Raw genomic sequence first — 57,059 nt, forward strand, 5'->3', positions numbered from 1 at the left:
GATGGGCACCGTGGTGTGGTGAAGCGACGACATGTTCTCCGCCATGCGTGCCACCCTCAACGCGGACACGGGACTGGCCCACCTGCGAGCCCACGAAGCCGGCAATGCGGTCGCCACCCAACGCGCTACGCGCCCACGACGTGCTGGAGTACGCCACGACGGGCGGTGCATGGGCTCTCGGCCTGGACCGCCTCATCCGCTCCATCACGCCGGTCAGGCGGGCGGACCTGGTGATGCTGCGTACCGACAGCGCGGCGATGACACCCACGCACAACCCGGCCGGCGTCCGCCGGAGCGGACGACGGGGCTCTCCCGGCACACCTCCCGGGCTCCCTCAGGAGCGTCACACAGCGCAGAACGGCCATGCTGCCACCGCCGTCGCTGAACGGGCCCGAGAGGATGAGGATGCCCTGCTCGTCCGGTGCCGGTGCCGGTGCGGGGTGCCGGTGCGGCGGCGGATCGCGGAGCGCATGGTGCCGCTGATCGGCCCGGATGCCTGGGCGGTCGATGACGTGTCGTTCCCCAAGGGCGGCCGGATGTCGGTGGTGGTCGCGCACCAGTGCTGCGGAGCTCTGGGCAAGCAGGCCAACTGCCAGGTCGCGGTGAGCGTGCACGCGGTCTCCGACACTGCCTCCTGTCCGCTGCAGTGGCGGTTGTTCGTGCCCAGGAGTGGGCGCACGATGTCGGGCGGCGGAAGAAGACCGCGATGCCGGCTACTGGCAGAACGCCGATTTCCGCGACGGCCTGGACGGCCGGGGCGTCGGATACGTCGTGGCGGTCCGTTCAGACGTGACCGTCCACCCGCATGAGGCTGAGCCGGTCACGCCGTCGTGGTCGGGCAACGGCCGTAAGCCGCCGCATCCCCGCTACCGCGACAAGCCCTCCTCAGTGGCCGCGCCGGCCACCAGCCAGGGACGACAGGCGTTCACCGATGTCACCTGGCGTGAAGGCTCCCGCGGGCCGACGCGCTCACGCTTTCTGGCACTGCGGGTGCGGCCGGCCGGCAGCCGGTCCCGCCGTCTGGCCCAGGCCGCCGCCACCGCGCGGGACAGCTGGTGGGACGGTGTCCTGCCCGAGGTCACGCTGCTGGTCGAATGGCCCGAGAACGCCGAAGCACCCACCGACCACTGGCTGTCCCACCTGCCCGCCGCCACCCCGGCCGGCCGAACTCGTCGGCCTGAGAGAGATCCGCTGGCGCATCGAGCACGACCAGACCACCGCTAACTCAAAGACGGCCTCGGCCTGGACCACTTCGAGGGGCGTTCCTGGACCGGCTGGCACCACCACGTCACCCTGGTCACCATCGACCTGTCCTGGCACAGCAGCTGATCATGGTCGGCGTCATGATGCTCACCGGCAAGGGCACCGCCGGGATCGCGGGCAGCGCGTTCATCGTCCTCGCCAGCACCGTCACCGCGGTCGGCCACATCCCGCTCGCCGCCCTCTGCCTGATCGTAGGCATCGACCACATTCTCGACCGCATCCTCAACGAGGGCCGCGTGTTCACCAACGATCTCGGCAACGCCGTCCCCACCATCGTGATCGGCACGCGGGAGAACGACTTCGACACCGAAGAGGCCCGCAAGGTCCTGCACTCCCGCACCACCACGCCGGCGCAGGGCGAGTGCACGCCCAGCGTCTCCTTCTCGATGACCATCCGGCTCGAAGTCCCGCGGCAGGCAACGCAGTCTCTGAGCTGACGGCCACGATGGCGGCGCTGCGCGGTTCGGTCACCGCCCTCGCCGTCGTCCGCCGACGCCGACCGTCTCGAACGGTCTTTCCCTGAGATTGTCGACGAGGCATGGAGGCGCTGATCAGCTGTGGCGTCTTCTACGGCTCAGCCAGGGACCGCCGATCCATGGATGAACCGTCCTCTCCCGCGCCTGTGCGGGCGCCCCTACGGTCGAGGTCGCGGGCGCTCACCGGCCCGCCGCAACCAAGGAGCGAGACCCCCCATGAAGATCACCGGCAACACGATCCTGATCACCGGCGGAACCTCGGGCATCGGCCTGGGCCTGGCCCTGCGCCTGCACGAGGCCGGCAACAAGGTGATCGTCGCCGGCCGGCGCAAGGAACTCCTCGACGAGATCACCACCGAGCACCCGGGCATCGACGCGCTCTTCCTCGACGTCACGGACCCCGACTCGATCGCCCGGGCCCGGGAGACCGTGGCGGCGAGCCACCCGGGGCTGAACGTCCTGGTCAACAACGCCGGCATCATGCTGCGGGAGAACCTCCTCGACCCGGCCGACCTCCCGGCCGCCGAGGATCACGTCACGGTCAACCTGCTCGGCACGATCCGGATGACGTACGCCTTCCTGCCCCTGCTCGAGGGCAAGGACGACGCGGTCGTCATGAACGTCACCTCCGCATTGGCGTTCGTACCGTACCCGAGCACCCCGACCTACAGCGCGACCAAGGCCGCGCTGCACTCCTTCTCCGAGAGCCTGCGCATCCAGCTCGCCGGTGCTGACGCCGGCGTCCAGGTGATCGAGGTCGCCCCGCCGGGCGTGCGCACGACCCTGCTGGACCAGCAGGACAACGAGCACGCCATGCCGTTGGACGACTTCCTCACCGAGACACTCGACCTGCTGCGCGAGAAGCCCGACGCGAAGGAGCTTGTCGTCGAGGGCGCCAGGTTCATCCGCGACGCGCAGGCCAACGGCTCCTATGACAACGTCCTCGCCGTGATCGCCAGCAGCTGACCGACCTGTAGTGACCGACGAGGAACAACAGCACGCGGGCAGTCCTGTGACCACATCATGGGCGAACGCGAACTGGGCCGCCTCGGGGAGGTCCTCACCGAAGACGCGGAACGGTAAGGAAGCGTCTTCGCCCCGGTCGCCGGACTGAAGGCGACCGGCTGCGTCGCGAGCGCCGACGGCCACGCGAGCGCCGACGGCCACGCGAGCGCCCGGCCGACGAGGCCCGCGGCGGTCGCCAACGCGTCGGACGTCGACGACGGGGGACCGTCGCCGCAGGCCGTCTTCCATACCGGCGGCCTGTGGCGCACCGCCGACGGTCGGCGAATGTCCAGCGGTTCATGCAGGTCAAGGGACCATCGGGCTCTCCTGCCCCGAGCGCCCTCGGCGTCGGTCTCCCGAGCGCTCTCGGCGTCGGTCTCACTCATGGGGCGGCTTCGCGCAGGTGGGAGAGGAGTGCTCAGCCATGGATCGGCGGTCTCTGGATAGCCGGCCTGGATACGGCGAGGATGGGAGCATGGACAAGAAGGAACTGGCGGCTTTCCTGCGCCACCGGCGTGAGACGCTGCGGCCCCGCGACGTCGGGCTGGTCGAGGGGCCGCGCAGGCGTACGCAGGGGCTGCGCCGCGAGGAGGTCGCGCAGCTCGCCGGCATGTCCACCGACTACTACGCCCGGCTGGAACAGCAGCGTGCTCCGCAGCCTTCCGTCCAGATCACTGCGGCTCTCGCCCGGGCGCTGCGGCTGTCCCTGGACGAGCGCGACCATCTCTTCGCGCTCATCGGCCACAACGCCCCGGCCCGCTTCCAGCGCTCCGAACATGTCAGCCCGCCGCTGATGCGAGTCCTGGACCGCCTGGACGACTCCCCGGCCCTGGTGCAGACCGACCTGCTCGACACCCTCGCGATGAACCCCCTGGCCGTCGCACTGCTCGGCGACCAGACCCGCCACACCGGTCTGGCCCGCAGCGGCTACTACCGCTGGTTCATGGACCCGGCCGAGCGTCTGATGGTTCCCGAGGAGGCCCGCGAACGCCACGGCCGTGCCCAGGCAGCGCGCCTGCGGGCCGCGCTGACAGCCGGCAGCGACACCCCCCGGGCCGCCCGGATCCTCGCCGAACTCCAGGAACACAGCCCCGAGTTCGTCCGCATGTGGGAACTCCAGGCGGTCGCCCAACGCTACGACGACTGCAAGACCATCCTCCATCCCGAACTCGGCCGCATCGACGTCGACGCCCAGCTCCTGTTCACCGAGAACCGCGCCCAGACCCTGGTGGTGCTGACCACTCGCCCCGGCACGGAGAGCCACAGCAAGCTCGAACTGCTCTCCGTCATCGGACACCAGCAGCTCACCCCCTGACGTCCTGGGCCGGGAGACGGGTCAGGGCCTGGCGGGGAGGGGCCGAACAAGGTGGAGACCTGTGTGCCGAACCCGGTCAGGGGCGCTGGTGATGCATGCGGGCAGGTGGGCCCCCTGTGCTGTCCGGGCGCCGTGGCCGACCGCCAATTTGACCGGATGCCGCCTCCGTTTTACTCTCGAACGCATACGGAGGCTGCATCCGTTTTGATGTGGCCGCAAGATCACGGCAGGCAGGAGGGCGCATGAGCGCCGGTGAACAGCGGGAACGCAAGCCCCGCGCGGACGTCCAGCGCAACCGCGCTGCCCTCCTGGAGACCGCGCAGCGTCACTTCCTGCAGCACGGGGTCGGCACCTCCCTTGAGGCAGTGGCCAAGGAGGCGGGCGTCGGGCCCGGCACCCTGTACCGGCACTTCCCCACCCGGGAGGCGCTGCTGGCGGCTGTGCTGCAGACGCGCTCCGAGGAGCTGGTGGCCCGTCAGGCGGACATCGAGCAGCTCGACGACCCCGCCGAGGCGCTGGAGCAGTGGCTGCGGGCGATGGAGGACTACTTCAGCGCCTTCAGCGGGCTGCCGGACCCGCTCATGGCCGCGGCCAGGGCGCAGGAGCCGGACAACCCGCTCACGATTCCCTGCGACATCCTCATCTCCGCCACCGATCAGTACGTGCGAGCCGCGCAGCTCGCGGGGCGCGTGCGCGCGTCGGTGCGCGGACACGACCTGTTCCTCGCGGCCTGTTCCGTTGCCTGGATCAAGGGCACCGGCACCGAGGAGGAGCCGCTCGACCGGCTCCGCACGCTCATCGCGAGCGGCTACCGCGAGCGGGACACCCAGGCGTAGACGTCAGGCCCCCGACCCGGCCCCCGCAACACCAGGTGGCACCACCACCCGGCCATCACATCGCGCTGCCCTCAGGGCAGTGCAACCTCTCATAGGACACATCATGAAAATTACAGTCATAGGCGCCGGCGCCATCGGCGGGAACCTCGCTGCCAAGCTCAGCACGGCCGGTCACGACGTCCAGGTGGCCGACGCCCGCGGCCCCGAGTCCGTCCGGGCAGAGGTGCTGGAGTCCGGGGCCCGCGCGGCGGAGCTCGCCGACGCCGTCCAGGACCGGGACGTCATCGTCCTGGCCATCCCCTTCGGGGTGGCGGGGAAGCTGGCCGACCTGTTCGCCTCGGTCCCCGCCGAGACAGTCGTCATCGACACCTCGAACTACTATCCGCACCTCAGCGGGCAGATCGAGGCCGTGGACAACGGCGCAGTCGAGAGCGTGTGGAACGCCGAGCAGCTGGGGCGCCCCGTGGTCAAGGCGTGGAACGCCGCCCTGGCCGAAACCCAGCGGACCCGGGGCGTTCCGGCCGGAACGCCCGGCCGCCTCGCCATCCCCGTCGCCGGCGACTCCGAGGAGGCGCGGCGTGTGGCCATGCAGCTCGTGGACGACACCGGCTTCGACCCCTACGACGCCGGCACACTGGCCGACTCCTGGCGCCAGCAGCCGAACAGCCCCGCCTACTGCACCGAACTGACCCTCGACGAGCTGCCGGCGGCCCTGGCCGCGGCCGACCGCGCCAAGGACGCGGCTATCCGCGACAGCGTGCCGGAACGCCTCGCCACCCTCCCGGCCACGACCACCCTGGAGGACGTCGTCGAGATGAACCGCGCCGCCCACCGCTGAGTCACCCGACAGGGCTCTCGTGCACGCAACGGCACGAGGGCGGCAGCGCCGGCACGCCACGAACACGCAAGACGAACACGAAGAGCGCACAGTTCACCGCGCTGCGACCTGCAGTCCAAGGCGCGTCCCGCCCCCGGCCCTTACGCCGGCTGCCTCCTCGCATGGCCTGCCGTACTGCGCTGCGCGGCGGCCGCCGTGGCGGTGACTGCGCACGATGGAGAGGACCCGCTTTGCCCGGCACCGCATCACCCTTCACCGACATCGCACGCTCCCGGCGCTCCCCCCGGCGGTTCCTGCCCACTGCCCTGTCCCCTTCGGACATCCGCGGCGTGCTGGAAGACGCACAGACGGCCCCCTCGAACAGCAACACCCAGCCGTGGACGGTGCACGTAGTCTCGGGTGCGGCGCGGGACGCCCTGGCCAAAGAGCTGCTCCAGGCAGAGGAGGAGGGACGGACCTCCCCGGATTTCACCGACGGCTACGGCGAGGAGGGCATCTACCTCGAGCGGTCGAAAGCCCTGGGCGCGAGTGTCTACCGGTTCCGGGGCGTCGAGCGCTCGGACCGGGACGGCAGGAGGGCTGTGGTCCGCGAGAACCTGGAGTTCTACGGCGCCCCCCATGCCGCCTTCCTGTTCATGCCGGCCCTCGGCGACGGGGTGCGGACGGCCGGCGACATCGGCATGTACGCGCAGAACTTCCTGCTCTCGCTGGCGGCCCGGGGGCTGGCCGGCATCCCGCAGACGATACTCGGCGTCTACGCCGATACCGTCCGCGAGTTCCTGGGTGTCCCCGCGGAGCTCAAGCTGCTGTTCGGCATTTCCTTCGGCATGGTTGACCCGGCGGCACCGGTGAACACGCTCCGCACGGAGCGGGTTCCGCTGCAGCGGAGCGTGGTCCTGCATGACACCCCGGGAGTCCTCGACAGGCCGTAGTTCCTCCGCCCCCAGGAACGATCCGGCACCTGGTCCCGGGCTGCCGCTCGGCCGGCCCGGGACCGGTGCCCGCGCGGCTATTGGCCATTCGGGGGACGCCTCCGCATTCTGAACAGCTATTTGCGCGGCGGAACTTACGGCTTGTGGGTTACCCAGAGCAGTTCCGCCGGCCAGCGGTGTGCCCAGTCGGGTGGGTCGGTTTCGTTGTAGCCGTTGGGTGTTCCGAGTTCGGGCCGCGGCTCGATGAGGTCGTCGATGATGAGACCCGCGCCGCGCAGGACCTTGACCCAGTCGCCGTAGGTGAGCTGATAGCTGGTCGCGCTGTCGTCTTCGGCGATGGTGTTCAGCCCGAAGTAGTCCTGCTGCAGCGTCGTGGTCACGCGGCTGGCGGCTTCGTCGTAACAAGCTTCGAACCATGGACTGGCGACGTTGAACACCAGGCGCCCACCTCGGTCCAAGACGCGTGCGGCCTGCGGGACGGCCAGGTGCGGGGGCGCCCAGCTGAGCCCACCGAAGTCGCAGAACACCAGGTCGAAGCTGTCGGCGGCGAAGGGGAGTTGTTCGGCGGCGCCTTGCACTAGGGGGTAGCGGGCAGCTCCCATCGCGCGGGCCGCTGCGGCGAGTTGGGCTTCGGACAGGTCGAGCCCGACCACGGTGGCGCCCTCGGCGGCGAGCGCCCTGGACCACTGGCCGGCGCCGCAGCCGAGTTCGAGGACGCGCTTGCCGGTGACGTCGCCCAGGGCGTGCAGGTGCGAGTCGGGGATGGAGTACATGCCCCACAGCCGGGGTGTGGCGCCGATTTGCGGGTCATGCTTGTGCTGGTAGGTGCTGCTGATCCGGTTCCAGAGCCGCCGGTTGGCGGGGATGCTGTCCACGTGCCGACTCCAGCACTGCCTGCCGGGGGCGGTCAACACGATTAGGGCACTGGCCGCCCTCGCCTCGGTCCGGCCCTGGCTCGGCCCATGATCCGCCGGACGAGCCCTAACGCCGTCGCGTCCGGCAACTGCTCGCTTCCGGCTGCGATCTCCGGGACGACGCGAGTAGGTCCGTGCCCCGCCGTGAGCGCAACAGGGTGCGCCCGGCCTCCACCGAGACAAGGGCACGCCACCCGTCCCATTTCGGTTATGCGCTGTTGAACTGTCCGCGGGATAGCATCCGGCGCCATGTCGATCACGGGATGGCGAGTGCACTTCACTTGCCGGGAGGTGGCGCTGCCACGCGAAGTGACGCCGTTCATGCGGGAGTTCGGCGCGCTCTTCGCCGGACTCGGTGGATGGTTGGACGAGCGGGGTGTGCCAGAGGGGCAGCCGTTCCTCGCGACAGCCTCTGAATGCGCTGGATCCGATAGCTGGAGTCTCTCAACGCCGGTTTGCCCGCCGGGGCTCAGGATGCCCGCGGACCGCCCGATCAGCCGTTGAGTGCGGCGGAGGGTGCGTCCCCGTTCTGGGCCTGTCGGGCCCGCTTGGCAAGCACCGTGGCCAGGTCCCGGACTCTGTCCTCGTCGATGCCGCCCTTGCCCGCGGAAGCCGCCTGGGTCCACAGCAGCGTCGTGCCGACCCGGGTCTGGGTCACGGCGCCGGGCTCGCCGAGGAAGCCGGAGGAACCGAATCGAGCGTCGCGCTCGTCACCGATCGGGCCGATATCGAACGTCTTGGGCCTCTGTCCCGCCATGTTGCCGTAGTAGCCGTCCCAGAGCACGTCGTACGCCGCTCGGGCGGCCTGTTCGCTGTCGTAGGCGATGATCAGAAAGGTGACGGTGGCGGCGTTGTCGTTGTGCTGGAAGCTCGAGGCGCCGTAGAAGCGGGAGTTCTCGCAGCCCGCGTTGCCTTTGCTGGGGCAGGCTTGCGAACGGTAGTGCTTGTCTATCGCAACGACTGTGGGTCGAGCGGACTCCGTCCAGCCCGTCATGGCCTCGCCGTCCGGCAACGTCTTCCGTGCTTGTTCCTTCGTGAGCGCCACCGCCTTGCCGTTCCCGCTGTCGCTCTCCGCGCCCCCGCCACAGCCGACCAGCAGCAGTGCCGCCGCGATCGCCACGTGCCATCGATAGTTCCTCATAGCCATGCCACCACCCCTCAAGCGGTGATCTTACGCGGACCGACTTCGCACAGAAGGCGCCGCCCGTGCGGTGTCAGTCCTGCTGCCGAGGGGGTGGTCGCCCGCTCCTGCCAGACCTGGGAGGCGGCCTTGCGCGGGCCGGGGTTCCCACGTGCCTTCTGGCGGGTCTGGGCAGTCGACCGGGCAACGTTCATCGCGGCGGGCGGTCAGCGCCGCGACGGTTCCGCCGAGTTCGCGGTGCCGGCGGATCGCCGCCGGACGCGGCAGCAGGTCCACGTCCAGGTCCCGTTTCACGGTGTCGGTGTCGGTGTCGGAGTCGGAGTCCACGATCTCGCGGTTCTCCGGGAACGCGATACGCACATCGTTGACGGCCGGCAGCGTGTGCGGGCGCGGCCCAGGCCAGTGGACTACGACTCGCCCCACGCCTCACCGGCCCGCGCACCCTGGTTGAAGCCTGCGGTCGTCGAGGAGACTCGGGGCGCCGCAGCTGACCCCGGGAGACTTCGCACCGTGGGGAAGGATCGGCAACTACCGAGAGAAGAGCCAGATCGACTCCGGTGTCCTCGCCCTGCTGGCCCGGTTCCTGGAGCGGCAGTCGCAGTGCCAGGCCGAGATGGCCGGCACCCTCGCCCGAGGCGCCGGAGTGGATCCGACGCCGACCTGCGCTCCACCCTCGCCGCCGGCGTCGCCCTCACCGCGTACCAGACCGCGCTGCACCGCTGGGTGGACAGCGGCGGCACCAAGGCCATGGACGAGCTGGTCGACCAGCCTTCGCAATGATCGCCCCGGCGCTTGACCTCAGCACAGACCCGAACTGAACCTGCCCGCGGCCCGGCAGGCGTCGATCCCGCTGCCGAGGCCGAGCGGATCCAGCCGCTGCACCTTCAACTCAACCGGTGTCCGCCGGCAGCTGAGCCAGGGCCGCCGCCCGGATCTGGGGGAACGCGGCCGTCATGTCCGTGCCGCGCCGTGAGCACAGCGGCACCCGCCCGCCCGCGTACACGGCGAGCATCGGTTCCGGCAGTGTCCACGTCACAGCCCATCCCTTCCGCCCAGCCCGCCCGTCGGCGAACCGAGTGCGAGTGCGCGTACGCGTGTCGTACGGTCTGGCGTCGCGGTCGCTCACCGTCCGCAGCGGATCTCACCGAACCCGGCGGTGCCGTCGGTACGGCCGAGAGATCTGAGCCGCTACCGGGAATCAGGCGGCGACGAGCTCCTGCTCGCGGTCCGGCGTTTTGACCTTGGGCTTCTTGTTCGGCAGCGAGAGCCGGAAGACCTTGTGCCACGCGGAGAACACCTGCTTGGGCAGCGGCCCGGTGACGTATTCCAGCTCGTACTTCTCGAACAGCGCGCGCACCTTCACCGCGACCTCGGCGTACCGGTTGCTCGGCAGGTCCGGGAACAGGTGGTGCTCGATCTGGTGCGACAGGTTGCCGGTCATGAAGTGCATGGCCTTGCTGCCGCTGATGTTCGCCGAGCCCATCATCTGGCGCAGGTACCACTGGCCGCGCGTCTCGTCCTTGATCGACCGGCGCTCGAAGACCTGTACGCCCTCGGGGAAGTGGCCACACATGATCACCGAGTGGGTCCAGATGTTGCGGACCAGGTTCGCGGTGAACGTGGCGGCGAGCGTGTGGAGGAACGACGGGCCCGACAGCAGCGGGTGGATCACGTAGTCCTTGAGCACCTGCTTGCGGATCTTGCGGCCCACGGCCTTGGCCCGCGCGCGGAACTCCGGGTTCTTGCGGCGGCGCTTGTGCAGGTTCTTGCCGAGCTCCAGGTCGTACGCTGCGATGCCGTACTCGAAGAAGCAGGCGTTGAGGAAGTTCCACAGCGGCTGGCCGAGGTGGAACGGGTGCCACTTCTGGTCCTCGTCGACGCGCATGATGCCGTAGCCGAGGTCGTTGTCCTTGCCGATCACGTTGGTGTACGTGTGGTGCAGCTCGTTGTGCGAGTGCTTCCACTGCTCGGACGGCGAGACGTGATCCCATTCCCAGGTGGTGGAGTGGATCTTCGGGTCCCGCATCCAGTCCCACTGGCCGTGCAGGATGTTGTGGCCGATCTCCATGTTGTCCATGATCTTCGCCACGGACAGCCCGGCGGTGCCGAGCAGCCACGCGGGCGGGAAGATCGAGAACAGCAGCACGCCCCTGCTGACCAGCTCGAGCTTGCGCTGCGCCGAGATGACCTTACGGATATAGGCGGCGTCTTTCTCGCCGCGGCCGGCGATCACCTCGTCGCGGATCGCGTCCAGCTCGCGGCCCAGCTCCTCGATCTGCTCCGCGGTCAGGTGGGCGGTGGGGTCGATGGCGGTCAAGGTGTTCCTACCGTTCGATGTCGCAGGGACCCGCCGCGGCGGACACGCAGGTCTGGATGAGGACGCCCGGCTCGGCCTCGGTGATCTTGCCGGTGCGCAGGTCGCGGACGGCGCCCGCCTTGAGCGGCGTGACGCAGCCGAAGCAGATGCCCATGCGGCACCCGGAGGGCATGAGCACGCCGGCCTCCTCGCCGATGTCCAGCAACGGCGTGGCGCCGTCCGCGTCGACGGTCTTGCCGGTGACGCTGAACGTGACCTCGCCGCCGTCGCCGGCGACGACGATGCTGGGGCGGAAGCGTTCGGTGTGCAGGCGCTCTGGGACGCCGTGCTCGGTCCAGTGCTCTTCGGCGGCGTCGAGCAGGCCCGCGGGCCCGCAGGCCCAGGTCTCGCGCTCGGCCCAGTCGGGCACGAGTTCGTCGAGACGGGCGATGTCGAGCATGCCGTCCGTGTCGGTGTGCACCTCGGTGAGCCGCAGCTTCTTGTCCGCGACCAGGTCGTGCAGTTCGCTGCGGAAGATCACGTCTTGCGGCTGTGGCGCGCAGTGGACCATGACGACGTCGTCGAGCTCGATGTCGCGCAGCATGCCCATCACGGGCGTGATGCCGCTGCCGGCCGTCAAGTAGAGCACCTTGGCGGGCTTGGCCTGCGGCAGCACGAAGTCACCGGTCGGCTGGTCGAGCTGGATCAGTGTGCCCGGTTTCGCCCTGCGGACCAGGTGGTTGCTGACCTTGCCGTCCGGGATCGCCTTCACGGTGATCGTGAGGCGGCCGTCCTGGCGGTTGGTCGGCGAGGTGATGGAGTAGGCACGCCACAGGCGCACCCCGTCGACGTCGACCCCGATCCGCACGTACTGACCGGCTGTGTGGCCGCGCCAGCCCCGTCCCGGCCTGATCACGATGGTCGCGGCGTCACCCGTCTCGGGGTGTACGGCCTCGATGCGCCCACGCAGGTCAGCGCCCGCACGCAGCGGGCTGACCAGGTCGAGGTAGTCCGACGGCAGCAGCGGCGTCGTGACCATCTCCAGCAGTTTCCACGCCCTGCTGCGCAGGGCTGTACTCGTCATGACTCCAGCTTGCTGCGCTTCAGGGCGTAAAGTCCTGACCGCAGGATGTGAATCTGGTCGGCTGAATTGTTCGCAGGGAACAACACATGGGGCACGCAATCCGGAGGGCCAGCGAACTGGCCCTGGATGAGACGACGGTCACCGCACTTCGGGCCGCGCTGAAAACCACCGCCGACGAGGTCGTCCAGGCGATCATCGACGAGGTCCCTTCCTACGCCAACGCCCTTTCGGGCCGCATGGGCGGCACCATCCGCCGAGCCGTCCGTACCGCCCTGGGGCACTACCTGGACCTCGCGAGCGGGAACGCCACAGGCGGCGACGCCGGTGACGCGGCCTACGAGTTGGGCCGCGGCGAGGTGCGCGACGGCCGTTCGATGGACGCCCTGCTCAGCGCCTACCGCGTCGGCGCCCGCGTGGCCTGGCGATGCCTGGCAGCGGGTGCCGTACCCGCAGGTCTGCCCGCCGCCGAGGTCGCCAAGTTCGCCGAGCTGACCTTCGCCTACATCGACGAGCTCTCCGCCGCGAGCGCCGCGGGCCACGCCGACGAACTGGCCGCCCGGGGCAGGGCCCACGAGCGCCACCTGGAACACCTGGCCCGCGACCTCCTCGCCGGTGCGAGCCCGGACGTGCTGCTGGCCTCCGCTCAACGGGCCGGGTGGCAGCCTCCGGTTTCGCTAACCGCGGTCCTGCTGCCCGCCGCCCAGGCCCGGCCTGCCTACCGCACGCTCGACCAGAGCACCCTCGTCCTCGACGATCTGCCGGACGCCACCGGTGTGCTGCTCGTCCCCGATGCCGACCGATCACATCTCATGCGGCAGCTGACCGACCGCACCGCCGTGGTCGGCCCGGCCCGGCCATGGACTCGTGCGTCCGCCTCGTACGCACGAGCCGTACGCGCGCGCTCCCTCTCCTCTGATATTCGCGACACCGAGGACCACCTGCCCGAGCTGGTGCTGAGCGCCGACGCGGACGCGTTCGCAGACCTGCGTGCCCGAGCCCTCGCACCGTTGGGGACCTTGCCTGTCGCGACCGCACGGCGGCTGGAGGAGACGTTGCGGGCGTGGCTGCTGCACCAGGGCAGGCGGGACGAGGTGGCGGCGGCGTTGTTCGTCCATCCCCAGACAGTCCGGTACCGGATGTCGCAGTTGCGGGAGCTGTTTCCGGATCTCGCATCGCCACACCGGGTCCTTGAACTGACGCTGGCGGTCGGTCTTCGGGTCAGCTGACGCGTACGTCGACCGTCCACGACCCCCCCCGTCCGTGAGCGGTCCAGGAATCGTGCCTCGTTCTCGGTGCCGTCAGCTGTGGATCCGGTGGACGATGCGCACCGGCCCGCTCGTCGACGCGCTCATCGAGCATCTGGTCGGTATCTGGTCCGCTATGCGCTGGAGAACGGCTCTCATGTCGTGGTGGAGAGGGCTGTTCTGGCACGAGCTGACCCACGGGCGCGCGGCGGGCTGCAGCTGGGTGACCGGCGGGGCGGCCAGGCCGGGTCACCAGGGGCGGGGGACGGGCCGGTCGCGCCGGGGACCACCGTGGTTCTGCGATGGCCCTGTGCCTCCCTTCCGACAGGGCAGCGGGACGACCGACCGGGCCGGCCTGGCACACCGGGCGAGGGATGATAGGGATGCAATAACGGACGTGAGGTCAGGGAGCTTCCATGGCGAAGAGGGTGCACCGGCCCCGTGAGGACGCGGAGTTCAATTTCATCCTCGGGATGAGCGGAGTTCCGGTCCTCGCATACTTCACCGGGACGTGGCCCAAGGCAATCGAGCCCTGCCGGGTGATGGACCTCGTCGTGGGTGGCATCGCCGACGACTACACGGGCCGCCTGACGGCCGTCCGCGCCGACATCACGCGTTGTCCGGCCGCAACCGAGCGATACGGGATCACCGGAGCCCCGTCCTGCGTGCTGCTGAAGGAGGGAGAGGCGGTGGTGCACGGCACGGGGCTTATGACCATCGCCGAGGTACGGGAGTTCCTGGACGGCCACCTCTGAGCGTGCCCTCGCCGCGGACCGTGTCACGCACCCCGACACCGTCGTCCACGTGACCGCCCATGCCGGAGTGGGTGGGGCCCTGCTCATCGGCGGGCGTGTTCATCACGGCAGTCATGGCATGGAATGGGGAGGTCGGGCACGTGCCGGTGTCTCTCGACGGCCTGCCCTGCCGTTGCGGGTCACGCGGCTGCCTGAACACCTACCTCCACCTCCGGGCCCTGACCCGGGCTGCCGGGATCCCCGAAGGAACGGGAGGACCGGGGCCCGCAGCCGCGCGAGCCGAACGGAACCGCCGGCTGCGCGCCGGTGACGAGCGGGCCCGCGCGGCATTCGACACCGCCGGACACGCCCTGGGTGCCGCTCTGCTGGCCGTCGCCAGCGTGATCGGCGCGGGAGTGGCCATCCTCGGCGGCCATCTCGCCGACTGGGCCCCGTGGTTGATGCCCGGCATCGACGCCCGTCTCATCGGCCGTCGCACCGCGATCGAGCATGTGCGGTTCGCTGTCTCCACCGGTGTCCTCGGCGCCGACGCCACACTCGGAGGCGGCGTCCACGTGGGCAGGGAGCAGGTCCTGGCAATGCCCGCCGTCGTGCCGATGTCCACCAGCATGAGGATGCCGGCGCTCCCGGTGGCCGAGCCCTGAGGCGTCGGTTGTCGGTTGTCGCTCGTCGGGCGTCGAGAAATGTCCACGTAATTGCTGTGCATATTGTTAACAAAGTTGTAGCGTGCGTTACGGCCTCGACCCCGGGGCTTTGGCGAAGCACTCGGTGCTCAATGAGGGGAGACCCATGCAGAGGCTCTCTACGTCTTTCGGACGTGACGCGTACGTTCACCCTGCTGGCGCGGCGGGAGGGCGCCCCGCGGCTCGAGGCCGGCTCCCGAGAGGTATGGCGCTCGCGGGTTCCCTGGTTCTCGTGGCGGTCGCGGTGCCGACCTCCGTCGCGGTGGCGGCGTCCCCCGCCGGCCACGGTCGCCCGGTCGACTCCCAGGATTCCGCGCTGGACTTCGACTCCGCCGCCTACACGACGATCACCGTTACCGTTGACGGCCGCCCGATGAACGTCCGCTGGTACAAGGAGATCTGCTACGTAGCCAAGCCCGTCGCCGCGGCGGCCCAGCAACCCGGCGGCCCCGGCGGTGGCAGCACCACGATCCCCAACACCGCCTGCGGCTACCAGAGCATGAACGTGTTCGTCCCTGAGAGCGCCTTCGGCGACCAGCGGACGCCGGTCTACTTCGCGGTGAACAACAGTGGCTGGAAGGCCAGCTACATACGGGCGAGCGTCACCGCCGGCACCTCATACAACAGCTCGACCAGTAACGTCGGCGCCGCGCTGAAGGCCGGGTACGTCTTCGCCGACGTCGCCAACCGCAGCCGAGGCTTGGTCGGTGCTGACGGCTCGGCCCCCGGCAAGGCCCCCGCCGCGGTGGTCGACGCCAAGGCCGCCGTCCGCTACCTGCGCCTCAACGACGCCGCCATGCCCGGCAGCGCGGAGCGGATCGTCATCAACGGCACCAGCGGCGGCGGCGCACTGGTGTCGATTCTGGGCGCCTCCGGCAACAGCACCGAATACGCCCCCTACCTCGCCGCGATCGGTGCCGCCGGCATCGACGCCAAGGGGCGCAGCACCCTGCGCGACGACGTCTTCGCCGTCAACGCGTACTGCCCGATCACCGACCTCGGCAACGCCGACGCGGCCTACGAGTGGCTGTACAACGTCCTCGACACCCGAAACCGCACCGGCTCGAACCCCTCGCCTCAGGACGCCACCGCGATCGCGGCACAGTTCGCGGCCTACGAGAAGAGCCTCGGGCTGCGCAACCCCGACGGCACGCCGCTCACCGCCGCCACCATGCTCGACACCATCAAGAAGGAGGTCATCCGCTCTGCCGAGACGTACCTGAAGGCTGACCCCGCCCACACCGTCCCGCCGCTGGGCGGCACCTTCGAGATCACGTCCGGCGGCCCCGGGGCACCGCCCACCACCAGGTCGTACGTCAACGACTGGATCGACGTCGACACCGCCACCGGCACGGTGCGCTCAGTCGACATGGCGAAGTACCTCGTCTTCGTCGCCACCCAGGCCACGCTCAAGACGACCCCCGCCTTCGACGCCGTGGGCGTCAACGGGAACACCACCAGCGGCACCGAGACCGACCTCTTCGGCCCGCCCACCCAGAAGTACATGAACTACACCGAGTACAGCTGGAACCACAATGACGTCGCCGGCGACGGCAGCGGCCTCGACGACACCGGACTGACCTGGAAGCAGTACACCGCCAGGAAGAGCACCACCGTCGACGACCAGGTTCACCTGATCGACCCGATGGACTTCGTCGGCAGCAGCGCCGACACCGCGCCCAACTGGTACGTCCGCCACGGCACCCGTGACCGGGACACCGCGTTCACCGTCTCGGTCAACCTCGACCGGGCCCTCGCTGCGGACCCGCAGGTCAAGAGCCTGAACTACCAACTCGCCTGGAACCAGCCGCACGCAGGCAACTACGACGTGCCCGAAGCCATGGCCTGGATCGCAGGCGTCGTCAGCAAGGCCGGCAACCCCCTCACCGCCCGGCACAAGGGATAGGACAACCGCCGGCCGCCCCGTCCAGGCCGGACGGGGCGGCCGACGGCTGTCATTCCTGGTAGTCGGGGTACCAGGGCCGCGGGTCGACGTCGCGGAACTTGGCCCGGGTGAACATCTCGCGCAGATCGTAGGGCCGAGTGACGTCGTAGACCACCTTGGCGGTGACGCCCTGGGCGCGTCCCTCCTCCAGCCCTCCCGGGGGACTGTAAGACGTTCGGCTCTGGCCCGTACTCGGTGGTGACGCCGGGCAGCCGTCCTTTGTCAGGATCTTGTGATGGACGTCAACTCCCTTGTCGGCACGGTGTTTTCCGGACTGTCGGTGCTGGTCGTCGTGGACGTGGCGGACGGTGGTGACGCGGTGGTCGTCACGGCTCGCGCTCGGGATGCGGCGGTGCCGTGTCCGGTGTGCCGGACGCTGACGGCTCAACCGATGGTGGCAAGCCCTCCGAGCTCCAGGTCCTGATCGACGCGGTCATCACCGGACACGACATTGACCTCTACCACCGGATTCAACGAACTACCGGTAACCGTGCCGGTCGATCAGCGCCGCCACGCCGTCGAGCACGACCCCGAGTCCGAACTCGAAGTCCGCGTCCGGCTCGTCCGCCTGGTCGAGGGCATCGGATGCGAGGACGCGCGTGACGGCCGGGTGGCGTTCGGGGTCGGCAAGGGCGGTGAGGGTGCGCTGGTATCGGCGCAGGACCTCGTCGGGGGCGTGGCCGCTGGCCGTGTACGCGGCATCCAGGTCGGACATCAGCGTCGCCTCGTTGCGCACATAGCCGCTGACCAGCGTGATCACGCCGAATCTTCGTGTACTTCTTCGGCGGAGCCATCGACACCGGTACGGAGTACGTCACTTACGTCGTCCCCGGCGTCCTGCTGCTGTGCGCCGGCTTCGGCTCGGCCAGCACCGCCGTGGCCGTCACCGAGGACCTCAAGGGCGGCATCATCGACCGCTTCCGGTCCCTCGACCTCGGCGGCACCCCGATTCTGGCGGGCCACGTCCTCGCCTCCACGGCCCGGAACCTGATCGCCACCGCCCTGGTCTTCGCGCTCGCCTTCGTGATCGGCTTCCGCCCCTCTGCCAGCCCGGGCGGCTGGCTCGCCGCGGTCGGCCTTCTGGTCGCCTACATCGCGGCGCTCTCCTGGCTGTCCGCCGCGGTGGGCCTGCTCGTCAAGTCCCCTGAAGCAGCCGGGGGTTTCACCTTCCTCGTGAGCTTCCTGCCCTACCCGAGCAGCGCCTTCGTGCCGACCGACACCATGCCGTCGTGGCTCCAGGGCTTCGCCACCCACCAGCCCGTCACCCATGTCATCGAGGCGGTACGCGGACTGCTGCTCGGGCAGCCGGTGGGCTCGACGGGGTGGGTGGCGCTCGCCTGGTGCACGGGCATTCTCGCCTCTTCGGTGGCCGCTTCGGGAGCGTTGTTCAAGTGGCGTACGGCTTAGTACTGCGACGGTCTATGCCCTGGCTGCGGTCTATGTCCTGGCTGTTGACCAGGACAGTCGTCGGTGTGGTGATGCGTGGGGACCTTGCTGATACCTGCTGACCGCGATGAACCACCGGGGGAGGGGCCGGGGCCGGCGCCCAGCAAGCTCGTCGGCATCGGCGTCCGCACAGTCATCCTGGACAGCGTCCAGTACGCCGAGCTGTGCGAGAAGTTCGCCGCCGGACCCTTCCGGCATCACGTTCGCCGCTCTCGCCGAGTTCATCCGCGAACTCATCGTCCAGGGCGCCAACGAGGGCCCGGACGCCGCCCGCGCCCGCAGAGCACGACTCGGCCGCCCGCCGGCCATGACCGAGTAGCAGATGCGGAATGCCCATCACCTCGCGCCGGTGATCCGCCACCGGCACAACGTCTGTTGCCGACCGGCTGGAACGGCCGCCGCAGCCGTTCCCACTCGGCGCTGCCACCTACGGCTGGTCCCTGGGGCCCTCGTCCCTGTCGGACGACTGACTCGCAGCACCCGGGGCAGTGCCGTAGTAGCCTCTGATCCACGCGGTACGCAGCGCGGACGGCCGCGGGTACTGGCACGTCGGGGACTCCCCTCTCCGACTGGCCTCAAGCCTTCCTCAACGGCCGTGCACGGTCCTCGGGTGTGCCCACGCCGCACGCTCTCCTTCATGTTCTTGCCTGCTGATCGGTCTCACGCGTGTCGTCGACGCCGCGGTCGCGACGCCAGTCGGCGGCTATGCCGCGGGTGGTGAGGGCGTTCCGCAATTGCGGGCCCAGGAACTCGGAACCGAGAAGGCGCCGGAGGTTCGGAAGCAGCACGAGAGTGTGACGGTTGCGGACGAGAGTTCCGCAGCGCAGTTAACCGATTGTGTTCCGCCTGCCGGGCGAAGGACCGGGCATGTCCCGAGTGCAACCGGATCTTTCGCGGCACTCGGGGCACATGTCCTGGCTGCGAAGCAACGGACCAGGTCTGTGTGGACTGCCATAACCCCTTCTGGGACGTGACCGTCGATGCGGCCCAAATGGCAGAGAATACCTGCGGAAATCCGTATGAATCGCTCCCGAGCCTATTACCAGGCACGCCGGGCGAGGGCGTGACCTGCCGCGGCCAGCACGACACAGACCGCGGCGAACACCGTGGCCCGCAGAACCCGGAGATCTTCTCCGGAGCGCCGCCGTGCGCGGGTGGGGGGGGGCACTCGGGCGCACGGCACGCTCAAGACGAGGCGCGGACCACCAGTTCGGTGGGCAGAACCACGTGCTGACGCGCCACCTCGTGATCGTCGATCTCTTCCAGGAGGATGCGCGCGATGGTGTTGCCGATTTCCTCGACGGGCTGACGCACGCTGGTGAGGGGGGGATTGCTGTGCCGGGCGAGGATGGAGTCGTCGAATCCCACCACTGACACGTCGTCGGGGACGACGCGTCCCCGCCTGCGGAGTTCCGCCAGCGCCCCCACTGCCATCACGTCCGAGGCGACGAACACGGCGTCGAGTGAGGGGACTTGTTCAAGGAGCGAACGCATCGCTCTCTCGCCGCCCTCCTCGGTGAAGTCGGCCGAGGCCATGAGGCGGTCCTGCGCCTCGAACCCCTCCTTCGCGAGAGCGTCGCGCCAGCCTTGGAGCCGGCTGCGCGCCACGTCCATGTCGAGGGGACCGCTGATCGTGGCGATCGTCCGGCGCCCTCGTGCGAGGAGGTGCTCGACGGCCGCCGCGGCTCCGCCCGCGTTGTCGGAGTGCACATGGCTGAGCGACTCGGCGGGGGAGCGGCGCCCGGCGAGCACGGTGGGCAGTCCCATGTCCTCCAGCAGCCCCGGTAGCGGGTCGTGTTCGTGCACCGAGACCAGGAGCACTCCGTCGACTCGTCGCTCCGCCACCGACTCGGTGAGCTGGTCCCGCTCGGCCTGATCGCGCACGAGTACCAGCTGGAGTTGCGTGCGGGTCTCGGCCAGGGCCGTGCTCACCCCGCGGATGACGGCTGAGAAGTAGGGCTCGGAGCCCAGCCGGCTCTCCGACTCCGGAATCACCAGTGCGACGGAGTTCGTCCTGCTGGTCACCAGCCCTCGCGCGACCGAGTTCGGCACGTAGTTCAGCTCGTCGATGGCGGCGAGTACGGCGGCTCTTGCCTTGTCGCTGACGAGTTCCGAGCCGTTGATGACTCGTGAAACCGTCGTGCGTCCGACTCCGGCGCGCGCCGCCACGGTCTTGATGGTCGGGCGGTGCCTGCCCCCCATGACGTCTCCTTGTTCGAGTGGTGGCCGGACGGCTTTCACCTGCGCATTGTGCCAGACCCGCGCAGGGCGCCCGGAGCGTGCGGGCGCGGTGGCGTGACATCTCCCGGCAACGAACTGGATTCACCTTCTTGACAGGAGCCTTCTGGGGCGGACACGCTGCGGACCTCTGGTGGGAACGTTCCCATCGCGGTTTGGGAACGTTCCCACCGGATAATTCGGGCCCATGGAGCGGACCGTGGCGCCTGAGCACCGGTGCGTCAGCGCCGCTGCCGGGAGGATGAAAATGGGCAAGGACCGAAGGACGTTGCGCACACGAGCCGTAGCCGTCGTATCGGCTGTGTCGGCTCTCGGTCTGATCGTGGGCTGCGGAGGCAGTGACAGCGGGGGAACGGGCGGGGGAAAGAAGGACGGCCAGGTCACCATCACCATGGGCCTGTTCGGCGTCATGGGCTTCAAGGAGACCGGCCTGCTGGACAAGTACATGAAGGAGCACCCGGACGTCGTCATCAAGGCGGACGTGGCGGGCGACGAGCAGACCTACTACACCGCCCTGCAGACCCACTTGGCCGCCGGCAGCGGGCTGAAGGACATCCAGGGCATAGAGATCGGCCGCGCGAAGGAACTGTCCGACACGCAGAAGGACAAGTTCGTCGACCTGGCCGGCGTCGCCGGGACCGACCACTTCCTTCCGTGGAAGCAGAGCCAGGTCACCACGACGGACAAGAAGGTCATCGGTCTCGGCACCGACATCGGTCCGATGGCGGTCTGCTACCGCAAGGACCTCTTCGAGCAGGCAGGCCTGCCCACCGACCGCGAGGAGGTCGCGGGGCTGTGGGAGGGCGACTGGTCGAAGTTCGTCGACACGGGCAAGCGGTTCAAGGAGAAGTCGAAGGACGACAAGGTCGCCTTCATGGACAGCTCCAGCGGACTGTTCAACGCCATGATCTACGGCAACTCCCAGCAGTTCTACGACAAGCAGGGCGAGCTGATCTACGCCACCAACCCCGCGGTCAAGGAGGCCTGGAAGCTCGCCTCCGAGGCCGCCGAGTCCGGCATGACCGCGAAGCTCCGGCAGTTCCAGCCCGGCTGGGACCCCGGTCTGGCGAACAGCACCTTCGCCACCACCGTCTGCCCGGCCTGGATGCTCGCCCACATCAGTGAGAAGGCGGGCCCGGCGAACAAGGGCAAGTGGGACGTCGCCAAGGCGCCCAAGGGCGCCAACTGGGGCGGGTCCTTCCTCGGCGTGATGGAGCAGAGCCCCGTCAAGAAGGAGGCCCAGGAGCTCGTCGCCTGGCTCACCGCCCCCGAGCAGCAGGCCTACCTCTTCAAGGAGATCGGCAACTTCCCCTCGTCGCAGACCGCGCTGGCCATGCCCGACGTGGTCGACGCCAAGTCGGACTACTTCGGCGGCGCCCCCATCGGTCAGATCTTCGGCGCCGCGGCCAAGGAGATCCCCGACGAGCAGGTGCTCGGCCGCAAGGACGGCACCATCAAGGACATCTTCTCGCAGGGCCTGACCTTGATCGAGGCGCAGAACAAGAGCCCGAACGAGGCGTGGGAGACCACGGACAAGCGCATCGAGAAGGCCGCCGGCTGACCCTGGGCCCCGTCGCCCACCCGCGGAGCCGTCTGGCGGCCCACGCCCCGCCCGCCTGGGCCGCCAGGCGCTCCGCCCCGCCTCCCACCCTCCAGGAAGGACGCCTTCCGGTGGCCATCTCCACCTCCACACCCCCAGCCGGCGCGCCCGGCGCAGTCCCGCCGGACGGCACCGGCGCCGGGCGTGAGCGCCGCAGTACGCTGCTGCACCGCCTCGACGTGCGCGGCGCCCCGTACGCCTTCGTCGCACCGTTCTTCGTCGTCTTCGCCGCCTTCAGCTTCTACCCGCTCGTCTACACCTCGTGGATCTCCCTGCACCGCGTCGAACTGTCGACCCTGAACCTCATGGAATGGGTCGGCTTCGACAACTACACCGCCCTGTGGGACGACGAACGCTTCTGGAACGCGCTGCTGAACACCATCACCATCGGCGTCCTGTCGACCGTGCCGCAGTTGCTGATGGCGCTGGGCCTCGCGCACCTGCTCAACTACCGGCTGCGCGGCTCCACGTTCTTCCGCGTGGCCGCCCTGACGCCCTACGCCACCTCGGTGGGCGCCGCGGCCCTGGTGTTCACGATGCTCTTCGAACGCGACTTCGGCATGATCAACTGGATGCTGAGCCTGGTCGGCGTCGACAACATCGACTGGGAGAACAACAAGTGGGCCGCGCAGACGGCCATTTCCACGATCGTCATCTGGCGCTGGACCGGCTACAACGCCCTGCTCTACCTGGCGGCCATGCAGGCGATCCCGCGCGACCGCTACGAGGCCGCGGCCATCGACGGCGCCTCGCGCTGGCAGCAGTTCCTCAAGGTCACCATTCCCGGCATCCGCTCCACCATCGTGTTCACCATTGTCCTGTCCACGATCGGCGCCACCCAGCTGTTCGGTGAACCCCTGATCTTCGGCCAGGGCCCGAACGGCATCACCGGGGGAGCGGACAACCAGTACCAGACGCTGGGACTGCTGCTGTACGAGGAGGGCTGGAAGAACTACCAGATGGGCCGGGCCGCCACGGTCGCCTGGGCGATGTTCCTGCTGCTCATCGTCGTGTTCGTCGTCCAACGAGTCGTCAAGTGCGTCGTGGCGCGCAGGGCCTGACCGGGAGATCCCCATGACCACAGACAGCATCCCGGTCCAGACGGCGGACGCACGCCCCGGGACCGCACAGAAGAAGACGCGCAGGAGCGACGCCCCCGCCGGCCGCAGTCGTCAGCTGTTCCGGCACCAGGGTGCCGGACGCCAGCACCACGCGGGCCCCGTCGCCTACATCCTGCTGGGGATCGCGGCGCTGTTCTCGCTCTTCCCGCTCTACTGGACGATGGTGGCGGCGTCGAGCGACAACACGCGCGTCACCCAGACACCTCCGCCGTTCCTGCCGGGACCCCACCTCCTGGAGAACCTCGGCAAGGCCTGGCAGGACGCCGCTCTGGGCAAGGCCATGCTCAACAGCCTGATCGTGGCCGGTGTGATCGCCCTGTCCACGGTGCTGTTCGCCACCCTCGCCGGCTTCGCCTTCGCCAAACTCCGCTTCAAGGGCCGCAACATCCTGCTCATGCTGGTGATCGGCACCATGATGGTGCCGCCCCAACTCGGCGTCGTACCGCTGTTCATGATGATGACGGAACTGGGCTGGGGTCAGCGGCTGCCCGCCGTCATCTTCCCCACGCTCGTCAGCGCCGTCGGGGTGTTCTTCATGCGGCAGTACCTCGCGGAGGCGCTGCCCGACGAGCTCGTCGAGGCCGGGCGGGTGGACGGTGCGCACTCCCTGCGCATCTTCTGGAGCATCGTGCTGCCGATCGCCCGGCCGCCCATGGCCGTACTGTTCATGATCACGTTCGTGCATGCCTGGAATGACTTCTTCTGGCCGTTCATCGTGCTCGACATGACCAACCCGACGGTCCCCGTCGCACTCACCCAGCTGAGCGCGGGATACGTGCGCGACCAGTCGCTGATCATGGCGGGTGCTCTGCTCGGCACCTTGCCCCTGCTCGTCATGTTCGTCGTCTTCGGCCGGCAGATCGTCGGCGGAATCATGCAGGGAGCGGTCAAGGGATGAGCGGCCCGCCGCCGTCCCCGCGCTGCCACGACCCTCCGCCGCCCGCCACCGCAGTTCGCCGCCCCCGCCCCGCAGTTCATCTGGAAGGACTCACGTGACCACCGTTACCCGACGTGTAGGACCCATCCCGGACCACACCGACGTCATCCGGTTCCCGCAGGGTTTCACCTGGGGCACGGCGACCGCCGCGTACCAGATCGAGGGTGCCGCCGCCGTCGACGGACGCACCCCCTCGATCTGGGACACCTACTCGCACACGCCCGGCAGGGTGCGCAACGGCGACACCGGTGACGTGGCCACCGACCACTACCACCGCTGGCGCGAGGACGTCGCGATCATGGCGGACCTCGGTGTGAGCGCCTACCGGTTCTCCCTGTCATGGCCGAGGGTGCAGCCGACCGGCTGCGGCCCGGCTGTCCAAAAGGGACTCGACTTCTACCGCGCACTGACCGACGCGCTGCTGGAAAAGGGCATCGAACCCGTCGCCACGCTCTACCACTGGGACCTGCCGCAGGAACTGGAGGACGCCGGCGGCTGGCCGGAACGCGTCACGACCGACCGGTTCGCCGATTACGCGACCCTGGCGGCCCGGGCGCTGGGGGACCGGGTGAAGACCTGGACGACTCTCAACGAGCCCTGGTGCAGCGCCTTCCTGGGGTACGGCTCGGGCGTCCACGCGCCGGGACGCACCGACCCGGTCGCGGCCCTGCGCGCGGCCCACCACCTCAACCTCGCGCACGGCAAAGCCGTCCAGGCGCTGCGTGCCGAACTGCCCTCGGGCGCGCGAACATCCATCACGCTCAACATCCACCAGGTGCGGCCGCTGACGGAGACCGCCGAGGACCGGGACGCGGTCCGCCGGATCGACGCGCTGGCCAACCGCGTGTTCACCGGTCCTCTGCTGGAGGGCCGGTACCCCCAGGACCTCCTCCAGGACACGGCCGGCCTGACCGACTGGTCCTTCGTACGAGACGGCGACACGGCCACGATCCACCAGCCGGTCGATTTCCTGGGCGTCAACTACTACACCCCCACCGTCGTCTCGGCTGCGGGCGACGAGGCCGGCCACGGCTCCGACGGCCACGGAATGAGCGAGCACAGCCCGTGGCCCGGCGCGGACCGGGTCGCCTTCCACCGTCCTCCCGGCAGGACCACCGCGATGAACTGGGCGGTCGACCCCAGCGGTCTGTACGACCTGCTGATGCGGCTCAAGGCGGACTTCCCCGGCATGCCGTTGATGATCACGGAGAACGGAGCCGCGTTCGACGACTACGTGAACCCGGACGGAGAGGTGGCCGACCCCGACCGCATCGCCTACCTGCACGGCCACCTGTCGGCCGTGCAGCGTGCCATCGCGGCGGGCGTCGACGTGCGGGGCTACTTCCTGTGGTCCCTGCTCGACAACTTCGAGTGGGGCTACGGCTACAGCAAGCGCTTCGGTGCCGTCTACGTGGACTACCCCACCGGCAAGCGCATCCCCAAGGCCAGCGCGCGCTGGTACGCCGAAGTCGTACGAACGGGCACCTTGCCGGACGGCAACGGAGAGGACCGGTGAGTCCGCGCTGAGGGCGCACCCCTTCGCCGCACGCGAACGCCCTGCCGGTCGACGGATCCGCCGACCGGCGGGAGTTGTCTCCCCGCCGACTGATCGCACGTGACGAGGGGCTGCCCCATCGCATCGATCACCTCACGGTGATCACGCCACCGGCCCGGGGGACCGGACTCGAAAGGGCCGCCGAGGGCGTCACCCACCGCTGAACCGACGACCGCGCCAGCGGCCCGCTGAATCCGCCGGCGGAGCGGTCGGCCATTGCCATGGCCGAACAGGCCATCGGCCAGCCGTTCCCCGAGCCCTTGGTGGAGTCCTTGCTGCGGCACAACGGCATGGGCCACTACGAACTGCTGCCGCCGTTCTGGTCTTTGCTTGAGGTGCAGAGCATCACCAGTGCCTGGGAGACACGCATGAAGATCTACGGAGATGAGCTGGCGGGAGTAGAGGAAGGCGACCCGGACGGGGAATACGGGCCGTGGTGGCATGCGCAGTGGATTCCCTTCGCCTTTGATGACGCAGGGGATTACCTCATCATGGACCAGCGCCCCCATCGTCGCCGCGGAAGGATCGGCAATGCCGATCATGAAACAGGATGCGCCTTTCGGCGTCACCCCATGTGGGCGTCGCTCCCGGCTCTCCTGGATGCGACAGCCACGGCTCTGGAGACCGGCCAGGCGGTGGACGGTTACTCGCCTGTCGCAGTCGACGAGGATGAACTGGACTGGGACTTCTGACGCTCAGGCCGCTGCGACGGCCCATCGACTTGGGCCAGGGGTTTTCAGGCTGTGTCCCGGTGGTCCGGTCCTCTGCGGCGACCGGGTTGAAGAAGCCGTACCAGCCTCGCCCCGCCCGTCGACCGAGGCGGTGTTGCGGGCCATGACGTCATTGACAGCGTGTCCGTCCCAGAGGACTGGTGTGCGGTGACGACGTTTCCCGTCAGCGGATGTCATGGTCGGGGTGCGTCTGGTCGTAGGCGTGCCGTGCTTCCGCGATGCCGGCACGGTGGGCGAGTGACCAGTCGGCGAGTGCCTTGACCAGATGGGTCAGGCCGGCTCCGGTCTCGGTCAGGCGGTAGTCGACCTGGGCCGGGACGGTCGGGTAGACGGTGCGCAACACCAGGCCGTCGCGTTCGAGCCTGCGGACGGTGAGGGTCAGCATGCGCTGGGAGATGCCGTCGATGGCACGCTGCAGTTCGCGGAACCGTCGTGGTCGACCAGCGAGCTCGACGATCACGAGCACCGACCACTTGTCGCCGATGCGGTCCAGGACGTCGCGGATGCCGCAGTCGGGGTGGTCTTCCCGGCCGCAGGGGTCGAGGTCGGCGGGGGTGGTTATCCCGGTGTGCGTGAGTGACATCGAACTGCCTTCTTGTAGCCGGTGGGTGTGCGATCAAGGATGAAGCGTAGCTACCGATGAGAACCACGACCGAAGGCTGCGATTGACATGATCTTGGTGACCGGAGCGAACGGGAACCTCGGCTCGTCCACCCTCGCGGCGCTGCGCGCCGGCGGTGTCGATGCGACGGGCGGCAGCCGCACGCCGGGCGAGGGGATGCGGCACCTCGACTTCGACGACCATGCGAGCCTCGACCTCACCGAGGTGTCGACCCTGGTGCTGATTTCTGCCGGATACGCCGAGGACGACCAGGTCGTCGGGCGGCACACGGCGGTTGTGGACGCCGCGGTGCGCGACGGCGTCGGCCACGTCGTCTACACGAGCCTGACCGCGGCCGGCGACCATCTCGGTTTCGCGCTGGCGCACCGTGCCACTGAGCGCCTGGTGCGAGCGAGCGGATTGCCGTGGACGATCCTGCGCAACGGTCTGTACGCCGAACTCTTCGGCGGCCTGCTGATGTGGGCCGGCGATGGTGTGGAGTCCGCGTTCGGGGAGGTTGCCCTGGCGGCGGTCGCGCGGGAGGATCTCGCCGACGCCGCGGCGGCCGTTGCGGCGAACCCGGCCCGGCACAGTGAGCGGGTCTACGACCTTGTCGGTACGCCGATCACGGCGGGGCAGGTGGCCGACCGGTTGGGGGTCCCGCACCGCACCATCGGGCTGGGCGAGTACCGGCGCAGGCTCCTCGACGAGACGCCAGGGCTCCTGCCGTTCCAGCCGCCCATGCTCGCTTCGATCGCCACGGGTATCCGACACGGCTTCCTGGACGGCACTGCTCCCGACCTCGCGGATCTGTTGAGCCGCCCGGTCCGCGATCCACTGGCTGTGGCCGTCGCAGCCGCGTGGGCCACACGGCCGGAAGCGAGCGTGTAGCGGCCCGCACGCGCAAGGCCCGGGGAGCGCCGGTCCGCAACGAATCCGGCGAAGAAGACCCGTTGCCGCCACGGCAGTTCATGCAAGTCGGCGAGTTCACCGGGCTGGCTGGTCTGGATGAGTGCAGGTGCCCGGGATCCTGCGCACCGTAGCTGCGGGAAACGCTGCATCAGGACTCGGTGCGCACTGCCTGGGGAGCCGGGCGCCGCGAAAATCACTGCGTCCGGTGGGCAGACCGGCCACTCTTGGTAGTAGCAGACGGCATGCTCGCCGTCCTGTGCGTGATCGTTCCACTCGTGCTCGTCGCGGGGCAGACAGAAGAAGGCAGACAGAAGTCAGAGTGGTCCCGGCCGCTGTGCCGCCGATGGGGTTCCGTGGATTCCCGGCGACGCCTGCCTTTCCAAGGTTTTCAGAATAGGGGTGGTCATCAATGACCGTGGAGTCGATACCGGTGAAGGCCGCGCCGAAATCGCTGGTATGGCAAGGCGATGAGCTGGAATCCGGATGCGGTCGGCGCTGGGGCCGCGACGGGGTGGAGCGGAAGGTGGCCCTCGCGTGGAGCTTTCCGTTCGACGCCGGGATCACCTCGGTCTCAGGGCCGTACTCCGCGCTGTACGAGGAACGCGGCACCGAGGGGGTGTTGCTCGAACGCGAACGGTTCGTGCGCGAGTTGAGCCGCAGCGACTACCAGGCGGAGAACTACGACTACCCGCTCGCCCTGGGCGCATTGGGGGACGGGCGCGAGGTCGTCGTGCACTGCCCCGACGAGTACAACGAGCTTCAGATCGAGGACGCGGGAAGCGGCGAGCGGCTGACCGCCGGCAGGCGTGAGCCGCAGGACGTCTTCCACTCCAGGCTCAGCCTGAGCCCGGACGGTCGGTACCTGCTCGCGGTCGGATGGTATTGGCACCCCTTCGGAACCGCCATGGTCTACGACACGGCACTCGCGCTCACCGACCCCGGCACTCTGGACGGCAAGGGTCTGCTGCCGGCAGCGGCGGTCATGACAGGCGAGGTGACAGCAGGCTGCTGGCTCGACGTCGATCGGCTGGTGCTGGCGACGGGGGCCGAAGGGGGGACCAGCGAACAGCAGTTCACGCTTCTGCCTCGCCACCTCGGTGTGTGGTCGGTGTCCGAGGGACGGTGGATCCACCGCACCCCGGTCGCCGATGCCGAGCCGGGTGTCCTCCTGCTGCCCCGTGGCGATCACGTGATCTCCTTCCTCGGCCACCCACGACTGCTCGACACGACTACCGGGCGCCTCGTTGTGGAATGGCCCGAGGTCGGCCTACCCGTCAAGACCACATGCTTCGGCGTCAGCCACCTCCCCTCTCCCGTGGCCGCCCTCCACCCCGACGGCACCCGGCTGGCCGTCGCGCAGACAGAAAGCATCGCCCTCATCACGCTCCCGTGATCCAACGCGCTGCACGAAGCGTGATCACGCGCACCGAATCCCGGAAGTGCCCATCCGCTCGCGCAAGTGCAGCGGAGCTGCTGTCGCAGCCGCCGCGTCGCTGGACAGTTCCTGCATCAGGTGCCCAGGGGGGCCACCAAGGACGACGGCTCCATGCTCAAGACGGCCAGGCCGGAGTCCTTGGCTCGAGAACTCCGACTGGCGTCGTTGTTCTGCTCCGGACTGCTCAGCGGCTCAGGCAGCGGTCAGCTTCCGGATGCGCGGGTGGTTCTCCAGAGCCCACCGCACGGTCTTCGGCGGGCGTCCGAACAGGGTCTCCAGGTCGTCGGTGATGCCCCCGTATGCTCCGCGGCTGATGATCCGGGTCAGGGTCTTCAGGTGCTCCGCGATGTGCGGGTACGCGGACATGTGGGTGTCCACGTAGGTTTCGTTCCAGGTCTCGATGTCTTCGGGAACGTAGGTGACCGGGCGCCCCAGCACGGCCGCGAAGTCCTCTGCGATCCCGTGCATGTCCTTCAGCTCTGGGCCGGTGAGCGCGTAGGACTTGGAGAGGTGCGGCGCCGGGTCGGCCAGGATCTTCGCGCACAGTTCCGCGACGTCGTAACCGGCGATGGGTGCGACCCGGTGGTCGCCGAAGGGCAGACGCAGTTCACCGTCGGCGAGTGAGCCAAGGGCCAGCCAGGTCATGATGGGGTTCTCGACGAAGAAGCCCGCCTGGATGTGACGGTCGGGACGCCGGACCACTCCAGCACCTGCTCGGCGACCCAGTGGGCCCGCTGCTGGGGCGACCAGTTGGCGACGATTCCGCCGAGCCGCGCGCCGTTCTTCCTCCGGCGCGGTCATCTTGTCGAAGGTCATGAACGGCTGCTCGTACCCGGCCGGTGCGATGCCGCGGGCCGACGGTCGGCCCTTCTGCCCCGCGATCCCGGCGGTGGGACCGTCCATCGGGCCAGGCTCGGCGATGACCGCGCGACGCAGGTAGGCGGCAGTGGCCGGATCGGCCAGGGCGCGGGTGAGCACGGCCGCGCCCGAGGAGAATCCCAGGACGTCACCGCGCCCCGAGCCGACCGCGCAACCTCAATCGGTACTGCCGCGCAAGCCAGTCAGGCCCGGCCGGATCGACGCCGAGCCGACGCGCCGCCGACAGGTAAAGGCCGGTGCGGGCCTGACCTTCGGGACATCTTCCGTGGTGACGACCACAGCGAAGGATCGGCGCAGTCCGAGGCTGTCGAGGTCGTCACTGGCCCACCGCGCTCCCGCAGAGATGGGTCAGTGCGCAAGGGGAAACCCTTACACGGACGGAACCCCCAATACCTCACTCACCACTCGGTTCGGCCACCGGCTCGCGAACGACGGCGACGCCTCCCTCGGGGACGGTGACCGAGCCCACGACCGGTTTGCCCGTGAGGAGTTCGACTCCGTCGGCGGGGATCTCCGCGCCGTGGCCGGCGTGGTCGATCAGGAAGAGGTAGTCGGCATCCGTGCCGCGCCGCCTCACCACCTCGACGCCGGCCGGAACCTCGCGCTCCGGGCGCACGCCCGCCTCCTGGCAGATGCGCTCAAGCACGGCGGCCAGGGTGGTGGGGTCCGGGTGGGTGGCGATGTACCAGGCGGTGCCTTTGCCGTACACGTGGCGGGTGATGGCCGGGACGTCCGCCAACGGTCCGTCCACGTACGTGGCGACGGGCTCCGCACCGGTGAGCCGGAGGCGTTCGGTCCACAGGTCGGCGGTCGCGTTCTGCGGGATCTGGCCGGCCAGGCCGACCGACTGGCCGGGCAGCAGGGGGAACAGTTCGTCGCCGTGCACCCCGAGAATCTCCCGGAAGGCGCCCGGGTGACCGCCCAGGCGTATGTGGCAGTTCTCGTCCACCGCGCCGCTGTGGAAGCCCATGGCCAGGGTGCCGCCGCGCTCGACGAACGCCGCCAGGCCGGCCGCTCCGGTGTCGTCGACCAGATACAGGCTGGGGGCGAGTACGAGCTGGTAGCGGTCGAGGTCAGGGGCGTCGGGGCCTATGAAGTCGACGGCCACACCGGCCTTCCACAGCGATGTGTACCAGTGCCTCACGAGGTCCTGGAAGTGGAGTTCACCGCTGGGCTGGGAGGGCTGCTCCATGGCCCAGCGGGAGTTCCAGTCCCAGACGACGGCGACCCGGGCGGGGCTGGTGCTGCCCCGGACTTCCGCCAAAGCCCGTAGGTCCGCGCCGAGTTGTACGACGTCCTGCCAGATGCGGCTGTCGGTGCCCGCGTGCGGCAGCATCGCCGAGTGCCACTGCTCGGCGCCCGCCTTCGCGGCCCGCCACTGGAAGTAGGCGATGCCGTCGGCGCCGTGCGCGACGTGGGCGAGCGCGTTGCGGCGCATTTCGCCGGGCCCCTTGGCTCGGTTGACGGGCTGCCAGTTGACTGCTCCGGTGGAGTGTTCCATCAGCAGCCAGGGTCCGCCGGCCAGGGAGCGCACCAGGTCCCCGCAGAGCGCGATGTCGATCTCCGGCTCCGGGTCGGTGGAGCGCAGGTAGTGGTCGTTGGAGACGATGTCCAGCTCGGGGGCCCAGCGCCAGTAGTCCAGCGCGTCGAAGTTGTGCATCACCATGAAGTTGGTGGTGGCGGGGGTGCTCGGGGCGGCGCGGCGGAGCACGTCCCGTTCGGCGGTGAACAGCGACAGCAGTTCGTCCGAGCAGAAGCGGCGCCAGTCCAGCAGGTGGGTGGGATTGGGGTCGGCGCCGGTGGCGCGGGGCGGGATGATCTCGTCCCAGGCGTAGTACCACTGGCTCCAGAATGCGGTGCCCCAGGCATGGTTGAGCGCCTGCAGGTCGTTGCCGTACTTCGCCCTCAGCCAGTCCCGGAAGGCGGCCGCGCTGGTGTCGCAGTAGCAGGCGGCGTTGTGGCAGCCGTACTCGTTGTGGACGTGCCACATCGCGACGGCCGGATGGCCGGCGTAGCGCTCGGCCAGCGCGCCCGCGATGGCGAGCGCCGCGGCACGGTAGGCAGGGCTGGACGGGCAGAAGGTCTGGCGGCTGCCGTACGACAGCGTGCGGCCGTCGCGGTCGACCGGCAGGGCCTCGGGATGGGCGCGGAAGAACCAGGCGGGCGGGGCGGCCGTCGGGGTGGCGAGGTCGGCGGCGATGCCGTTCTCGTGGAGCAGATCCAGGATCTTGTCCATGCGGGAGAAGTCGTAGACGCCCTCGGACGGCTCCAGCAGGGCCCAGGAGAAGATGCCGACGCTGACCATGGTCACTCCGGCCTGGCGCATGAGGGTCATGTCCTCGGCCCACACCTCCTCGGGCCACTGTTCGGGGTTGTAGTCGCCGCCGTAGGCGATGCCGGGCAGGCGAAGACGGCGTTCGGTGCTCACTGGTGGTGCTCCGGGAGGTGTGGGAAACAAGTGGGAGGCTTGCTCAGCCCTTGTTGGCGCCGAGGGTGAGGCCGCTGACGAACTGGCGCTGGAGCGCGAAGTACACGATGAGGGTGGGGATCGCGGTGAGCAGGGCGCCTGCGGCAACCAGGTTGGGGTCGGTGAAGTACTGGCCGGAGAGGTTGTTCAGGGCCGAGGTGATCGGCATGTTCTCGCCGGTGGAGATCAGCACGATCGCCCAGAAGAAGTCGTTGTAGATCCAGATGGACAGCAATGTGGCCAGGGCGGCCATAGCGGGCCTGCACAGCGGCAGCACGATCTGCCAGTACAGCCGCCACACGGAGGCGCCGTCGACGAGGGCGGCCTCGGTCAGCTCGTGCGGCAGCGAGCGCATGTAGTTGGCCAGGACGAAGGCGCAGAACCCGGACTGGAACGCCACGTGGATCAGCACCAGGCCCAGTGCGGAGTCGTACAGCTTGCCGCTCATGGTGATGCCGGGCAGGTCGACGAGCAGGTACAGGCGGTACAGCGGGGTGATGATCACCTGCTGCGGGAGAAGGTTGCCCGCCGTGAACACCAGCAGCAGGGAGAGGTTGACCCGGAAGTCGAAGCGGCTGACGTAGAACGCGACGCAGGAGGACAGGAACAGCGTCACCAGCACGGCAGGCACCGCGATCAGCAGTGTGTTCCCGAAGTAGTGCATCATGTCCGACTGCGCATACGCGTTGGTGAAGTTGTCGAGGCTCAGCCTGTCGGGCCAGGAGACGTAGCCCTTGGCGCTGGTCTCGGCGTACGGGCGCAGGGCGGCGAACAGCGCCCACAGCAGCGGCGCCAGCCAGGCGAGGGCGGTGACGACGAGAAAGGTGTGCAGCAGGATCCGGGCGGGGCGCAGAGGGGGGCGCTGCTTTCCGAGCGCGCTCACGGTGCTCATGCTCGCCGCTCCTTCCGGAAGGTCGCGATCAGGTACGGGATGATCACGGCGAGCGAGATCACCAGGAGAACGACGGCGATCGCCGAGCCGTATCCGATCCGGCTGGACTCGCCGATGATGTTGTTGGTGACGAGGATCGAGAGCAGTTCCGTGCCCTGGGCTCCCTTGTTGAAGACGAAGACCAGGTCGAAGGCGCGTAGGGACTCGATGATCGTCACGACCAGCACGACCGTGTTGGTGGGGCGCAGGGTCGGGAAGATGACGTTCTTGAACGTCTGCCACTCGTTCGCGCCGTCCAGTGCGGTGGCCTCCCGCAGGGACGGGTCGACACCCTTCAGGCCGGCCAGGTAGAGGATCATCATGTAGCCGGTGTGGCGCCAGGACGCGGCGATGAGGATGGCCCAGAGGTTGAGGTCCGGGTCGCCGATCCAGTCGATGTAGTGGCCGGGCTCGTTGGCGCCGATGAGGCTGTTGATCAGGCCCGTGTCGGGGTTGTAGACCAGCTGCCAGACGAAGCCGATGACGGCCATCGACACGACGACCGGGAGGAAGAACGCGGTCTGGTAGACGCGGCTGAAGCGGATCTTCTTGTCCAGCTGCACGGCCAGGAACAGGCCGAACGGGGTCGGGATCAGGATGAGCACGACGAACCAGATGACGTTGTGCTCGACGGCGGGCCAGAACTGCGGGTTGCTGGTGAACAGTTCCGAGAAGTTCTGCAGCCCGACCCACGTGATGGAGTCGAAGCCGATGCCGTCCCAGGTGGTGAAGGCCAGCGCGATCGAGGCGAGCGCCGTGAGCCAGACGAGGGCTACGTGCAGGATCGTCGGCACGCCCGCCATCAGGCCGAGCGTGATGCGGTCCCGCCGGGTGAGCAGCCGTCGGTGGCCCAAGGGCACCCGCAGCCGCTTCTTCTGATGAGCCGTCAGATCATTCGGGGGGCCCGGGGGTAGCACGGCGGCCGTCCCCGGGGTGCTGGTGGTGCCGGTCCCGATACCGGTGTCCGATGTGGCGGTCATGAGGACGCGAAGATCGTCTTCTTCTGGCGTTCGATCGACGCCAGCAGGCTGTCGACGCCCTTGGGATCGCGGACGAACTTCTGCAGCGCGGGCTGCATCACCGTAGAGGTGAAGTCCGGCCGGCTGTCGCGGTCCATGAACTGGGTGAGGTGCTTGGCGCCGGAGATCGTCGCGTACGCCTTCTTCTGCAGGGCGGTGTACGAGGAGGTGTCGGCCTTGTTGGAGGCGGCGACAAGGCTCGGGTCGGACGTCAGGTAGATCTGCTCGGCCTCCGGCGTGCCCAGGAACTCCAGGAGCTTGACCGCGTTCGCCTTGTTCTTCGGGGCCTTGGAGAGCATGAAGCCGTCGGTGGGCGCCTCGACGGTGTCCTGGCCGTGGGCCGGGTCGATCTCCGGGAAGGCGAAGAAGTCGAGGTCGTCCAGGTCGGACTGGTGGGTGAACTGCTGCGCCACGAAGCTGCCGAACAGGTACATGCCCGCCTTCTTCGCCACCAGGGTCTGGGCGGCGTCCTGCCAAGTGCGGCCGACGGCGCCGTCCTGGTGGTACGGGAGGATCTCGGCCCAGTGGTCGAAGGTCTTGCGGACCTTCGCATCCGTCCAGGACGCCTTGCCCGCCATCAGTTCGACGTGGAAGTCGTAGCCGTTGGTGCGGAAGTTGATCTGGTCGAAGGTGCCGAGGGCGGGCCAGGCGTCCTTGTCGCCGAAGGCGAGCGGGACCAGCTCGTCCTTCTTCATCTGCTTGCACAGGGCGACGAGTTGGTCCCAGGTGGCGGGGACTTCGTAACCGTACTGCTGGAAGACGCTTCTGCGGTAGAAGACCCCCCAGAGGGACGTGGAGATCGGCACGAAGTAGTACCTGCCGTCCGCGCCCTTGCTGAGTGCCTTCATCGCGTCGGGGAAGTTGCCGCCGATCGTCTGCCACACGTCGTCGATCGGACTGGCCAGACCTTTGCCCGCGAAGAACTGCATGCGATAGCCGGCGAACCAGTTGAAAACGTCGTCGGGGGTGCCCTGCAGATACGAGTTGATCTGCTCCTGGAACGTGTTGTGGTCCTTGGTGTTCACGTCGACCGTGATGCCGGACTGCTTCTTGAAGGCCGCGTAGATCTCGGCGAACGCCTTCTTCGGCACCGCGTCCGACGCGTTCGAGCCGAGGGTGACGGTCTTCGGGTCGGCGGCCGTACCGCTGCCGGCGCAGGCGCTGAGCAGAGGCAGGCCGGCGCCGAGGACGGCTGCACCGCCGACGCCGCGCAGGACGGTGCGGCGGCTGGGGGCAGGCATGGGCCGACCGAGGGAGGGAGAGTGCATTTCGGCTCCTGACAGGGTGGGCCGTGCCCAGGCGGCACGTCGACCCGAGAGGGGTGTGACGAGGAAGCGGTCGTCAATGCGACCAAGAATCAACACGATCGAACAGATGCGACCGGCGGCTGCGAGGAAGAGTGAACGCTCCGGGGAGTCGCTGTCAAGACCCCCTTCGACCGGGGCGCAGGGTCGACCGCACAGGCGAGAAGTCAGGCGCCTTGCGGCCGGACGGGAACGGCGGCCCCTTTCCGTGAGCGGACTCGAGTGCGCCCATCTGGGGTTTGACCAGCACCTATACATCCGGCGAGAGGTGTCCTCGCGGCGGTCACGGCACCCTGGCCGAACGGGCACCCTCCGCGGGATCCGCTGCCGTCCGTCGCAATCGATGCTGCGGGGACCCTTGACGTGCGGTCCTGGGCTACGTAGACATGACCACGCGGTCAGACCGCGCGGTCATTCGGTTGACCTCATTCGATACAGGCATACGGCCGCCGGGAGACTTCATGGCACAAGTGATGGGGCGGAGCGAGGGCTCCTCTGTGCCGCGCAGCGCGGACGTGGCCCGGCTGGCCGGGGTGTCGCGCAAGACGGTCTCCAGGGTCCTCAACAACGAGCCGTATGTCTCCGAAGAGGCCCGCACAAGGGTCCTCGCAGCCGCTGAGTCACTCGGCTACCGGCTGAACCAGGCGGCCAGGACACTGGCCTCCGGGCGTACCGGCTCCATCGGCGTGGTCGCTCTGGGCACCGCCGGGTACGGAACCGCTTCACTCCTCGTGCACATCGAGCGGGCCGTGCGCGACGCGGGTTACGCGCTCCGCGTGGTCAACACACCGGACGGCGACCCGGCGGGTATCGCCGGCGCCGTGGAGTCGCTGCTCGAACAGGGGGTGGACGGCGTCGTCGTCTCGGAACCCATCGTGGAGGGGGACGTCGGCGTCCGCGTCGACGTCCCCGTCCTCTTCCTGGGGGCACCGCCGACCTTCACCGCCCCCCGCACCGTGACCATGGGTGTGGGCGCCCACGCACTGGCTCGGGCTGCCACCGAGCATCTGCTGGATCTGGGGCACCCGACAGTTCATCACCTCGCCGGCCCGCGGCGGTGGTACGCCACCAAGGACCGCATCGAGGGATGGCGGGCGGCGCTCGCTGCGCGGGGCGCGCACGAGCCGCCGCTGCTCAACGGTGACTGGTCGGCCGCCTCCGGCCACGCCGTGGGCCGGTCGCTGGCCTCGGACCGTTCTGTGACCGGCATCTTCGCGGCGGGCGACGAGATGGCCATCGGCCTCATCCACGCCCTGCGGGAAGCCGGGCGTCGCGTGCCGGAGGACATCAGCGTCGTCGGCTTCGACGGCAACCCGGTCTTCGCCTACGTCTCTCCTCCCCTGACCACCGTGCGTCAGCCCTTCGAGGCCGCGTCACGGGAAGGAATCCGCCTTCTCGTGCACGCGATCGAGAAGCCCGACGCCGACCTGCCGCAGGCGAGCGACCCACCGGTCGAACTCATCGTCCGCGGCTCGACCGCGCCTCCGCCGTCCCACCCCGACAAAGCGGTCCGGCGCACCACCTGAGAACTGCCCGGGAGCAGCAGGGAGCACACCCGCACGCCCGGGCACCGCTTGTCACTCGCCGGCTGTCCCACTGAGAGGCCGGCCGGTCCGATCCGCGTCGCCGCGTCGCCGAAGTCGCGTACGCGGCGGACGCGCACGCCGGGCTCGCCGCTGCCACCCGGATCCGCCCCGGGGCGGCGGCGGGCACCGAAACACCCCATCCCACCCCCGTCCTGGGAGCCGCACATGTCCCCTGCACTGTTGGACGTCAGACCCGACGCCGCTCGGCGTTCCCGCCCCGTCACTCTTCTGTTCCTGTTTCTGGCGCTGATCCTCGCCGCGGCGACGATGATGCTGCCTGCCGCGGACCGGGCGCAGGCCCTCTCCCGTCCCTCGCAGACGATGTACACCCCGCCTGCGGGCGCGCCTTCACCCGGTTCGCTGTATCCGCGGGCGCTGCGCCTGCAGCACAACGGCTCGGCCAACGGCACCCTGCTCGCCACGTTCGAGCAGTACACCTCCGGCACGCCCGTCTTCCCGATCTACCGCAGCACCGACAACGGCACCTCCTGGACGAAGATCTCCCAGGTCGCCGACACACAGAACGGCTGGGGCATGCGCTGGCAGCCCGAGCTGTTCGAACTGCCCACCGCGATCGGTGACTTCCCGGCCGGGACCATCCTGGCCGCAGGCGACTCCGTGCCCTCCGACCGGTCGGGCAGCAAGATCGACCTGTACGCCAGCACCGACCGCGGGCAGACCTGGAGCTTCGTCAGCAACATCGCCACCGGCGGGGCCGCTTTCGACACGAACGGGAGCACCCCTGTCTGGGAGCCGTTCTTCCTGGTATCCGGCGGCAAGCTCATCGTCTACTACTCCGACCAGCGCGACCCCGACCACGGCCAGAAGATCGTCCACCAGGTGTCCACGGACGCCCGCACCTGGGGCCCCGTCGTCGACGACGTGGCCATGCCCACCTTCAGCAACCGTCCGGGCATGCCGACCGTCGCGAAGCTGCCGAACGGCAAGTACGTCCTGACGTACGAGTACGGCGGCGCTCCCGAAGGCAACTTCTCCGTCTACTACAAGATCTCCTCCGACCCGGAGGCGTTCGGCTCGGTCACCGGCATCCCGCTGCGGACGACGGACGGCGTGGTACCCCAGAGCGCTCCCTACATGACCTGGCTGCCCACCGGGGGACCGAACGGCACCCTCGTCGTCAGCGCCAACAGCGCCGACGACCTGTTCATCAACACGCAGAACGGCGCCGCGAACACCTGGACGCGCATCAGCGCCAACGTGGCCGGCGGTTACAGCCGTGGCATGACATCCCTCCCCGACGGGCACAGCCTGCTGATACTCAGCGCCGGACGCGGAGGCAGCAACCTCTCCAACCCGGTCACCTACAGCACGATCGACCTGGGCGGCGGCATCTCCGACGGCGCCACCTACACCGTCAGCAACGCGGGCAGCGGCCAGCTGCTCACCATCGCGGGCGGCTCCACCACCAACGGCACCTACGCCACCCAGCAGAACGCCGACAACGCGGGCGACCAGAAGTGGCGGTTCGTCCAGCAGCCCTCCGGCTACTTCAAGATCTTCAATGTGGCCAGCGGCAAGGTCCTGGGCGTGGAGAACCAGTCCACCGCCAACGGCGCCAAGATCCTCCAGTGGGACGACAACGGCACCGTGGACCACGAGTGGGCGGTGTCCCCGAACCCCGCGGGTGGCTTCTCCCTCATCAACCGGCTGACCGGCAAGTACCTGGAGATCCCCAACGCCTCCACCACCGTCGGTGCCACCGCCGGGCAGTGGGCCGCCACCAGCTGCGCCTGCCAGCGCTGGAACCTCACCCAGACCGCCCTGCCGCCGCTGGCCACCGGCCAGTACGCGCTCGTCAACAAGAACAGCGGCAAGTACCTCGACATCCCGGCCGGCTCCACCACCGCCGGCACCGCGGCCAACCAGTGGCAGAACACGGCCTGCACCTGCCAGTTCTTCACCTTCCAGTCCGCAGGAGGCGGAGCCTGGAACATCAAGAACGTCAACAGCAACCTCAATCTCGACATCCGCAACTCCTCCAGCGCCACGGGAACGGCCGTCGTCCAGAACACGGCCTCCAGCGCCGACTCCCAGAAGTGGACCCTCACCGACGCGGGCAGCGGCTACTACAAACTCCGGAACGTGAACAGCAGCCTCGTCGCCGGCGTCGCCCAGTCCTCCACCGCCGACGGGGCAGCCATCATCCAGTGGGGCACCGCCAACCTCGACGACCAGCTCTGGAAGATCGTCCGGATCAACTGACGGCTCCACCAATGTCATGACCAGGCGCAGGGACCACTGGCGAAGCGGTTCCTGCGCCTGACGTCAGGGGTCACCGGTACCCGGTACCCGGTCGAGGTGATCTCCCAGTGCGTGTGGCTGTACTTCCGGTTACCGCTCAGCCCGTGAGGACGAGGTCTTCATCAAGTTCAACGGCGCGCAGAAGTACTGGGCCTCGATGCAGTTGCCTGGGGCCGGAAGTATCCGGCGATCATCGAGCTGTGGGAGAACGCCTGGGCCGAGTTCGTGCCCTTCCTTTCCTTCGACGTCGAGATCCGTCAAGTCATCTGCAGCACCAACGCGATGGAGTCCGTGAACGCCCGCATACGCAAGGCCGTCCGCGCCCGCGGACACCTCCCCATCAAGGCCGCCGCCCTCATGCGCATCTCCATGGCGCTGATGAGCCTCGACCCGACAGGGAAGGGCCGCAAGCGGTTGACCATGCGTTGGAAGGCCCCACTCAACGCTTTCCGGATCGCCTTCGAGGGCCGCCTGACCCCGAGCAACGACTGACCACTCAACAACCAAGACCAGCCGCTGAATTCAGTCCTGGATGAGTGGGTCGGGCGGTGGCCGCGCAGAGAGGGGGCTGGTCCTCGTCGAGGAGGTTGTCGGCGAGGGCGGTTTCGGGGGAACCGCCGGCCTTGCGAAAGCCCGAGGAGCTGGTCGTCGATGGCTGGACCTGGATTACCCGGACGGCGGGCCAGGCGGGTCGGCCGCCGTGGGCGCGTACTGGCGTGTTCCGCGTGCCGGTGTATGCGCGTGCCGGCGTATGCGCGTGTCCGTGTGTCCGCGTCCGTGACGCGCGGGCCACCGGACGGCGTGAGTGCCGCTCCGCACCGGTTGCTGGGGTGTGTCACGCGTACGGGCCGAGTTGGTGTGGGCGGTGGCGGTGGAGGACCAAGGGGTGGGCGTCCGTGTCGTGGGACGCCTCGATAGCGTTGCCCACCAGGAGCGTGTGGTCGCCCACCTCGATGGACCGTTCGACCGTGCAGGTGAACACGGCGGACGTGTGGGCCAGTACGGGCTGGCCGTCACGAACGGTGTGGGCGACGCCGTCGAAGCGCCGGAGGGGGTCTCCCTGGGCGAACCGGCGGTAGAGCTCCCGCTGCCGCCAGGAGACGACGTTGACGGCGAAGCCGCCGGTGCGCAGGGCGTGGAGCAGGGTGCGGCTGGTGTTCGCGAGCGACACCAGCAACGAGGGCGGCTGGGCGGACAGCGAGATGACGGAGTTGACGGTGCAGCCCAGCGGGCCGTCGGGACTCTGCGTCGTGATGATGCTGACGCCGCTGGGCAGATGGGTCATGGCGGCGCAGAAGGCGTCGAGGTCGGCGCGTGGCCCGTGCTGAGGGCCGCAGCCGGAGGCCGACGGCAGGGTCGTGGCAGTGGGGGCGGGAAGGCCCATGGGGTGACTCCTCAGGATGCGGGTAGCGGTGGGGGCGCGACGGACACGGGATCGCAGGCGCGGTGGAGGACCGGGCTCAGCGCTTCCTCCACGGCCGGCACGCGGGTGTGGAGTTCGTCGCGGCTGCCGGCCCCCACGACGACGTGTCCGGGACGCTCATGGCTGTGCGACGAGGGGGAAGTCGCCTGCGTCCGGCTCGTTCTCGCCGACGATGCGAAGGCGGGGCCGGGGCAGGTGGCCGGCAGCGCCCGGCGCATGACGAGCTTGTCCCGGGTGCGCAGTACGGCGCCCTCGGACACCGACGGCAGCCCCAGCGCCTCGCAGAGCAGGGTGGCCGGGAGCAGGGAGGTCGGGTCGTCGCGGTAGGGGGCGCGGTGCGCGGCGAGGACGCCCGCTCCGGCCTGCTTCAGGGGCTCGCCGGGGTCGGCGATCCGGACGAAGGGGATTCCCCGGCGGGTCAGGGTGGCGTGGCCCTCGGCGGGACGGGCTCCGACCAGGACTACGGGCGGGCCGGGGTGGTGTCTGGTCATCGGAGCTCCTTGACCGGTGTCACTGCGGGGGCGTCGTGCAGCAGGGCGGCCAGGGCCGCCCGGTCCGTCTTGCCGTTGCCGTTCAGGGGCAGTTCGGGACGCACGTCGAGGAAGGCGGGGACCATGTAGGCGGGCAGCCGGTCACGGAGTGCGGCGAGCAGGGTATCGGGGGCGGGGTCGTCACCGGTGCACACGGCGTGCAGTTCGGTGCCGCCGTGCGTGGTGGGCAGGGCGAGAACCACGGCGTCGTGCACGTCGGGCTGGTCGCGCAGCGCGGACTCGATCTCGCCGAGTTCGACGCGGTAGCCGTCGACCTTCACCTGGTGGTCGAGACGGCCCAGGTGGAGGAGTCCGTCCCGGCCGGCCGGGCAGACCCGGTCGCCGGTGCGGTACCACATGCGGGCCGGGACCACGCCCGTCGGCCGGGCGGCGGAACCGGGCGGCGCCGAAGCGGGGTCGGCGGGACGGTCGCCGTCCAGGTCCCAGAAGCGTCCGGCGTTGTCGGCGGGGTCCAGATAGCCAGGGAAACGCTGGGGCCCCCGCACGCACAGTTCGCCCTCCTCCGCCCGCCGCCCCGAGGCGTCGAGGACGCGGTGCTCCAGGTGCGGGTAGACGTGGCCGATGGGCACCGTTCCGTTGGCGGTCGCGGGCCAGTTGCCCATGTCGGTGTCGAGAGGGAACTCCGAGCAGGTGATGGTCAGTTCGGTCGGGCCGTAGAAGTTCTCCAGTCGTGACGCCGGTGCGGCCGCCTGCCACGCCCGGGCCTGCTGGAGGGTGAGCGGCTCCCCCGCGAAGAGGCTGTGGCGCAGTCCCGGCATGGCGCCGTGGCGCAGCGCCCGCACCCGGCGGGCGAAGGAGATCACCGACGGGACGGAGCACCAGTGGGTCAGGCGACGGTCGTTGACGAACCGTACGGGTGCCAGGATGTCGTCCCGGCTCGGGACGACGAGGGTCGCACCGCCGCCCCACGCGGTGAACATGTCGAACACCGAGACGTCAAAGGTGAGATCGAAGGTCTGGGAGAGCCGGGAGCCGGGCCCGACCTCGTAGCGCTCGATGACATGGGCGAGGTACGGGGCGACGTTGTCATGGAGTATCGGCACGCCCTTGGGGGTGCCGGTGCTGCCGGAGGTGAACAGGATGTAGGCGGGCGCCCCCGGTTCCCCGGGACGGGGAGCCGCGCCGTCGGCGGAGCCGCCGGCCGCGTCGGCCAGGTCGAGCAGCGGCACGGGCAGCGCGTGCATCTCCCCGGTCCCGTCGGTCAGCACCAGGTCGAGCCCGGCACGGCGGGCGACGGAGGCGTTGCGGGCCCCGGGCCATGCCGTGTTCAGCGGGACGACCGTGGCACCGAGTCGTTGGACGGCCAGGTAGCCGGCGTAGGTGGCGGGCCGCCGGCCGGCCAGCAGACCGACGCGGTGCGGTGGTCCGGGGCAGGCCCGGAGGATGCCGGCCGCGACACGGGCGCTGTACTCGTCGAGTTCGCGGTAGGTCAGGTCCTGCCCGTCGGCCTCCAGGGCGACGCGGTCGGGGTGGCGTCCGGCCGATGCGGCGAACCACGCGTGCAGGGTGCCGGGGTGGTCCCCGGTGCGGGCGCTCACCAGGCCGCTCCCGCGCTGACGGCGGCGGGGCGGGCAGCGGCCGCGTCGCCGGGGCCGATCGAGGTGAGGATGCGGTCGAAGGCTGTGCGCACCAGCGAGGCGCGGGGCCTGCCGCGTGCCGCCGACTGGGCGGCGTAGCGCAGGGAGCGGGACAGCTCGCCCCACGCGGCGGAGGTCGCCGGCGCGGCGCGGTGCAGGTACTGGTGGTGGCGTGCCGCGGCCCAGAGGTCCTCGGCGTAGCGGACCAGTGCCTGCGGGTCGGACGGCAGCAGGTCGCGGAGGAGGGCGAGCGAGGCGTCGGTGCCCCGGACCCAGTCGCCGGGGCACGGATCGAAGCGGCCGGCGCCGTGCTCCAGCCAGCGGTGGTTCCCCGGGCCCGGTACCCAGGCGGGGCCGCCGCCGAGGGCGTACGTGTCGCGCTGGTGCAGCACGGTGTCCAGGCCCGGCAACGGGGCCAGCAGGAGCCGCAGTTCGGCTTCGTCGACCCAGCTGCGGTGCGGTGACTGGTGGCCTTCGGGGAGCAGGGCGTCGAAGTCGTCGACCACCAGCCAGCGGTCGCCGTCGCGGGCGGCGAGGCGGAGCCAGTGCGGCACGTCGCGCACCAGGTGGGACGGGCTCCACGGCAGGTTGCGGCAGTTGGCCACGGCGAGGACGTCGCCCTGGCGGGCGAACTCGCCCCGCAGGGCGGACAGGGTGTCGTCCCAGCGGCGTGTGCCGCGGTAGCCGAAGTCGGGCGCCACTCGGACGTGGTGGCTGAAGGCCAGAGTGCCGTCGAGGCCGTCGCGCCGCACGCAGAGGGTGAAGCCGGCCGTCAGCCGCCGCTCGGCGGCGGGGTCGGTGAGACGGAGGTGTTCCTTGAGGTTGGTGGTGTAGCAGCTCAGTGCTTCAGCGGGCACGGAGATCTCCAAAGGCGCAGCTCACGGGATGGACGCTGAGGTGACGCAGGGCGATCCAGGTGAGATCGCCCAGGGTGCCGGTGCTGGGTCGCACCGGGATGTCGAGGGACCACGGGCGGCCGGCGATACCGGTGCCGTCGGCCTTCACACAGGCCTCCTGCACGGTCCACACCCAGGCGAACTCCAGGGCGCGGCGGTCGGCCGGCAGCGGGGACAGTTCGGCGGCGCGTTCGCGCAGGCACCGGCGGACCAGGCCGGGGGGCAGATCCGGGCCGGGGGGCAACTGGACGTCAACGCCCACCCTTCGGCCGGGGGCCACGGCGGCGGCCACCAGGTCACCCCCCGAGGCGTCGTCCGCGCCGTCGTGGGAGAGGCTGACCCCCAGGCCGGGCAGCCCCTCCAGCACGGGCCGGCCACGGGCGCCGGCGGTCAGCGGGACGCCCTCGGTTCCGGGGCACACCTCGGCGAGCAGGGCACGCAGCAGTCCCCGGGCGGCGAGCGACTGGCGGCGCTGCCACCGCGGCCGGTCGCGCACGTCCGCCAGATCGGCGGGGTGGGCGCTCGCAGTGGCCGCGCGCCCCCAGGCCACCCACACGCCGGGCGCCGCCTCGACGGTGACGGGACCGGCCTGCCGGGCCGCCGGGCCGGGGCGCGCCGGGGCCGTGGCGGCGCTCACGACGCCGCCCCGCGGGGCCGGGACAGCAGTACCTCCGCCTGGTCGGCGACGCAGGCGAGGACGGTCTCGGTGCTGCCGCCGGCGATGCCGAACAGCGCGGCCTCCGCACGCCGGTGCTGCATGCCCGTCGCGGCGAAGCCGTCCGCACCGCACAGGTGCGCGCAGACGTCGAGGACGTGGTCGGCCGTTTCCCCGGCTGCCGCCTTCACCAGCGCCGCACCGGTGTGGTCGTGCCCGGCGGCGACGGCGGGGCCCAACGCCTCCACCAGCGTCTCCAGTTGGCGGGTGCGGACCAGGGCGGCGGCGAGCCGCTGGCGGATCGCGGGCTGCTCCCACAGGCCGCGTTCCGTCAGCCGGTCTTGGGTGTCGGCCAGCGCCCGGCGGCAGGCCGCCGCCGCCCACAGGCCGCCGGCGAGGCGTTCCACCGCGATGTGCCGGGCGAACAGGGCGAGTCCGCGCCCCGCGCCGCCGACCGGCCCGTCCGCGAGCACCGGTACGCCGTCGAGGTGGATGTGTCCGGTGCCGGACCCCGTGAAGTACGGGCCCGGTGCCGCCTCGACACGTACCCGCGGGTCGTCGGCGGGCACGAGGTACCAGGTGAAGTTGGTGAAGTGGGGGCCGGGACGGCGGCGGGCCAGGACGAGCAGCAGGTCGGCGTGGACCGCGTTGGTGATCCAGCGTTTGGTGCCGCGCAGCACCGTCCCGGTGCCCGTCTCCTCGGCGTGTGTGGTCAGGGCGGTGAGGTCGGAGCCGGGGCCGCTGTCGGTGGCGGCCAGGGCCACGACGGACCGGCCGTCGAGCATCCGGCGGGCGACGTCCGCCGCGGCCGGTCCGCGTCGGCCCGCCTCCGCCAGCAGCGGCAGCACGGTGGCGGCCTGGACGCAGACCGACAGCAAAGGCCCGGTGCCCTCCTCCGCCTCGGCGCGGACGATCACCTCGCGGAGCCGGTCAGGTATGACCCCGCGTTCGGGCAGTCCCTCCCGGTAGATCCCGCGCAGGGCGCCCGCCGCACCCAGGCGTGCCCACAGCTCGCGTCCGGACCCCGGGCCGGCCGGCGCGGGCCGTGCCGCCGGCCCGGGGCGGCCGCGCTCGAGAAGTTCCACGACCTCAGGCAAGGCGCACCTCCGCGTCGAGGAGGGTGAGCTTGCCGTCGGCCAGCAGCAGCCGGTCGTTGCTGAAGTTGAGGCTCGCCGACCGCAGGTCGCGCAGGGCGCGCTCCAGCGCGACGGGTGAGTCCCGCAGGTAGCCGTGGCGCAGCCCGACCGCGTCCACCAGTTCCTGCACCGCCGCGTGGCACTGCTCGGATGCGGTCACCTTCAGTCCGTTGACCAGGAGCTGGACGCGGGGCCGGGTGACGTCCTCGTGGATGACCGTGTCCAGGGTGCGGGCCAGCAGCGCGTCGACGGCCTCCAGGCGGTGCCGTACCCGGGCGAGCCGGGTGAGCAGCAGCTCCGAGTCGAGAAGGGCACCGCCGCGGGTCCGGGAGGAGCGCAGCATGCCGACGGTGCGGGCCAGCGCGCCCTCGGCCGTGCCCAGCCAGGCGGCGCTCCAGCCGAGGTGAGCGAGGGGGCCGAAGGTGTGCGTGACGATGTCGCGGAAGCGGCCGTGCTGCCCCACGACCTGGTGGCCGGGAACGGTGCCGCGCAGGTGGAGCGCGCCGCTGTGGCTGGCCCGCATGCCGTGCGGGTCCCAGCCGCCGGCGGAGGCCACCTCGAGCTGGCTCCGGTCGGCGTACACCAGCGAGACGTCGTGCTCGTTCTCGGAGTCCGGGCTGCGCATGGTGACGAGGAAGCCGTCCGCGTGGGCGCCGCCGGTGACGATCGGCGCGAATCGGTCGAGGAGCAGGTGGCCCTCGCGCTGTTCGAGGGGCGCGGTGGCGGTGAGGAGTGCGCCGCCCTTGCCGGCCTCCGTGGTGACCGACGCCAGGTACACCTCGCCCGCTCCGATCCGAGGCAGGAGTCCGTCGCGCAGTGTGCCGTCGGCGTGCTCCACCAGGGCGGCCACCTGCTGACAGTGCATCGCGAAAACCATGGCGAGCGACATGTCCTCGCGGCCCAGTCGCCGGGTGGTGGTGAGCACGTCGTCCAGGTCACCGCCGAGTCCACCCTCGGCAGCCGGCACAAGGAGGCCGAGCAGCCGGGTGCGGCGCAGCGACTCCAGCGCCTCGACGGGGAACACGGCTTCGGTGTCGGTGCGGCGCGCGTGTGCCGCGGTCACCTCGGCGGCCTCCTCGACCAGCGGTGCGAGCAGGAGAGGGGCCCCGCCCCGGTCGGCTGCGCCGGTGACCGGGGCGGGCGCGGTGGAGGTGGCGGTCACGCGACCGCCTCGGAGGTCCGCGCGGCGTCCACGGCCCGCCACAGCGAGCCGGCGGTCGCGAAGGTCGTCTCATTGAGGTCGTCGTCGGACAGCGAGACGTCCATCTCGTCCTCGATGGCGAACAGCAGGTCGACCGACTTCATGGAGTCGAGCCCCAGGTCGCGCAGCCGGGTGTCGTCGGTGAGCGGCTGCTCCTGGAGGCGGGGCAGGTGGTCGCGGAGCACTTTCTCGAACACGGCGTCCATGGCGGTTCAGTCCTTCCGGGTGAGCGTGAGGCGGGTGATGTGCGGTGCGGCGCTGCCGTCGACGGCGACTTCGAGCGGGGCCGGGTGGCCCAGGAAGGCGAGCAGGCTGGCGGACAGCCCGTAGGCGCCGACGTTGGGGACGGCGAGCAGGTCGCCGGGGCGCAGCGGGGGCAGCGGTGCCTGTCGCGCCCAGGTGTCGAGCGGAGTGCACAGGGGGCCGGTGACCATGGTGGGCCGCGGTTCGCCGCGTCCTGCCGCGCCAGTGAGCAGGGTCGGGTTGAGCGGTGGCAGGCGGCGCAGGCCGGCCATGCCGCCGAGGTGGTTGATGCCGGACTCCAGGACGGCGACGTCCCGGCCGTGCGACCGCTTCACGTCGAGCACCCGGGTCAGCAGGGTCCCGGCGGTGCCCACCAGGTGACGGCCGGACTCGTACGCCGGGCGCGGTGCACCGTCGCGCCAGCCGGGTGCGCAGGCGTCGAGCAGTTCGGCGAGCCCTTCGCGCAAGCCGGTCAGGTCGGCCGCCTCACCCTCCTTGGCGAAGGGGGCGCCGAAGCCGCCGCCCAGGTCGAGGGTGGTGTCCAGCCTCGCGGTGTGCGGGGCCAGGACGGCGCGGAGCCGGGCTGCCGTGGTGAGCGACTGCCGAAACTGCGCCAGCAGGTCGGGTACGTGGGTGAGGTTGGTGCCCATGTAGAGGTGCAGGCCGGTGACCTCGACGTGGGGGCGGTCCCCGAAGCGCTCAGACTCGTCGGTGATCCACCGCGTGTCGGCGCCGAACTGGGAGGCGACCCCGGTCATGGCGAGGCCCTGTCCGGCAGCGGGACGGTCGTCGTTGACGCGCAGCAGCGTCCGTACCCGCACCCCCGCCCGGCCGGCGAGCCGGTCGAGCTGATCGAGGCCGGTCGGAGAGTCGGCGCAGAACTCGCGGACCCCCTTCTCCAGGGCCCGGTCGATGTCCTGGTCGCGTTTGCCGGGCCCTGTGTAGAGGACCTGCCCGGCGTCCCACCCGGCGCCGAGCGCGGCGTCGAGTTCGCCGGGGGAGCACACTTCGGGCAGTACCCCGGCCTCCCTGAGGGTGCGCAGGACGCCAGGGTGGGAGTTGGCCTTGAGGGAGTAGTAGAGGTCGGCCGGTTCGGGCAGGGCCCCGCGCAGCCGGGCGGCGTTCTCCCGGACGCGTGCGAGGTCGTACACGTAGGCGGGCGTCTCGGCGCCCGCGTCCAGCGCGGCGAAGACCGCCGCGGGCAGGGTGGCGGGGACGGCCCCGGCATCGGGCCGGGCGGTGCTCGGGCGGACGACGGTGGTCGTGTCAGACAAGGCTGGCCACCTCCTGGGCGAGGGCCTTGCGGTCGACCTTGCCGTTGCGGGTCAGGGGCAGGGCGGGCAGCGGCACGCAGCGGCCGGGCACCTTGAACTCCTCGATCTCCTCACGCATGGCGTCCAGGACGTCCGCGGGCCGGCGGTCACAGACCACCGCCAGGATCGCCGGCGAGCCTTCCGCCGGCGGCAGGACGGCGGCCTGTTCGACGCCCTGCACACGCCGGGCGGCGGCCTCCACCTCGGTGGCGCTGACCCGGAACCCCCGCTCCTTGTAGACGTCGTCGAGGCGGCCGGAGAAGTGGACGAAACCGTGTTCGTCGAGCCATCCGTGGTCGCCGGTGCGCAGCTCGGGGAAGAGCCCGTCGCGGCGCGGGAACCGCTGGGCGGTCAGCTCGGGGCGGCGCCAGTAGCCGGCCATGACGTGCGGTCCGCGCACCACCAGTTCACCGATCTCACCCGGAGGCAGTCGCTCCCCGTCCGGGCCGGCCGCGTAGATCTCGGTTCCGGGCAGGGCCCGGCCGCAGCTCCCGGGGTGCTCCAGGTCCGCGTCCGGCGGGTTGATGGCGGCGCGTTTGCATTCGGTGAGCCCGAACATGAGCTGCACCCGCAGCCCCGGGACGGCGGCCCGCAGTACGGCGAGAGGCTGCGGGGGCATCGTGGCGCCGGTGTTGGTGAGCAGCCGCAGCCGCAGGCCGTGGTCGGGCGAGCGGCGCACCAGCTTGGACAGGGTTTCGGCGACGGCGGGCACGCAGGCCAGGACGGTGGCGCCCGCGGCCTCGATGTTGCGCAGCAGGGTGGCCCCGACCTCGGCGGGCAGCCCGAGCCGTACCGCCGCCCCGCTCACAGCACCGAGGAACAACTGGTAGAGGCCGTAGTCGAAGGAGAGGGGAAGCGGGCTGTAGACCACGTCGTCGGGGCGGTACTTCAGTTCGCCCTGGATGGCGTGGACGGCGAACAGGGCCTGCTGGTGGGTGCTCACCACGGCTTTCGGGGCCGCTGTGGTGCCGGAGGTGTAGATCAGGCAGACGGGATCGATCGGGAGCGGAGCGTCGGTGCCGCTCTCGTCGGCGGCCGGTCCGGGCCGGCCGAGGTCCGGGTCCGGGCCGCGCGGGACGTCGGACAGGGGGGCGGCGGTGATGCCGCGCTCGGCGGCCAGGCGCCGGGCGTCCTCGTCGTCGGCGAGCAGGAGGACGGGTTCGGCGTCGTCCAGGACGTGGGCCAGGGCCCGCCCCCGGGTCTGTTCGTGCAGCAGCGCGAAGGGGGCGCCGATCCGGGAGGCGGCGTAGACGACGACGGCGACCTCGACGACCGAGGGGGCCACCACCACGACGCGCTCCCCGCGGCGGACACCGAGGGCGCCCAGCCAGCGGGCGGCCGCCCGGCTGGCGACGGCGAGTTCGCCGTGGGTGAGGCAGTCCCGCGAGGTGGTGACGGCGGGTGCGTCCGGTGCGCGGTGCGCCGCGGTGTCGATGAGATCGTGCAGCAGGTTCATGGCGTCTCCCGGTGGGCGCGGGCGGTGATGCGGCACAGGCCGTCGAGGTCGTGAAGGTTCTCCGGGACGAGATCGGCGGCGTCGAACTCGATGTCCAGCCGTTCCTCGATCCGCTCGACGATGTCGACCATGCGGAAAGAGCCGAAGCCCGGTATCTCGGTCAGTGGCCGGCCCGCCAGCAGCTCGGCGGCGGAGACGCGGAGCACGGCGGCCGCCTCTTCGGCGACGGCCGCGCGCAGCGCGTCGGTGTCCGGGGAGCCGGTGCCCGCCGTCCCGGCCCGGGCGGCGGCCGGGACGGCCTCCCGCGCCGGGGACGGCGAGGTGAACACCCGGGCGTCGGCGTGCAGCAGTTCGGCGAGCCGTTCCAGCGGGCCGGCGGGCTCCGGCCGGCCGCGCTGGACGCGGCGGTGGGCGAGGAAGGTCTGTTCGGCCAGCTTGCCCCAGGCCGTCAGGTGCTCCTCGACGGCCGGCGCCGGGCCGCCAGCGGCGGCACGATGTGCGGCGTGCAGCCGCCGGGCCCGGGCCAGTAGCCAGGTCTCCAGGGTGAGTCGGGCGAGGGCCTCTTCCCGGTCGGGGTGCTCCCGGTAAGCACGCACGTACGCCTCGACGGCCGCCGCAGTGGCCGGTACGACCGCCGTGGCGTCCTGCGGGACCCCGGCGCGGGTCGTGCGGTACACGCGCGCGCCGTCGGGCAGTGCCTCGGCGAGTTCCTCCTCGGTGAGGGTCCAGGTGCCCGGCCGGGCCGGACCGTACGGGGTGTCGTTGTGGTACCCGTCGCGCACCACGGCCCGTCCGGAGGCGTCCCTGCCGAGCAGGAAGCTGTGGTCCATGTGGGCGTGGCCGTGGTACGGCACCCAGGGCAAGTAGTAGGCGTCGGCGATCACGTACACGCTGCCGGGACCGGTCGGCGGGGCCCCGGTGCGGGGCGGGAGGGTGTGACGGTCCGTGATGGACAGACCGAGTGCCCCGGCGGTGCGCTCCACGTGGGTGTCGGTGGCCGCCTCGACGGTCGGCAGGCGGCCGGGACCGTCGTCGCGGGGCGAGAATTCCAGGCGCGCACCGAGGACGAGCGGCGACACGCCGTACTCGGCGCGGGCCAGCCAGGCCAGGTTGACCTGGAGGCAGTCGAGGAGCTCGGCGCGCAGATCCGCCGGCGGGGCGCTCTGCGGGGCGCTCTGCGGGACGGCGGGGGCGCTCATCGCACCTCCTCGAGACCGACGGGGGCACCCGCCGGCCGCCTGGCCGTCCCGGCGGGCGGCACCGTGATCAGGCCGGGCGCCGCGTCGGTGTCCGCCGGTGCGTCGATACGGGCGAGACCCGCGACGGCGTCGGCGATCGCCGCCGGGTCCGGCGCGCGGTCGGTCAGTTCGCCCTCGAGGAACTGCTGGTAGGCGCCGAGGTCCAGGTAGCCGTGGCCGCTCACGCAGACCAGGACTCCGGTGCGGGCACGGGGGGCGTCACCGTCCCCGCCGCCGTCGCCCGCCGCACGGGCGGCGGCAGCCAGGGCATGTCCGGACTCCGGAGCGGGCAGGGTCATCTCCGTCGTGGTGAAGGCGCGGCCGGCGGCGAGGGCGGCGACCTGGTCGACGGCGGTGGCGGCAACCTGTCCCGCGTGCCGCATCGCGGAGATGAGCTTGGCGGCGCCGTGGTAACGCAGGCCCGCCGAATGGGAGTCGGGGATGGAGTAGTCGCTACCGACGGTGTACATGGGCTCCAGCGGGGACGACCCGGTGGCGTCCGTGCGGTCGTAGGCGTACACGCCGCGGGTGAGCTTCGGGGTCGTGCTGGACTCCGCCGCGATCAGTGCCGGCGGTTCGGTGCCCTCGGCGGCGGCCAGGGCGTGGAACGGCAAGGCGATGCCGCCGAAGTTGGAGCCCGCTCCGACGCAGCCGACCACCGCGTCGACCTCGCCCCCCTCCTCGGCGAGCTGGTCAATGGCCTCCAGGCCGATCACGGACTGGTGCAGGATGCTGTAGGTCTCACCGCTGCCGATGCAGAACGCCGCTCCCTCCGTGCGGGCGGCGTACTCGACGGCCTCGCCGATCGCGAGCGAGAGGCTGTTGCCCGCCGACCGGCCGGAGCGGGCGACCTCGGTGAGGGTGCTGGGGCTGGAGATGACGCGCGCGCCGAGCATCCGCATCAACACGCCCCGGTACGGCTTGCGTTCCAGGCTGCCGCCGACCATGAAGACGGTGCAGCGCATGCCGAAGCGGGCACAGGCGGCGGCCAGCGCGGTGCCCCACTGGCCGGCTCCGGTGCCGGTGACCAGTTCCCGCACGCCCGCCCGGTGGTAGTAGTAGGCCTGGGCGAGCGCGGTGTTGAGCTTGTGGCTGCCGGAGATGTTGCCGCCCTCGTACTTCACCCAGATCGGCACCCGGGCGCCCACCGCCTTCTCGAAGGCGCGGGCCCGCCACAGCGGGGTGGGACGGAAACGTCGGTAGGCGTCGACGACCTCCTCGGGGATGTCCCAGTACTCGCGTGACTGCAGGCTCTGACGGACGAGTTCCATCGGCAGGTTCGCCTGCACGCTGCCACCGTCGGTGGCGCAGTGCTGGGTGCGGTCGGCCGGCAGCGGCTGCCCGAGGTGGGGAAGGACGCTGCGCCAGCGGCGGGGGACCTCGGTCATGCGGCGGCCTCACTGCTCTGCTCGACGATCGTGGTGATGTCGGCGACGGTGGCGAAGGACCTGCCGACGAACAGCTCGTCGGAGAGGGCGACACCGGTCTCCTCCTCGATCTGGACCAGGAGACTGATGAGGCTGAGGGAGTTGATGTGGAGACGTTCGCCGTTGAGTGGTTCGTCGTCCGTCAGGCCGTGCGGGTCGACGGGGGGTTCGGAGGCCGCCGCGACGACCTTCTTGACGACGCTCGTGAGGTGGGGCGACGTGGGCTGTGCGTGCTGCATGCCATTCCTTTGCCGGAGCAGGACAGGGATACGCGGAGTGTCCGGGAACGCCGAGCGCATGACCGGACACGGAGAGTGACAATCGACGGGCAGTCGTGTGGGCCGTCCCGGGCGGAGGCAGTGGTGCACCCCGCCGGAACAGGAGGAACGGGAAAGAGAGAGGAACGCGGGTGGCGGTACCGGCTGCCGGGCCGGGCCGGGGCCGCGTGATGACGCCGTAAGTGCGTCTACGGAGCGGCGCCGGTCAGCGGACGGGAGCCGCGACGGCTCTACATCGCTCCGTGCCGGGCGCGGGGCACCGGACCCGGCCGTTGCCGCGAGTTCCGATGAATTCCTGGATGTGCAAGCGCAGTTGCTGCAAGTGCGGTGCGCGCAGGACGCCGAAGTGGTCGGTGTCCAGGGAGCGGACCGAGACGTCCGCGAGGTGCGGCGACCAACGCAGGGCCTGCTGCGGGTCGTCACTGCCGGTACAGGTGATCAGCAGGGTGCGGCCGGGATACCGCCCCTCTGCGCGGTAACGGGTGCGGGCCCCGAGGTGGGCGTCGACGGTGCGCTCCGTGCGTGCGAGAGCGTCCGCGTCCATGTGGGCCGCGGCCTCGCTCAGCACCTGGCGCCGTACGTTGCCGTAGGCCTCGGGTTCCTTGCCGACCGGCGCCGGACTGCTGTCGACGAGCACCAGGTCGGGCATGTGCCCGCCGGGCAGTCGCCGCGCCGTCTCGAAGGCGAGCAGCCCGCCGAGGGACCATCCGACGAACAGGTCGGGACAGGCGGGGAGGGCGGCCACCGCCTCGGCGTAACGGTCGGCCATGTCCGGTATGCGGGTGTCCGGCTTCTCGCCCTCCTCCAGACCCAGCGCCCGTATGCCGTACACGGGGCCATGGCGGGAGAGGTGGGCGACGAGACCCAGATAGGGAAGAAGGCCGCCCCCCAGGGGATGGAAGACGACGGTACTGATGTCGCCGGCCCGCCTTCCCAGCGGTAACAGCAGCGGCCTGTCTAAGTCGGCCGTCGTTTCGGTTTTCGCGCTGTGGCTCACATGTTCCCCCGGCCCAACCTGGGGTTGGGACCTGTTGGTCTTGACCCGATGGTGTGTGGAGCGCCGAAACGCCGTAGGGCCCTGCGGGCGGTGTGTCGCATTCCGCCCTCCGGATGACCCCGGGCTTTCTCTGCTTGGGTCACCAGCCCCGCGTGAATCACACATCACTCGGGCATAGGTGTGACCTACCTCACATCTCCAACAGGGGGGTGGACACCCGGTTCTCCTGGGGGTGCGCGCATCGGTCGACGTCATGCGCACCGATCCTCATCCGGTGCCCTCGCGCGGCCGTCGGTGGGGTCGTGTCATGCCCCGGTCGGCCGGACATGGATCTCGCCCAGTGGGAACACCTGTCATATCCGTCGCCATTCCGCATCCGTTCGGATCGATCTCCCGCCGCCGCGCGGCGAGGAAGGGCCGCAATGTCTCACCTCCTCTTCGTGGAGACCACGGGCCTGGGTGTTCAGGCACTCGCTCACGCGAAGCGAAGCGGTCACACCGTGACCTACCTGCACTGCCCCCTCTACGACTTCACCGCCACCCCAGCCCAGCGCAGGGAAGCCCTCCGACTCGCCGACCACGCTGCCCCGTTCGCCGATCCCCTGGACGGCGACGCGGTGTACGGAGCACTGCTCGCCTCCGGTGCGGACCCCGGGAGCGTCGACGCGGTGCTCTCCACGCTGAGCTACGGGGCGCAGGCCGCCGCCGACCTCGCCGCCCGCATCGGCGCGCGCGGCACCTCGCCGGCCGGCACACTCGCAGCCCGGGACAAGGGCGAGTGCCGCCGCATCCTGCGCGAGCGCGGGGTGCCGAGCGTCGGCTTCCGTGTCGTCACCGACGCCGCCGAAGCGCTGGAGGCCGCCGAGGCCATCGGCTACCCGGTGATCGTGAAACCGGTCCTCGGCATCGGGAAGGCCGTGACCTCCATTGCCCGCGATCCCTCCGCCGTACGTGCCCACTTCGCCGCCGCGGCGGCGGACCGCGACGGGCTCACCGAGGGCATGGCCCGGCAGCTCGACGAGCGGTACCTGGTCGAGGAATTGGTGTCCGGGGACCTGTACTCCGTGGAGGTCGCCGCGTCCGGGGAGCGCCTGGTCCCCCTCGTGTGCGCGAGCCGGAAGGTCAGCCGGGAGAACCCGGTGCTGGAACTGGGATGCACCGTCCCCTCCGGGCTCCCGGCCGCCGACGAGGCCGCACTCGGCCGCTACGCCGTCGAGGTGTGCCGCGCACTCGGGCTCGACCTGGGCATCTTCCACGTGGAGGTGATGCACACCCCGTCCGGCTTCCGGCTCATCGAGGTCAACCCGCGGCTGACGGGCGGCTCCCTGCCCGACACCATCAGCAGTGTCGCCGGGGTGGACGTCTTCGCTCTCCTGGTCGACCTGTTCCTCGGCGGGCCCCTGCCCGACGGTCCGCTGTCCCTGGAGGGCTCGGCTTCCCATTCGTTCCTCGCCGCCCCTGAGGAGTCGACCGTGCCCGCCCGTCTTCCCGACGACTGGTTCGCCCCCTTCCTCGCCCGACTCCACTCCGGCTACGCGCGGGTGGGGGCTGGTGACGTGGTGCCGCCCATGCGCACCAACTTCGACTCGTTCGGCATGCTGCGCGCCTTGGCCCCTACGCCCGCCGAGGCCGAGGCGGCGTGCTCGGCGGTCAAGGCCGACATCGAGGGTCTCTTGGGCTTCCCGCTGTTGGCCGAGCAGGCCCGCACCCCGGCTCCGGTCGCGTGAGGCGCGACGGCGGCCGGCGAACCACCGCGGGCACGAACAGCAGCAACGCGTCCGTGAACTGCGGCCGGACCTCGTCGAACGGAGAAGACGTGCCCGACCGCGGCAAGCGCGCCGACGCGACGTCCGGCACCATGCGGGCACCAGACGCGATCACCGCACCGAAGGAGCAGGAGCCGGCCGACGCCCCGCGGCCACCCGGCCTGGCCGACGGCCCGTCGTCGCCGGAACCACAGGACGCGCAGGAAGAGTTACGGCAGCGCCGAGGTCTCTCGCTCGCCGTGTACCTCACCTCGGCGACGCTCGTACGCTCGGCCAGCGGCGGCGCTCCCGTCGCGCTTGTCGCGTTGACGCTGAGCCGACCCGGGCACGGCGGGGCCGCGCTCGGCGGCGTCCTGGCGGCCCTGCTCACGCTGCCCAACGTCGCCGGACCGTGGATGGCGCGCTGGCTGGAGGAGGCCCGCGACCCGAGATTTCGGCTGGCGACCGCGTTCATCGTCTTCGGGTTGATGCTCGCCGGCACCGGTCTGACGCTGGGCCGTCTGCCCGTCGTCCTGGTGGGTCTGCTCGTTGTCGTCGGTGGTCTCTGCGGTCCGCTCATGACGGGAGGGCTCAGCAGCCGACTCGCGCTGATCGTCGGCGAGGACACCCGCGCCCAGCGCCGGGCCGAGGGGTGGGACTCGGCGACCTACGGAAGCAGCAACATCCTCGGTCCGGCCGCGGTCGCCGCGATCACCGCCCTGACCGGGGCCATGACGGCGGTTGTCGCGCTGGGCGCGGCCGGGGTGGCGGGCGGCCTGCTGATGTTCGCGCTGCCGAAGGAGCACCGGACCGCCGCCGCGAGGCAACGCTCGATGCCCGTACGGGACGCCCTCAAAGTGATCGTCCGGCGTGGTCCGCTGCGGCGCGTCATGATCGCCACGATGATCACCTCGGTCAGCACCGGCGGCGTGATGGTGATCGCGGTGGTCTTCGGCCGCAACCTCCAAGGCTCGGCGGGCGCGGGCGCCGCCCTCGGCGCCGCCTACGGCGTCGGCAACCTCTGCGGAGCGCTGCTGACCGGCGCGTTCCCGCTCACCGGGGAACCGGAGCGCTGGGTGCTGCGGCTGATCGCCGCGAACGCCGTGGCCGTCGGTCTCTGTGCGCTGGCACCCGGCTATGTTCTCGCTCTGGCGACCTTCGCCCTGGCGGGA

Annotated in this window: 50 protein-coding genes and 3 pseudogenes (1 of these 53 cut by a window edge); 25 read left to right on the plus strand and 28 right to left on the minus strand. The window is 70.4% G+C overall.

The features are described from left to right. Window positions 1–440: 440 nt before the first annotated feature. From ACWD0J_RS07755 to ACWD0J_RS07785, 7 genes and pseudogenes are all read left to right on the plus strand, one after another. Window positions 441–1,329: pseudogene (locus ACWD0J_RS07755) on the plus strand (IS701 family transposase); the annotation flags it as partial. Then, complete coding sequence (locus ACWD0J_RS07760) at window positions 1,326–1,700, plus strand: cation:dicarboxylate symporter family transporter (protein WP_451494917.1); 375 nt, start codon at window positions 1,326–1,328, stop codon at window positions 1,698–1,700. The pseudogene ACWD0J_RS07755 and the gene ACWD0J_RS07760, both read left to right, overlap by 4 nt. Before the next feature lie 255 nt (window positions 1,701–1,955). After that, window positions 1,956–2,705 carry an SDR family oxidoreductase gene (locus ACWD0J_RS07765; protein ID WP_451494857.1) on the plus strand — a complete coding sequence of 250 codons (750 nt, stop codon included), beginning with the start codon at window positions 1,956–1,958 and terminating at the stop codon, window positions 2,703–2,705. 514 nt (window positions 2,706–3,219) lie between these two features. Beyond that, the gene (locus tag ACWD0J_RS07770) at window positions 3,220–4,059 is read left to right on the plus strand and encodes a helix-turn-helix transcriptional regulator (protein ID WP_451494858.1); all 840 of its coding nucleotides are present in this window, start codon (window positions 3,220–3,222) and stop codon (window positions 4,057–4,059) included. Window positions 4,060–4,301: 242 nt separating this feature from the next. Then, the gene (locus ACWD0J_RS07775; RefSeq protein ID WP_451494859.1) at window positions 4,302–4,895 is read left to right on the plus strand and encodes a TetR/AcrR family transcriptional regulator; all 594 of its coding nucleotides are present in this window, start codon (window positions 4,302–4,304) and stop codon (window positions 4,893–4,895) included. Between the two features lie 103 nt (window positions 4,896–4,998). After that, window positions 4,999–5,733: an NADPH-dependent F420 reductase gene (locus ACWD0J_RS07780; RefSeq protein ID WP_451494860.1), complete on the plus strand. Its 735-nt coding sequence runs from the start codon at window positions 4,999–5,001 to the stop codon at window positions 5,731–5,733. Between the two features lie 230 nt (window positions 5,734–5,963). Beyond that, window positions 5,964–6,665, plus strand: a complete 702-nt coding sequence (locus ACWD0J_RS07785; protein ID WP_451494861.1) for a nitroreductase — start codon at window positions 5,964–5,966, stop codon at window positions 6,663–6,665. A gap of 134 nt (window positions 6,666–6,799) precedes the next feature. On the opposite strand, the gene ACWD0J_RS07790 is transcribed toward ACWD0J_RS07785, so the two are convergent. Together ACWD0J_RS07790 and ACWD0J_RS07795 are read right to left on the minus strand one after the other, a co-directional pair. Continuing rightward, the gene (locus ACWD0J_RS07790; protein WP_451494862.1) at window positions 6,800–7,540 is read right to left on the minus strand and encodes a class I SAM-dependent methyltransferase; all 741 of its coding nucleotides are present in this window, start codon (window positions 7,538–7,540) and stop codon (window positions 6,800–6,802) included. Between the two features lie 532 nt (window positions 7,541–8,072). Then, window positions 8,073–8,699 carry a hypothetical protein gene (locus ACWD0J_RS07795; RefSeq protein WP_451494863.1) on the minus strand — a complete coding sequence of 209 codons (627 nt, stop codon included), beginning with the start codon at window positions 8,697–8,699 and terminating at the stop codon, window positions 8,073–8,075. Between the two features lie 621 nt (window positions 8,700–9,320). Between ACWD0J_RS07795 and ACWD0J_RS07800 the strand changes: the two genes are divergently transcribed. Then, complete coding sequence (locus ACWD0J_RS07800; protein ID WP_451494864.1) at window positions 9,321–9,500, plus strand: hypothetical protein; 180 nt, start codon at window positions 9,321–9,323, stop codon at window positions 9,498–9,500. A 109-nt stretch (window positions 9,501–9,609) separates the two neighbouring features. Here the strand turns inward: ACWD0J_RS07800 and ACWD0J_RS07805 are convergent, their stop codons facing one another. The 3 genes from ACWD0J_RS07805 to ACWD0J_RS07815 form a co-directional block, all read right to left on the minus strand. Next, a complete protein-coding gene (locus ACWD0J_RS07805; RefSeq protein ID WP_451494865.1) occupies window positions 9,610–9,756 on the minus strand; it encodes a hypothetical protein in 147 nt (48 codons plus the stop codon). A gap of 162 nt (window positions 9,757–9,918) precedes the next feature. Continuing rightward, window positions 9,919–11,037: a fatty acid desaturase family protein gene (locus tag ACWD0J_RS07810; RefSeq protein WP_451494866.1), complete on the minus strand. Its 1,119-nt coding sequence runs from the start codon at window positions 11,035–11,037 to the stop codon at window positions 9,919–9,921. A gap of 7 nt (window positions 11,038–11,044) precedes the next feature. Then, the gene (locus tag ACWD0J_RS07815; protein WP_451494867.1) at window positions 11,045–12,100 is read right to left on the minus strand and encodes a ferredoxin reductase; all 1,056 of its coding nucleotides are present in this window, start codon (window positions 12,098–12,100) and stop codon (window positions 11,045–11,047) included. 86 nt (window positions 12,101–12,186) lie between these two features. Between ACWD0J_RS07815 and ACWD0J_RS07820 the strand changes: the two genes are divergently transcribed. From ACWD0J_RS07820 to ACWD0J_RS07835, 4 genes are all read left to right on the plus strand, one after another. Beyond that, window positions 12,187–13,326 carry a PucR family transcriptional regulator gene (locus ACWD0J_RS07820; protein WP_451494868.1) on the plus strand — a complete coding sequence of 380 codons (1,140 nt, stop codon included), beginning with the start codon at window positions 12,187–12,189 and terminating at the stop codon, window positions 13,324–13,326. 434 nt (window positions 13,327–13,760) lie between these two features. Next, a complete protein-coding gene (locus ACWD0J_RS07825) occupies window positions 13,761–14,099 on the plus strand; it encodes a thioredoxin family protein (RefSeq protein ID WP_451494869.1) in 339 nt (112 codons plus the stop codon). A 113-nt stretch (window positions 14,100–14,212) separates the two neighbouring features. Then, window positions 14,213–14,743, plus strand: coding sequence for an ROK family protein (locus ACWD0J_RS07830; protein ID WP_451494870.1), 531 nt, complete (start codon window positions 14,213–14,215; stop codon window positions 14,741–14,743). A gap of 271 nt (window positions 14,744–15,014) precedes the next feature. Then, complete coding sequence (locus ACWD0J_RS07835; protein WP_451494871.1) at window positions 15,015–16,688, plus strand: subtype B tannase; 1,674 nt, start codon at window positions 15,015–15,017, stop codon at window positions 16,686–16,688. Between the two features lie 49 nt (window positions 16,689–16,737). On the opposite strand, the gene ACWD0J_RS07840 is transcribed toward ACWD0J_RS07835, so the two are convergent. Together ACWD0J_RS07840 and ACWD0J_RS07845 are read right to left on the minus strand one after the other, a co-directional pair. Continuing rightward, window positions 16,738–17,115: a hypothetical protein gene (locus ACWD0J_RS07840; RefSeq protein ID WP_451494872.1), complete on the minus strand. Its 378-nt coding sequence runs from the start codon at window positions 17,113–17,115 to the stop codon at window positions 16,738–16,740. Between the two features lie 90 nt (window positions 17,116–17,205). Beyond that, on the minus strand, window positions 17,206–17,487 hold the full coding sequence (locus ACWD0J_RS07845) for a TetR/AcrR family transcriptional regulator C-terminal domain-containing protein (protein WP_451494873.1): 282 nt from the start codon (window positions 17,485–17,487) through the stop codon (window positions 17,206–17,208). A 5-nt stretch (window positions 17,488–17,492) separates the two neighbouring features. Between ACWD0J_RS07845 and ACWD0J_RS07850 the strand changes: the two are divergent. Continuing rightward, a pseudogene (locus tag ACWD0J_RS07850) lies at window positions 17,493–18,134 on the plus strand (ABC transporter permease); the annotation flags it as partial. A gap of 1,224 nt (window positions 18,135–19,358) precedes the next feature. On the opposite strand, the gene ACWD0J_RS07855 reads toward ACWD0J_RS07850, so the two are convergent. Beyond that, window positions 19,359–20,375: a LacI family DNA-binding transcriptional regulator gene (locus ACWD0J_RS07855; protein ID WP_451494874.1), complete on the minus strand. Its 1,017-nt coding sequence runs from the start codon at window positions 20,373–20,375 to the stop codon at window positions 19,359–19,361. A 283-nt stretch (window positions 20,376–20,658) separates the two neighbouring features. On the opposite strand from ACWD0J_RS07855, the gene ACWD0J_RS07860 reads away from it, so the two are divergent. From ACWD0J_RS07860 to ACWD0J_RS07880, 5 genes are all read left to right on the plus strand, one after another. Next, window positions 20,659–21,972 (plus strand): ABC transporter substrate-binding protein, encoded by a 1,314-nt coding sequence (locus ACWD0J_RS07860; protein WP_451494875.1) that lies wholly within the window; start codon window positions 20,659–20,661, stop codon window positions 21,970–21,972. Between the two features lie 110 nt (window positions 21,973–22,082). After that, the gene (locus ACWD0J_RS07865) at window positions 22,083–23,072 is read left to right on the plus strand and encodes a carbohydrate ABC transporter permease (protein WP_451494876.1); all 990 of its coding nucleotides are present in this window, start codon (window positions 22,083–22,085) and stop codon (window positions 23,070–23,072) included. Between the two features lie 13 nt (window positions 23,073–23,085). Continuing rightward, window positions 23,086–24,030 carry a carbohydrate ABC transporter permease gene (locus tag ACWD0J_RS07870; RefSeq protein ID WP_451494877.1) on the plus strand — a complete coding sequence of 315 codons (945 nt, stop codon included), beginning with the start codon at window positions 23,086–23,088 and terminating at the stop codon, window positions 24,028–24,030. A gap of 94 nt (window positions 24,031–24,124) precedes the next feature. Beyond that, a complete protein-coding gene (locus ACWD0J_RS07875; RefSeq protein WP_451494878.1) occupies window positions 24,125–25,585 on the plus strand; it encodes a GH1 family beta-glucosidase in 1,461 nt (486 codons plus the stop codon). A gap of 260 nt (window positions 25,586–25,845) precedes the next feature. Beyond that, window positions 25,846–26,316 (plus strand): SMI1/KNR4 family protein, encoded by a 471-nt coding sequence (locus ACWD0J_RS07880; RefSeq protein WP_451494879.1) that lies wholly within the window; start codon window positions 25,846–25,848, stop codon window positions 26,314–26,316. Window positions 26,317–26,518: 202 nt separating this feature from the next. On the opposite strand, the gene ACWD0J_RS07885 is transcribed toward ACWD0J_RS07880, so the two are convergent. Then, window positions 26,519–26,938, minus strand: a complete 420-nt coding sequence (locus ACWD0J_RS07885) for a winged helix-turn-helix transcriptional regulator (protein ID WP_451494880.1) — start codon at window positions 26,936–26,938, stop codon at window positions 26,519–26,521. Between the two features lie 87 nt (window positions 26,939–27,025). Between ACWD0J_RS07885 and ACWD0J_RS07890 the strand changes: the two genes are divergently transcribed. Together ACWD0J_RS07890 and ACWD0J_RS07895 are read left to right on the plus strand one after the other, a co-directional pair. Then, window positions 27,026–27,847, plus strand: a complete 822-nt coding sequence (locus tag ACWD0J_RS07890) for an NAD(P)H-binding protein (protein WP_451494881.1) — start codon at window positions 27,026–27,028, stop codon at window positions 27,845–27,847. Between the two features lie 451 nt (window positions 27,848–28,298). Further along, window positions 28,299–29,261, plus strand: a complete 963-nt coding sequence (locus ACWD0J_RS07895) for a hypothetical protein (protein WP_451494882.1) — start codon at window positions 28,299–28,301, stop codon at window positions 29,259–29,261. A gap of 234 nt (window positions 29,262–29,495) precedes the next feature. Here the strand turns inward: ACWD0J_RS07895 and ACWD0J_RS07900 are convergent, their stop codons facing one another. The 5 genes from ACWD0J_RS07900 to ACWD0J_RS07920 all read right to left on the minus strand — a co-directional run bounded on the left by ACWD0J_RS07900 (window position 29,496) and on the right by ACWD0J_RS07920 (window position 35,867). Then, on the minus strand, window positions 29,496–30,281 hold the full coding sequence (locus ACWD0J_RS07900) for a hypothetical protein (protein ID WP_451494883.1): 786 nt from the start codon (window positions 30,279–30,281) through the stop codon (window positions 29,496–29,498). Between the two features lie 295 nt (window positions 30,282–30,576). Continuing rightward, window positions 30,577–32,610, minus strand: coding sequence for a beta-galactosidase (locus ACWD0J_RS07905; RefSeq protein WP_451494884.1), 2,034 nt, complete (start codon window positions 32,608–32,610; stop codon window positions 30,577–30,579). 43 nt (window positions 32,611–32,653) lie between these two features. Continuing rightward, window positions 32,654–33,541, minus strand: a complete 888-nt coding sequence (locus ACWD0J_RS07910; protein ID WP_451494885.1) for a carbohydrate ABC transporter permease — start codon at window positions 33,539–33,541, stop codon at window positions 32,654–32,656. Then, on the minus strand, window positions 33,538–34,560 hold the full coding sequence (locus ACWD0J_RS07915; RefSeq protein WP_451494886.1) for a carbohydrate ABC transporter permease: 1,023 nt from the start codon (window positions 34,558–34,560) through the stop codon (window positions 33,538–33,540). The genes ACWD0J_RS07910 and ACWD0J_RS07915 overlap by 4 nt, the downstream gene beginning before the upstream one ends. Beyond that, on the minus strand, window positions 34,557–35,867 hold the full coding sequence (locus tag ACWD0J_RS07920) for an ABC transporter substrate-binding protein (protein ID WP_451494887.1): 1,311 nt from the start codon (window positions 35,865–35,867) through the stop codon (window positions 34,557–34,559). Before ACWD0J_RS07920 ends, ACWD0J_RS07915 begins: the two co-directional genes overlap by 4 nt. Window positions 35,868–36,364: 497 nt before the next feature. Between ACWD0J_RS07920 and ACWD0J_RS07925 the strand changes: the two genes are divergently transcribed. The 3 genes and pseudogenes from ACWD0J_RS07925 to ACWD0J_RS07935 form a co-directional block, all read left to right on the plus strand. Further along, on the plus strand, window positions 36,365–37,429 hold the full coding sequence (locus tag ACWD0J_RS07925) for a LacI family DNA-binding transcriptional regulator (RefSeq protein ID WP_451494888.1): 1,065 nt from the start codon (window positions 36,365–36,367) through the stop codon (window positions 37,427–37,429). A gap of 225 nt (window positions 37,430–37,654) precedes the next feature. Further along, complete coding sequence (locus ACWD0J_RS07930) at window positions 37,655–39,712, plus strand: RICIN domain-containing protein (protein WP_451494889.1); 2,058 nt, start codon at window positions 37,655–37,657, stop codon at window positions 39,710–39,712. A gap of 198 nt (window positions 39,713–39,910) precedes the next feature. Continuing rightward, window positions 39,911–40,243 (plus strand): annotated as a pseudogene (locus tag ACWD0J_RS07935) (transposase); the annotation flags it as partial. A gap of 343 nt (window positions 40,244–40,586) precedes the next feature. Here the strand turns inward: ACWD0J_RS07935 and ACWD0J_RS07940 are convergent. From ACWD0J_RS07940 to ACWD0J_RS08005, 14 genes are all read right to left on the minus strand, one after another. Further along, on the minus strand, window positions 40,587–41,135 hold the full coding sequence (locus tag ACWD0J_RS07940) for a flavin reductase family protein (RefSeq protein ID WP_451494890.1): 549 nt from the start codon (window positions 41,133–41,135) through the stop codon (window positions 40,587–40,589). An 11-nt stretch (window positions 41,136–41,146) separates the two neighbouring features. Continuing rightward, entirely contained in the window at window positions 41,147–41,665 is a 519-nt protein-coding gene (locus ACWD0J_RS07945; protein ID WP_451494891.1) for a hypothetical protein, read from the minus strand. Beyond that, a complete protein-coding gene (locus ACWD0J_RS07950; RefSeq protein ID WP_451494892.1) occupies window positions 41,662–43,263 on the minus strand; it encodes an AMP-binding protein in 1,602 nt (533 codons plus the stop codon). The genes ACWD0J_RS07945 and ACWD0J_RS07950 overlap by 4 nt, the downstream gene beginning before the upstream one ends. Next, the gene (locus ACWD0J_RS07955) at window positions 43,260–44,159 is read right to left on the minus strand and encodes a hypothetical protein (RefSeq protein ID WP_451494893.1); all 900 of its coding nucleotides are present in this window, start codon (window positions 44,157–44,159) and stop codon (window positions 43,260–43,262) included. Before ACWD0J_RS07955 ends, ACWD0J_RS07950 begins: the two co-directional genes overlap by 4 nt. After that, window positions 44,149–44,835, minus strand: coding sequence for a 4'-phosphopantetheinyl transferase family protein (locus tag ACWD0J_RS07960; protein WP_451494894.1), 687 nt, complete (start codon window positions 44,833–44,835; stop codon window positions 44,149–44,151). Before ACWD0J_RS07960 ends, ACWD0J_RS07955 begins: the two co-directional genes overlap by 11 nt. Further along, window positions 44,832–45,938, minus strand: coding sequence for an acyl-CoA dehydrogenase family protein (locus ACWD0J_RS07965; RefSeq protein ID WP_451494895.1), 1,107 nt, complete (start codon window positions 45,936–45,938; stop codon window positions 44,832–44,834). The genes ACWD0J_RS07960 and ACWD0J_RS07965 overlap by 4 nt, the downstream gene beginning before the upstream one ends. Window positions 45,939–45,942: 4 nt before the next feature. After that, a complete protein-coding gene (locus tag ACWD0J_RS07970; protein WP_451494896.1) occupies window positions 45,943–47,151 on the minus strand; it encodes an acyl-CoA dehydrogenase family protein in 1,209 nt (402 codons plus the stop codon). Beyond that, window positions 47,148–47,396 (minus strand): phosphopantetheine-binding protein, encoded by a 249-nt coding sequence (locus tag ACWD0J_RS07975; RefSeq protein ID WP_451494897.1) that lies wholly within the window; start codon window positions 47,394–47,396, stop codon window positions 47,148–47,150. The genes ACWD0J_RS07970 and ACWD0J_RS07975 overlap by 4 nt, the downstream gene beginning before the upstream one ends. 6 nt (window positions 47,397–47,402) lie before the next feature. Continuing rightward, window positions 47,403–48,707: a type III PLP-dependent enzyme gene (locus ACWD0J_RS07980; protein WP_451494898.1), complete on the minus strand. Its 1,305-nt coding sequence runs from the start codon at window positions 48,705–48,707 to the stop codon at window positions 47,403–47,405. Further along, window positions 48,700–50,202 (minus strand): class I adenylate-forming enzyme family protein, encoded by a 1,503-nt coding sequence (locus tag ACWD0J_RS07985; protein WP_451494899.1) that lies wholly within the window; start codon window positions 50,200–50,202, stop codon window positions 48,700–48,702. Before ACWD0J_RS07985 ends, ACWD0J_RS07980 begins: the two co-directional genes overlap by 8 nt. Then, window positions 50,199–51,401: a hypothetical protein gene (locus ACWD0J_RS07990; RefSeq protein WP_451494900.1), complete on the minus strand. Its 1,203-nt coding sequence runs from the start codon at window positions 51,399–51,401 to the stop codon at window positions 50,199–50,201. The genes ACWD0J_RS07985 and ACWD0J_RS07990 overlap by 4 nt, the downstream gene beginning before the upstream one ends. Further along, window positions 51,398–52,828, minus strand: coding sequence for a TrpB-like pyridoxal phosphate-dependent enzyme (locus ACWD0J_RS07995; protein WP_451494901.1), 1,431 nt, complete (start codon window positions 52,826–52,828; stop codon window positions 51,398–51,400). Before ACWD0J_RS07995 ends, ACWD0J_RS07990 begins: the two co-directional genes overlap by 4 nt. Next, window positions 52,825–53,106, minus strand: a complete 282-nt coding sequence (locus tag ACWD0J_RS08000; RefSeq protein ID WP_451494902.1) for an acyl carrier protein — start codon at window positions 53,104–53,106, stop codon at window positions 52,825–52,827. The genes ACWD0J_RS07995 and ACWD0J_RS08000 overlap by 4 nt, the downstream gene beginning before the upstream one ends. A gap of 244 nt (window positions 53,107–53,350) precedes the next feature. Further along, window positions 53,351–54,397 carry a thioesterase domain-containing protein gene (locus ACWD0J_RS08005; protein ID WP_451494903.1) on the minus strand — a complete coding sequence of 349 codons (1,047 nt, stop codon included), beginning with the start codon at window positions 54,395–54,397 and terminating at the stop codon, window positions 53,351–53,353. A 167-nt stretch (window positions 54,398–54,564) separates the two neighbouring features. On the opposite strand from ACWD0J_RS08005, the gene ACWD0J_RS08010 reads away from it, so the two are divergent. Both ACWD0J_RS08010 and ACWD0J_RS08015 read left to right on the plus strand, forming a co-directional pair. Next, a complete protein-coding gene (locus ACWD0J_RS08010) occupies window positions 54,565–55,869 on the plus strand; it encodes an ATP-grasp domain-containing protein (protein ID WP_451494904.1) in 1,305 nt (434 codons plus the stop codon). Window positions 55,870–55,958: 89 nt separating this feature from the next. Then, window positions 55,959–57,059: the 5' portion of an MFS transporter gene (locus tag ACWD0J_RS08015; RefSeq protein ID WP_451494905.1), read on the plus strand. It continues 288 nt past the right edge of the window; only the first 1,101 of its 1,389 coding nucleotides appear in the window; its start codon is at window positions 55,959–55,961; its stop codon lies off the right edge, out of view.

This window comes from Streptomyces sp. NPDC003011 (assembly GCF_053591515.1).

What these genes read in the sequence shown, in the direction of transcription:
- ACWD0J_RS07765 (WP_451494857.1), top strand. Translation starts at nt 1,956, where the DNA reads ATGAAGATCACCGGCAACACGATCCTGATCACCGGCGGAACCTCGGGC.
- ACWD0J_RS07770 (WP_451494858.1), top strand. Translation starts at nt 3,220, where the DNA reads ATGGACAAGAAGGAACTGGCGGCTTTCCTGCGCCACCGGCGTGAGACG.
- ACWD0J_RS07775 (WP_451494859.1), top strand. Translation starts at nt 4,302, where the DNA reads ATGAGCGCCGGTGAACAGCGGGAACGCAAGCCCCGCGCGGACGTCCAG.
- ACWD0J_RS07780 (WP_451494860.1), top strand. Translation starts at nt 4,999, where the DNA reads ATGAAAATTACAGTCATAGGCGCCGGCGCCATCGGCGGGAACCTCGCT.
- ACWD0J_RS07815 (WP_451494867.1), bottom strand. Translation starts at nt 12,100, where the DNA reads ATGACGAGTACAGCCCTGCGCAGCAGGGCGTGGAAACTGCTGGAGATG.
- ACWD0J_RS07820 (WP_451494868.1), top strand. Translation starts at nt 12,187, where the DNA reads ATGGGGCACGCAATCCGGAGGGCCAGCGAACTGGCCCTGGATGAGACG.
- ACWD0J_RS07825 (WP_451494869.1), top strand. Translation starts at nt 13,761, where the DNA reads ATGGCGAAGAGGGTGCACCGGCCCCGTGAGGACGCGGAGTTCAATTTC.
- ACWD0J_RS07830 (WP_451494870.1), top strand. Translation starts at nt 14,213, where the DNA reads ATGGCATGGAATGGGGAGGTCGGGCACGTGCCGGTGTCTCTCGACGGC.
- ACWD0J_RS07855 (WP_451494874.1), bottom strand. Translation starts at nt 20,375, where the DNA reads ATGGGGGGCAGGCACCGCCCGACCATCAAGACCGTGGCGGCGCGCGCC.
- ACWD0J_RS07860 (WP_451494875.1), top strand. Translation starts at nt 20,659, where the DNA reads ATGGGCAAGGACCGAAGGACGTTGCGCACACGAGCCGTAGCCGTCGTA.
- ACWD0J_RS07870 (WP_451494877.1), top strand. Translation starts at nt 23,086, where the DNA reads ATGACCACAGACAGCATCCCGGTCCAGACGGCGGACGCACGCCCCGGG.
- ACWD0J_RS07880 (WP_451494879.1), top strand. Translation starts at nt 25,846, where the DNA reads ATGGCCGAACAGGCCATCGGCCAGCCGTTCCCCGAGCCCTTGGTGGAG.
- ACWD0J_RS07885 (WP_451494880.1), bottom strand. Translation starts at nt 26,938, where the DNA reads ATGTCACTCACGCACACCGGGATAACCACCCCCGCCGACCTCGACCCC.
- ACWD0J_RS07890 (WP_451494881.1), top strand. Translation starts at nt 27,026, where the DNA reads ATGATCTTGGTGACCGGAGCGAACGGGAACCTCGGCTCGTCCACCCTC.
- ACWD0J_RS07910 (WP_451494885.1), bottom strand. Translation starts at nt 33,541, where the DNA reads ATGAGCACCGTGAGCGCGCTCGGAAAGCAGCGCCCCCCTCTGCGCCCC.
- ACWD0J_RS07915 (WP_451494886.1), bottom strand. Translation starts at nt 34,560, where the DNA reads ATGACCGCCACATCGGACACCGGTATCGGGACCGGCACCACCAGCACC.
- ACWD0J_RS07920 (WP_451494887.1), bottom strand. Translation starts at nt 35,867, where the DNA reads ATGCACTCTCCCTCCCTCGGTCGGCCCATGCCTGCCCCCAGCCGCCGC.
- ACWD0J_RS07925 (WP_451494888.1), top strand. Translation starts at nt 36,365, where the DNA reads ATGGCACAAGTGATGGGGCGGAGCGAGGGCTCCTCTGTGCCGCGCAGC.
- ACWD0J_RS07930 (WP_451494889.1), top strand. Translation starts at nt 37,655, where the DNA reads ATGTCCCCTGCACTGTTGGACGTCAGACCCGACGCCGCTCGGCGTTCC.
- ACWD0J_RS07940 (WP_451494890.1), bottom strand. Translation starts at nt 41,135, where the DNA reads ATGGGCCTTCCCGCCCCCACTGCCACGACCCTGCCGTCGGCCTCCGGC.
- ACWD0J_RS07945 (WP_451494891.1), bottom strand. Translation starts at nt 41,665, where the DNA reads ATGACCAGACACCACCCCGGCCCGCCCGTAGTCCTGGTCGGAGCCCGT.
- ACWD0J_RS07975 (WP_451494897.1), bottom strand. Translation starts at nt 47,396, where the DNA reads ATGGACGCCGTGTTCGAGAAAGTGCTCCGCGACCACCTGCCCCGCCTC.
- ACWD0J_RS07985 (WP_451494899.1), bottom strand. Translation starts at nt 50,202, where the DNA reads ATGAACCTGCTGCACGATCTCATCGACACCGCGGCGCACCGCGCACCG.
- ACWD0J_RS07990 (WP_451494900.1), bottom strand. Translation starts at nt 51,401, where the DNA reads ATGAGCGCCCCCGCCGTCCCGCAGAGCGCCCCGCAGAGCGCCCCGCCG.
- ACWD0J_RS07995 (WP_451494901.1), bottom strand. Translation starts at nt 52,828, where the DNA reads ATGACCGAGGTCCCCCGCCGCTGGCGCAGCGTCCTTCCCCACCTCGGG.
- ACWD0J_RS08000 (WP_451494902.1), bottom strand. Translation starts at nt 53,106, where the DNA reads ATGCAGCACGCACAGCCCACGTCGCCCCACCTCACGAGCGTCGTCAAG.
- ACWD0J_RS08005 (WP_451494903.1), bottom strand. Translation starts at nt 54,397, where the DNA reads ATGACGTCGACCGATGCGCGCACCCCCAGGAGAACCGGGTGTCCACCC.
- ACWD0J_RS08010 (WP_451494904.1), top strand. Translation starts at nt 54,565, where the DNA reads ATGTCTCACCTCCTCTTCGTGGAGACCACGGGCCTGGGTGTTCAGGCA.